Origin of the sequence: Desulfovibrio ferrophilus (genome assembly GCF_003966735.1) — a bacterium.
GTDB lineage: Bacteria > Desulfobacterota > Desulfovibrionia > Desulfovibrionales > Desulfovibrionaceae > Desulfovibrio_Q > Desulfovibrio_Q ferrophilus.
This window is the reverse complement of record NZ_AP017378.1, coordinates 3022776-3080446: the sequence shown is the minus strand read 5'-3', so window position 1 is coordinate 3080446 and position 57671 is coordinate 3022776. Positions and strand designations below refer to the sequence as shown.

Annotated in this window: 44 protein-coding genes, 3 tRNA genes and 1 pseudogene (1 of these 48 only partly in view); 21 read left to right on the top strand and 27 right to left on the bottom strand. The window is 56.3% G+C overall.

From position 1 onward, the window contains the following. From EL361_RS14070 to EL361_RS14020, 11 genes are all read right to left on the bottom strand, one after another. Positions 1-1620, bottom strand: partial view of a methyl-accepting chemotaxis protein gene (locus tag EL361_RS14070; protein WP_126380591.1) — the 5' portion only. It extends 807 nt beyond the left edge of the window; the window shows 1620 of its 2427 coding nt (coding positions 1-1620); it begins with the start codon at positions 1618-1620; its stop codon lies off the left edge, out of view. Between the two features lie 209 nt (positions 1621-1829). Then, positions 1830-2285: a pyridoxamine 5'-phosphate oxidase family protein gene (locus EL361_RS14065; protein WP_126380590.1), complete on the bottom strand. Its 456-nt coding sequence runs from the start codon at positions 2283-2285 to the stop codon at positions 1830-1832. Positions 2286-2471: 186 nt separating this feature from the next. Continuing rightward, positions 2472-2870, bottom strand: coding sequence for a 4Fe-4S dicluster domain-containing protein (locus EL361_RS14060; protein ID WP_126380589.1), 399 nt, complete (start codon positions 2868-2870; stop codon positions 2472-2474). Between the two features lie 12 nt (positions 2871-2882). Further along, positions 2883-3959, bottom strand: a complete 1077-nt coding sequence (locus EL361_RS14055; RefSeq protein WP_126380588.1) for a hydrogenase large subunit — start codon at positions 3957-3959, stop codon at positions 2883-2885. Positions 3960-3968: 9 nt separating this feature from the next. Continuing rightward, positions 3969-4334: an NADH-quinone oxidoreductase subunit C gene (locus EL361_RS14050; RefSeq protein ID WP_126380587.1), complete on the bottom strand. Its 366-nt coding sequence runs from the start codon at positions 4332-4334 to the stop codon at positions 3969-3971. A gap of 11 nt (positions 4335-4345) precedes the next feature. After that, positions 4346-4783 carry an NADH-quinone oxidoreductase subunit B family protein gene (locus EL361_RS14045; protein WP_126380586.1) on the bottom strand — a complete coding sequence of 146 codons (438 nt, stop codon included), beginning with the start codon at positions 4781-4783 and terminating at the stop codon, positions 4346-4348. A gap of 6 nt (positions 4784-4789) precedes the next feature. Then, the gene (locus EL361_RS14040) at positions 4790-5644 is read right to left on the bottom strand and encodes a respiratory chain complex I subunit 1 family protein (RefSeq protein WP_126380585.1); all 855 of its coding nucleotides are present in this window, start codon (positions 5642-5644) and stop codon (positions 4790-4792) included. Then, positions 5644-7551 carry an NADH-quinone oxidoreductase subunit 5 family protein gene (locus EL361_RS14035; RefSeq protein ID WP_126380584.1) on the bottom strand — a complete coding sequence of 636 codons (1908 nt, stop codon included), beginning with the start codon at positions 7549-7551 and terminating at the stop codon, positions 5644-5646. The genes EL361_RS14040 and EL361_RS14035 overlap by 1 nt, the downstream gene beginning before the upstream one ends. A 484-nt stretch (positions 7552-8035) precedes the next feature. Beyond that, entirely contained in the window at positions 8036-8458 is a 423-nt protein-coding gene (locus EL361_RS14030) for a bacteriohemerythrin (protein ID WP_172961767.1), read from the bottom strand. Between the two features lie 488 nt (positions 8459-8946). Continuing rightward, the gene (locus EL361_RS14025) at positions 8947-10092 is read right to left on the bottom strand and encodes a hypothetical protein (RefSeq protein ID WP_126380580.1); all 1146 of its coding nucleotides are present in this window, start codon (positions 10090-10092) and stop codon (positions 8947-8949) included. Positions 10093-10118: 26 nt separating this feature from the next. Continuing rightward, complete coding sequence (locus tag EL361_RS14020; RefSeq protein WP_126380578.1) at positions 10119-11546, bottom strand: MBOAT family O-acyltransferase; 1428 nt, start codon at positions 11544-11546, stop codon at positions 10119-10121. Positions 11547-12543: 997 nt separating this feature from the next. Between EL361_RS14020 and EL361_RS14015 the strand changes: the two genes are divergently transcribed. Beyond that, positions 12544-13209: a response regulator gene (locus EL361_RS14015; protein WP_126380576.1), complete on the top strand. Its 666-nt coding sequence runs from the start codon at positions 12544-12546 to the stop codon at positions 13207-13209. Between the two features lie 104 nt (positions 13210-13313). Here EL361_RS14015 and EL361_RS14010 read toward each other — a convergent pair whose 3' ends face one another. Continuing rightward, entirely contained in the window at positions 13314-14048 is a 735-nt protein-coding gene (locus EL361_RS14010) for a hypothetical protein (RefSeq protein ID WP_126380574.1), read from the bottom strand. Positions 14049-14666: 618 nt separating this feature from the next. On the opposite strand from EL361_RS14010, the pseudogene EL361_RS14005 reads away from it, so the two are divergent. The 4 genes and pseudogenes from EL361_RS14005 to EL361_RS13990 all read left to right on the top strand — a co-directional run bounded on the left by EL361_RS14005 (position 14667) and on the right by EL361_RS13990 (position 18578). Beyond that, a pseudogene (locus EL361_RS14005) lies at positions 14667-15700 on the top strand (extracellular solute-binding protein). 83 nt (positions 15701-15783) lie between these two features. Continuing rightward, entirely contained in the window at positions 15784-16866 is a 1083-nt protein-coding gene (locus EL361_RS14000) for an ABC transporter ATP-binding protein (protein WP_126380572.1), read from the top strand. 3 nt (positions 16867-16869) lie between these two features. Further along, positions 16870-17724, top strand: coding sequence for an ABC transporter permease (locus EL361_RS13995; RefSeq protein WP_126380570.1), 855 nt, complete (start codon positions 16870-16872; stop codon positions 17722-17724). Beyond that, a complete protein-coding gene (locus tag EL361_RS13990; RefSeq protein ID WP_126380568.1) occupies positions 17721-18578 on the top strand; it encodes an ABC transporter permease in 858 nt (285 codons plus the stop codon). Before EL361_RS13995 ends, EL361_RS13990 begins: the two co-directional genes overlap by 4 nt. A 157-nt stretch (positions 18579-18735) precedes the next feature. Here EL361_RS13990 and EL361_RS13985 read toward each other — a convergent pair whose 3' ends face one another. The 3 genes from EL361_RS13985 to EL361_RS13975 are packed head-to-tail and all read right to left on the bottom strand — an operon-like array spanning position 18736 to position 21527. Continuing rightward, positions 18736-19623: an HNH endonuclease gene (locus EL361_RS13985; protein ID WP_126380566.1), complete on the bottom strand. Its 888-nt coding sequence runs from the start codon at positions 19621-19623 to the stop codon at positions 18736-18738. Then, positions 19610-20323: an OmpA family protein gene (locus EL361_RS13980; RefSeq protein WP_126380565.1), complete on the bottom strand. Its 714-nt coding sequence runs from the start codon at positions 20321-20323 to the stop codon at positions 19610-19612. Before EL361_RS13980 ends, EL361_RS13985 begins: the two co-directional genes overlap by 14 nt. Beyond that, entirely contained in the window at positions 20307-21527 is a 1221-nt protein-coding gene (locus EL361_RS13975; protein WP_126380563.1) for a MotA/TolQ/ExbB proton channel family protein, read from the bottom strand. The genes EL361_RS13980 and EL361_RS13975 overlap by 17 nt, the downstream gene beginning before the upstream one ends. A 529-nt stretch (positions 21528-22056) precedes the next feature. Between EL361_RS13975 and EL361_RS13970 the strand changes: the two genes are divergently transcribed. From EL361_RS13970 to EL361_RS13955, 4 genes are all read left to right on the top strand, one after another. Next, on the top strand, positions 22057-22662 hold the full coding sequence (locus EL361_RS13970) for a C39 family peptidase (protein WP_126380561.1): 606 nt from the start codon (positions 22057-22059) through the stop codon (positions 22660-22662). A gap of 298 nt (positions 22663-22960) precedes the next feature. After that, on the top strand, positions 22961-24289 hold the full coding sequence (locus EL361_RS13965) for a sigma-54 interaction domain-containing protein (RefSeq protein WP_126380558.1): 1329 nt from the start codon (positions 22961-22963) through the stop codon (positions 24287-24289). A gap of 208 nt (positions 24290-24497) precedes the next feature. Beyond that, complete coding sequence (locus tag EL361_RS13960) at positions 24498-25796, top strand: (Fe-S)-binding protein (RefSeq protein ID WP_126380556.1); 1299 nt, start codon at positions 24498-24500, stop codon at positions 25794-25796. Beyond that, positions 25783-26217: a hypothetical protein gene (locus EL361_RS13955; RefSeq protein WP_126380555.1), complete on the top strand. Its 435-nt coding sequence runs from the start codon at positions 25783-25785 to the stop codon at positions 26215-26217. The genes EL361_RS13960 and EL361_RS13955 overlap by 14 nt, the downstream gene beginning before the upstream one ends. Before the next feature lie 510 nt (positions 26218-26727). Here the strand turns inward: EL361_RS13955 and EL361_RS13950 are convergent. Next, positions 26728-26803, bottom strand: a tRNA-Phe gene (locus EL361_RS13950). Positions 26804-27035: 232 nt separating this feature from the next. On the opposite strand from EL361_RS13950, the gene msrA reads away from it, so the two are divergent. Beyond that, on the top strand, positions 27036-27641 hold the full coding sequence (gene msrA, locus EL361_RS13945) for a peptide-methionine (S)-S-oxide reductase MsrA (protein WP_126380553.1): 606 nt from the start codon (positions 27036-27038) through the stop codon (positions 27639-27641). A gap of 307 nt (positions 27642-27948) precedes the next feature. Here msrA and EL361_RS13940 read toward each other — a convergent pair whose 3' ends face one another. The 10 genes from EL361_RS13940 to EL361_RS13900 form a co-directional block, all read right to left on the bottom strand. Then, positions 27949-29331 carry a HAMP domain-containing sensor histidine kinase gene (locus EL361_RS13940; protein WP_126380551.1) on the bottom strand — a complete coding sequence of 461 codons (1383 nt, stop codon included), beginning with the start codon at positions 29329-29331 and terminating at the stop codon, positions 27949-27951. Then, positions 29328-30026, bottom strand: coding sequence for a response regulator (locus EL361_RS13935; RefSeq protein ID WP_126380549.1), 699 nt, complete (start codon positions 30024-30026; stop codon positions 29328-29330). The genes EL361_RS13940 and EL361_RS13935 overlap by 4 nt, the downstream gene beginning before the upstream one ends. A 314-nt stretch (positions 30027-30340) precedes the next feature. Beyond that, complete coding sequence (locus EL361_RS13930) at positions 30341-31054, bottom strand: DUF554 domain-containing protein (protein WP_126380547.1); 714 nt, start codon at positions 31052-31054, stop codon at positions 30341-30343. 144 nt (positions 31055-31198) lie between these two features. Further along, positions 31199-31519 carry a DUF190 domain-containing protein gene (locus EL361_RS13925; RefSeq protein WP_232034791.1) on the bottom strand — a complete coding sequence of 107 codons (321 nt, stop codon included), beginning with the start codon at positions 31517-31519 and terminating at the stop codon, positions 31199-31201. Positions 31520-31747: 228 nt separating this feature from the next. Further along, positions 31748-32440 carry a Crp/Fnr family transcriptional regulator gene (locus EL361_RS13920; protein WP_126380545.1) on the bottom strand — a complete coding sequence of 231 codons (693 nt, stop codon included), beginning with the start codon at positions 32438-32440 and terminating at the stop codon, positions 31748-31750. Between the two features lie 7 nt (positions 32441-32447). Then, a complete protein-coding gene (locus EL361_RS17120; protein WP_172961766.1) occupies positions 32448-32588 on the bottom strand; it encodes a CBS domain-containing protein in 141 nt (46 codons plus the stop codon). 34 nt (positions 32589-32622) lie between these two features. After that, a complete protein-coding gene (locus tag EL361_RS13915) occupies positions 32623-33441 on the bottom strand; it encodes a patatin-like phospholipase family protein (RefSeq protein ID WP_126380543.1) in 819 nt (272 codons plus the stop codon). Positions 33442-33489: 48 nt separating this feature from the next. Continuing rightward, positions 33490-34929, bottom strand: coding sequence for a cardiolipin synthase (gene cls / locus EL361_RS13910; RefSeq protein ID WP_126380541.1), 1440 nt, complete (start codon positions 34927-34929; stop codon positions 33490-33492). 131 nt (positions 34930-35060) lie between these two features. Then, complete coding sequence (locus EL361_RS13905; RefSeq protein WP_126380539.1) at positions 35061-36875, bottom strand: chloride channel protein; 1815 nt, start codon at positions 36873-36875, stop codon at positions 35061-35063. Positions 36876-36884: 9 nt separating this feature from the next. After that, positions 36885-37826, bottom strand: coding sequence for a bifunctional riboflavin kinase/FAD synthetase (locus EL361_RS13900; RefSeq protein WP_126380537.1), 942 nt, complete (start codon positions 37824-37826; stop codon positions 36885-36887). Between the two features lie 188 nt (positions 37827-38014). Between EL361_RS13900 and EL361_RS13895 the strand changes: the two genes are divergently transcribed. From EL361_RS13895 to EL361_RS13845, 11 genes are all read left to right on the top strand, one after another. Beyond that, positions 38015-38101: transfer RNA gene (locus tag EL361_RS13895), tRNA-Leu, on the top strand. A gap of 188 nt (positions 38102-38289) precedes the next feature. Then, positions 38290-38376 (top strand) — tRNA-Leu (locus EL361_RS13890). A 415-nt stretch (positions 38377-38791) separates the two neighbouring features. Continuing rightward, complete coding sequence (locus tag EL361_RS13885; RefSeq protein WP_126380535.1) at positions 38792-40534, top strand: porin family protein; 1743 nt, start codon at positions 38792-38794, stop codon at positions 40532-40534. Continuing rightward, the gene (locus EL361_RS13880; protein WP_126380533.1) at positions 40534-40974 is read left to right on the top strand and encodes a hypothetical protein; all 441 of its coding nucleotides are present in this window, start codon (positions 40534-40536) and stop codon (positions 40972-40974) included. Before EL361_RS13885 ends, EL361_RS13880 begins: the two co-directional genes overlap by 1 nt. A gap of 20 nt (positions 40975-40994) precedes the next feature. Continuing rightward, on the top strand, positions 40995-45155 hold the full coding sequence (locus tag EL361_RS13875) for a hypothetical protein (RefSeq protein WP_126380531.1): 4161 nt from the start codon (positions 40995-40997) through the stop codon (positions 45153-45155). A gap of 651 nt (positions 45156-45806) precedes the next feature. Next, a complete protein-coding gene (locus EL361_RS13870) occupies positions 45807-46769 on the top strand; it encodes a radical SAM protein (protein ID WP_126380529.1) in 963 nt (320 codons plus the stop codon). Between the two features lie 271 nt (positions 46770-47040). Next, positions 47041-48387 (top strand): glutamine synthetase family protein, encoded by a 1347-nt coding sequence (locus EL361_RS13865; protein ID WP_126380527.1) that lies wholly within the window; start codon positions 47041-47043, stop codon positions 48385-48387. A 322-nt stretch (positions 48388-48709) separates the two neighbouring features. Continuing rightward, on the top strand, positions 48710-52072 hold the full coding sequence (gene treS / locus EL361_RS13860; RefSeq protein WP_126380525.1) for a maltose alpha-D-glucosyltransferase: 3363 nt from the start codon (positions 48710-48712) through the stop codon (positions 52070-52072). 254 nt (positions 52073-52326) lie between these two features. Next, complete coding sequence (gene malQ, locus EL361_RS13855; RefSeq protein WP_126380523.1) at positions 52327-53823, top strand: 4-alpha-glucanotransferase; 1497 nt, start codon at positions 52327-52329, stop codon at positions 53821-53823. A 55-nt stretch (positions 53824-53878) separates the two neighbouring features. Beyond that, positions 53879-54637: a substrate-binding periplasmic protein gene (locus tag EL361_RS13850; RefSeq protein ID WP_126380521.1), complete on the top strand. Its 759-nt coding sequence runs from the start codon at positions 53879-53881 to the stop codon at positions 54635-54637. 207 nt (positions 54638-54844) lie between these two features. Beyond that, a complete protein-coding gene (locus tag EL361_RS13845; protein ID WP_126380518.1) occupies positions 54845-56659 on the top strand; it encodes a PAS domain-containing sensor histidine kinase in 1815 nt (604 codons plus the stop codon). Between the two features lie 71 nt (positions 56660-56730). Here EL361_RS13845 and EL361_RS13840 read toward each other — a convergent pair whose 3' ends face one another. Beyond that, the gene (locus EL361_RS13840) at positions 56731-57195 is read right to left on the bottom strand and encodes an efflux RND transporter permease subunit (RefSeq protein ID WP_197723439.1); all 465 of its coding nucleotides are present in this window, start codon (positions 57193-57195) and stop codon (positions 56731-56733) included. Positions 57196-57671: the final 476 nt, after the last annotated feature.

The window sequence follows — 57671 nt, the reverse complement described above, 5'->3', positions numbered from 1 at the left end:
CACATCCACGGCAATGCCACCAGCCTCTTCAGCCACCCGGGACATGCGCCCGGCCTGCTCGGTGATGCGCTGCTCCTGCTCACGGATCTGCGTCAGGTCGAAATACAGCGTAAACACCCCGAGCAACTCGCCGTCCAGGTCATAGACCGGGGAGGCTTCCACGGACACGATTCGGGTCTGCCCCGTATCGGTCTTCATCCTGACTTCCTTGGTCAGGCGCTTCTGCTGCTCAAGGGCCTTGGATGAAGCCGTGGCCTTGCCCGGCTGACCAAAGAAGAATTCACCCGGAGTCATACCCCTATACTCATCAGGATTGCCGGTCTTGCCCATCAACTCGATCAGATATCTGTTGATATAACTGATGCCACCGGAATGATGCAGGACCATGCAGGGCTGAGTGGCCCCGTCCAGCACGCCCTGCGCAAAACCCAACTTCTTCTTGACCTCGTCGAACATGACACTGATGCCATCGACCAGGGCTTTGAGTTCCGCCTTGAAGCCTGCAGGCATTGTGGCCTTGAAATCTCCCTCGCTGACAGCGGTCAGAAAACCCTGCACCCGGTCCAGAGGCCGCACGATCTCATAGCGCACGAAACCGAACATCGCCACGGCTGCAAACAGCACCAGCACCAGCACCGCCCCGGAGGCAGCCAGCTTCAGGGTATGCACCGGGGCAAAGGCCTCGGCGGCTTCGACCTCCGCCAGGAGCACCCAATCGAGCCCCCCTGCAGCCAGAGGCGCAAAGGCAGACAAGGTTTGCTCTCCCCGGTAATCGACGATGATCCGTGTGTCTTCAATGCCGCTTCGGGCTTCGCGGACGGCCACGGTCTCAACCCGGCCTTGGCCGGGATCGGCAAAGGACGCTGCAACGCTATGCGTTTCCGGGGACAGGTATGAATCCGATCGCATCAGACCGTCATTGCCCACAAGGTAGGTCTCGCCGGACTGGCCCATGCCCGATCGCACGGCCATGATGGCATTGATCCGCTCAAGGGGGAGCCGCAACGCCGCCACCCCATAAATCTCGCCAATATGCGAATACACGGGCGTGGCCACGAATGCACTGGGGGTACCGCCCATGGGGGCATAGGGTTCCACATCCACGAACACAGTCTTGCCCGTCATGGCCAGTTGCCAGGCACGTTGCAGGTTCGTGCCCGCAAGAGCCGTCCCTTCCTTCAAGTCCTCGCCCAAGTCGTTGCCGCGCTGGTACGAATAATACACCCGGCCATCATCTCCGATGAGATAGGCATCCTTGAAACCGAGCTTCTCCACAAAAGGCTTGAACGCGCCGCCCACATATTCCAGCAGACCGATATATTCCTCGTCGGTCACATCCATGCGCTGCCCGGACTTGGCTGTACCCCAGGCAAAATCGCGGATCATGCCCAGAGCATTGTAGACTTCCTTCACGCTGGCGTAGATCTCGGCCTCTCGGCGCCAGGTTCCGAACAACTCCTGCAACTCGTGCCGCTTGGCTTCACGCACCGAAGTCAGCTGCTGCATGGCTCCGCCAGACAGGCTGTCCGAAGCCAGGCGCACGCTGAACAGTCCCACCGCCACTGCGGGCAGCAGCCCCAGAAGCAGGCAGAAGACAATCAATTTGACACGCAGACTCATATTCAAATCTCCCAGTAGAGTATTTCCCTCATGCTGAGAATCCTGACTACTGGAACAAATCAGTCACTTGTCTATGAGACGGTGTCTTTTGCGTTACATTTCAGCGACAAGGGGGAATATCCCTGCTGGTCACAGGGACGAGAGGAGATTCGGGTGACAGCCGGGTTTCAATCCGGTGACACCTTGTGACCAAGGAGAAAACCGAGGAGTCAGGAAGGATAACTGTGGTGGAAGGCATCGGCGAGGCCCGACAGCAGCAGAACACTGCGAACCCGGATGCGCAGCAGTCGCCCTTCGGGGCGACTCAAAAAGAGTTCAAGCTGTGGGTGACGCCCAAGGAGCAGTGCCCGGACCCGTTCGGCTTCGGGACCATCCGAAAGGGGATCATGCTCTCCGGATATGGTCAGGGCATGAATCGACTCGCGATCATTGGGAAGCTTTTGCACCCGGTCATCAATCATCAGGCTGACCCGGGGGTCGGACTGGATGTTGGTCCACTTGCGGCTGTCCTCAGCCGTGACCAGGTAGACCTCGCGACCGTCCTGTGACGCCGCATAGGCCATCAGCGAGGTGTGCGGCCCCTGTGGGCCAGTGGTGGCCAGCACCAAGAGGTCATTGTCCGCGAGCAATTGCACACAGCGGCTCAGCTTGAGATCATTTTTCATCCATGCATCATGGGAAGCTGTTCCCACGAAGTCAATGCCCGGGATGATCCATGACCACGGACCAAGACAGAGAAACTGCGACCTACAACACACGACCCCTTGTAACCAGCACACAAAAAAGCCCCCCCGGCCTGAGCCAGGAGGGCTTGATGTTCAATCAGAAATCAAGCAGTTCGCAGGTGCGGGCTACTTGTCTTCCTTTTTAGCGGGCTTGTCGTCAGCCTTGGCCGCAGCCTTTTTCTTGGGCTTGGGCGGCTCACCCTGCAGCGAGTACATGACCTTGGTGGCCGCAGGCTTGCGGTGCACGTTGTTCATGGACAGGCACTTGGTGGGACAGGCTTCCACGCAGATGGAGCAGTAGATGCAGGCATAGGGATCACATTCCCAGGTTCCGGCCTTGCGATCGATGGTGATGCACTGCGAGGGGCACTTCTTGGAACACATGCCACAGAAGATGCACTCGTCGATGTTATTGACCAACTCGCCACGGTAGCCTGCAAAGGGCTCGCGCACTTCAAAGGGATACAGGCGGGTGGACTTCTTGGACAGGAAGTTCTTAACGACATTCGGTGTCATGAACAGCATGGCAGCTCCTCCTTAGCGTTCCGTGCAGGAAATGCACGGGTCGATGGACAAGACCGCCACGGGGACGTTCGCCAACTCGATGCCGCCCACCATGGCAAGCAAGGGGGGCACGTTGGCGAATGTGGGGGTGCGAATACGCACACGGTCCAGATACTTCTTGCCACTGGCCTTGATGTAGTACATCAGCTCGCCGCGAGGCTGCTCGATACGAGAGATGATCTCGCCTTCGGGGTTGCCCTTGACCGGGACGCGAGTCTCGCCTTCGGGCAACTTGGAGATGGCCTGGCGAACCAGATCGATGGACTGCAGGGTCTCGCGGAAACGCACGTTGGAGCGCGAGTAGCAGTCACCACCGGTCTCGACGACTGGCTCGAAATCCAACTCGGCGAAAGCGCCGTACTTGAGCATGCGCATGTCCTGGGCAACGCCGGAACCACGCAGGGTGGGGCCAGCAGCGCCAAGCTCGATGGCCTGCTCCTTGGTGAGTACGCCAACACCGACGGTACGGTGCTTGACGGTATAGTCTTCCATCATGGTCTTCTGCAAGGCGATCATGCCGGTCTCGACTTCATCCAACTCCTGCAGGATCCAACGGCACTGCTCGGGACTGATGTCGTAGCGGGTACCACCCATGACGTTGACGGAGATGATGACACGGTTGCCGGCAGTGGCTTCCAGGATATCCATGATCTTCTCACGGACCTTCCAGAACTGCTGGAACACGCTCTCGAAACCGAAGGCGTCGGCAAACAGACCCAGCCACAGCATGTGGCTGTGAATGCGATGCAGCTCGCCCCAGATCACGCGCAGGTACTTGGCGCGGGGGGGAATCTCCACCTTCATCAGCTCCTCGATGCCCTGGCAGAAGCAAGCGGCGTGGAGACAGGAGCAGATGCCGCAGACGCGTTCCACGACCTGGATCATCTGATGATAATCGCGGATCTCGGTCAGCTTCTCCAGACCTCTGTGAACATATCCAAGAGCCGGAATGGCCTCTTTGACGATTTCGTCCTCGACCACCAATTTCAGGTGGACCGGCTCCGGCAGAACCGGATGCTGAGGACCAAAGGGAATTATAGTTTTGGCCATGATGTATCCTTACTGTTTGACGATCTTGACGTTGGAGACCATCGGCACCTCGGTGATTTCCTCATCGAGATACAGGGTCCTGTTGAAATCGAGGATCAGACCCTCGAACTCCAGGCCGAACTGGTCGCGCATCTCGTTTTCCACGAGCAGGGCAGCGAAGAGAATGCCGGAGATGCTGGGCACCTTGGCGTCCTTGGGCTGCTTCATGCGCAGGTTGGCCAGTTTCAGGTCCTTGTCGAAGTGATACAGGATGTCCACGTAGTCAGCGTCCAACTCAGTGCAGGACATGGTCACGAGTCTGTAGCCGTCATTTTTCAGCTTCAGGACTTCGCTTGCGACCGTATCCTGGGTGACTTCTTTAAGATTCTCAATCACGGTTGCTCCCTTTATCCTTCAACTTTCTCGGCGAATTTCTGGAGTCCCAGAACAACACCGTCAATGATGGCTTCGGGCTTGGCAGGGCAGCCGGGAACGTACACGTCCACCGGAATGACCTTATCCACGCCACCGACCACGTTATAGGCCTCACGGAACACGCCGCCAGAGGTACCGCATGCGCCAATGGCAATCACAGCCTTGGGCTCGGGCATCTGGTCGTAGAGGTTCTTCAGGACCTTCTTGTTGCGATGGTTCACGGTCCCCGTCACCAACAGGATGTCGGCGTGCTTGGGGTTACCCACGTTGACGATACCGAAGCGCTCGATGTCATAGACCGGGGTCAGACAGGCCAGCGTCTCGATGTCGCAACCGTTACAGCTCCCACAATCAAAATGCATGATCCAGGGAGACTTGACCCTTGATTTTTTAATGAATGATTTCAGCATAGCTCCCTAGACCTTTGCATACAGCCAGATGAGGTTCACGAAACTAAGGGCCAGGCCGACGCTCCACACGTACTTGAGCATCCAACGCCAGGTCATACGAGCCATGGTGTTGTCGATGATGATCTCGGCCAGATAGGTCACCACCAACAGGGCGATCATGGCCAGGATGTTCGTGCTCCAGAACAGAGCGCACAGGCCGAGCACCAGGATGGTCTCGTACCAGTGAGCGACCTCCACCAGACCCAGGAAGGGGCCGGAGTATTCGGTCAGCACGCCTTTGACCAGCTCCTGGTGTCCGTGGTGGGACGTGGAGAAGTCGAAGGGGGACTTTCTGAGCTTGATGGTCAGAGCGTAACCCAGAACGATGAACATCAGCGGCAGCTTGAACAGCAAGGGCTGCTCGACCTGCATGATCTGATCGATCTGGAAACTGCCAGTGGCCAGATAGATGGAAACGAACACCAGAATCAGCAGGGGCTCGTAGGTCAGAATCTGGATCAGTTCGCGCTGCGCGCCCACCTGGCTGTAAGGAGACGGCACACTCATGGCACCAATGACCATGAACACGGCACCGATGGCCTGTACAAAGAAGATGAGCAAGAGATCGGACTGTAGGAAGAACAGCACCACGGACAGAGCAGCTGCCACCAGGTAGACCCAGGCGCAGAAGATGATCCAGGGGTTGGCGGCCATCTTCTCTTTTCCGAAGAGCTTGGCAACATCAAAAAAGCCCTGGGTGATCGGGGGTCCCTGACGGGACTGGAACCACGCGGTGAGCTTGCGGTCAATACCGGAGATCAGGCCGCCCAGCAGGGGGGCGACAATCACAGCGATCAGAATCAGGATGATTTCAGTGGTCATTACAGGGCCCCTCCAATCATGAGCACGATCAGAGCGATCGCAGCGATATTGGCGAAGGTGGTCAAACGCTCCTCACCAAAGAAAGCGGGCAGGTAGTAGTTACCGGCCTCGATCTTAACCGGGGCGTTCATGGGACCGACGAAGGAGCCATCGTTGGAGCCCTTGACGTTGGCGCCACCAGAGTACGGGGCAGCGAAGGTCATGCCGCGGGATTTCTTGACGACGCGCAAGGCGTACAGCAGACCAAGACCCAGCACCAGGAACAGCGGATACACGGCGAAAGCGCCCATGGGACCGGACAACACGCCACCCGTGACCATAAAGGGCGCAGAGGCGAACATGGGCCGGATCAGATACTCGTACATGGCCGGGGAAGCCAGGGCCAAGCCCACGGAACCCAGACACAGAGTCAGCAGCGGCAGACGCATCAGCAGGGCCTGCTCTTCGGGTACGGGCTTCTCGCCACCGGGCATGTCCAGGAGCGATCCCGCCCAACGAGCCCAGTAGACGACGGTCAGCGCGGAACCCATGGCCAGCATGACCACGACGAACAGCTGATCGGAAGCGGCCTCGATGGCCATCCATTTGCCCAGCAGCACACCAAAGGGAGGCAGCAGCATGGTCAGGATGCCGGTGATGGTGATCCAGGCCGTGCGGGGCATGCGGGCGTAGAGGCCGCGCATGTCTTCAATGTCCCGGCTGCCGATGCGCTGTTCGATGGTGCCAACGCACAGGAACAGCAGAGCCTTGGACACGGCGTGGAAGATGATCAGGAAGATGGCTGCGGTGTGAGCCGCGGGGGTGTTGATGCCCGCGCAGGCAATGATCAGACCCAGGTTCGAGATGGTCGAATAGGCCAGGATCTTTTTACCGTTGGACTGGCTGATGGCCAGAGCGGCACAAGCCAGGAAGGTAAATCCACCGCACAGGGCCACGCCGGTGGCCACGAACGTACCGGCAAAGGCCGGGGCGAAGCGCAGGACCACATAGACGCCGGCCTTGACCATGGTGCTCGAATGGAGCAGCGCGGAGACCGGAGTCGGTGCAACCATGGCGCCGAGCAGCCAGCCCTGGAAGGGCAACTGGGCGGCCTTGGTGAAGCCAGCAAAAGAGATGAACGCCAGACCGACAAGCAGGCCCACGGCAGTGGCGCTTCCGGAAGCCAGCAGTGCCTGGATGTCCAGGGTGGCTGCGGTGGCGTAAATGAACATCATACCCGCCACAAAGGCCACGCCGCCAGCGCTGTTCATCCACAAGGCGCGGACGGAGTTCTTGATGGCGATCTCGGTACCGTCATGCCCGATGAGCATGAAGGAACAGAACGTGGTGATCTCGAAGAAGAAGTACAGCCACAGGATGTTGTTGGACAACACCAGGCCGTTCATGGCGCCCAGGAAGAGCACCAGGAACAGGAAGAACCGGGGCTGCTTCGAGGTTTCGAGATGCAGATGCTCTTCGTGTTCCTTCATGTAAGGAATGGCGTAGATGCAAATGAGCGAGCCGACGATGCTGATGATCAAGACCATGATCAACGAAAGCTGGTCCGCGTAGAACGTCGGCACATGGGCAGTATGGTCCACCCAGAACAGCTCAAGGATCACCAGCCCCACCATCTGTGCGACTGAGAAAAGTTTGATCAGCAGGTTGTTGTGCTTAAAACCGTAAAACAGGATCACGATGAGCAGCGCGAAATCCGCGATGGTGATCAGCGAATCCCAGCTCATGCCAAGCACAGGTCCAGGCGAATACGTGAACGGACCGGTCATCATGAGCGCGATGGAAGCCACCGCCAGGATGCCGCCCGTGCCCAAGACAACCAGTGACCGAACGAAGCTAGCGCGCAGCAGATAGCACGCCAATCCGGCCACGAAGGGCAAGAGAACGAGAACTACAAGCAGATTCGACATGGTTACCCCTTGAAAAAAGAATTGCCTCTGAAACAACACACACCACCGCCCTCGGTTGCCACGCCGAGGGCGATACCCGACCGAACCACTGGTCCTTAAAGAGGCCGGGCAAACTTTGTAGGGTACAAAAAACCTCAGGTCAACCACCCCCCGCTACATTGCTTTCATGCACCACCACAGAGGTAGAGATTCACGAGACAGGGGCTTCAGGAGGGGCCTGACGAAGCAGTTGGCATATGCTGGAACAGTCACGAATGCCTCGCCACAACTGGTTTACAGTCCTATTGCATACCTAATCGGCACACAATTGACTGTTCAAGCAACCAAGACAGGCACTCAATCCAGTTTCCGCATCATGCGCATTGATTGGTTAACCAAACAACTACAGAAAGGAGAAATTAACCACTGAGACAGGCAAAAAAACACAAAAAGACATGCTTTGAGGCACAAGACAAGGCATTGAAATCTGCCGAGGGGGGTGGAATCAGTCGCCCTGATCAGCCAGAGCATTCACACTTTGAACATAGCGTCCGAAATCCAGATCTTCATTCAGAATGTGCTCCAGCAGCCAGCCCTTGAGGAAGGCCTTGACCTGTGCGCCGGAGACCACTTCCTTGATGTAAATCCTGTACTGGAAGTCCTTGACCGAGCGCACCAGTTCCGCATGAAGCGCGGCGTGGTCCGCACGTTTGGGATAGCGCACGGCTTTCATCTGTTCTTCTTCATCGTGGAAATGGTGCACGGTATACTCGCGCAGGGATTGGATGACGCTACGCACGGCATCCTGCCCTTGTTCCTGCTCCACGGCCTCAATCACCTTGTTGGCGATGTCGATGAGTTCCTGATGCTGTCTGTCCAGGCTTTTCACTCCCAGAGACAGACTCGGGCTCCAGTTGAGTTTCGGCATGCGGACCTCCTTTGCACCGAGCATAACACAAAGGGACAGACCAGCCACCCTGCCTGAATTCAGACACCAAAAAACCCGGTGACCTGAGTCACCGGGTTTCACCTTCCTGAACGGAGTCGTCTTCGGCAAATAATCATTTGCACCGGGTACCAAACTGGGAGTACCGAAACAACTCCGCTCTGGAAGATCAGCAGGGTGCCTGCTTATACCGGTCCGGCCACACAGGGCCGGTTCCCCCCTTCAACACCCGTTATGATCAATGTAAGCTTGGCACTCAAAAAATTGAATGGGGGAATCCCCGCATATTCACGAAGAGTTTCGGCATGCAGCACGGGCACGCACACTCCATCCTCAAGAATAACAATCAATTATCCTAGGCGCTTGCTACGCATATTTACGCTCTAACATGCAAAAAGAAGACAAACAGAGAGGTCTTGGAAAAGAAGGAGAGTTTCCAGAAAGCCCAAAACATGAGCCCAGGCACCTGCCTACTTCTGCCCCTTGTGATCCAGGGCATCGGCCAGCACCTGGCGCTCATGCTCCGTGCGCATGGGGATCATTGCGGCAAAATCAAAGACCTTACCGCTGTCTTCCAGCACGGCAAGGCAAGACTCGATGTAAGCGTCCACATTGCTGGCCGTGAGCGGCTCGCGCCCGCTGGCGATGGTATTGATAATGAATTCGTTGACCCCGGAATGGAAATGCACATTATCCCGGAAGTTTGCCAGATTGTTCACGATCTGTGGTTCATTCTCGAATCCATAGACCGTGGCGTTGGGCAGGGCATCCAACGCTCGCACCAGATGCCGCTGGGCCGCATAATAGCGCGGCAGATCGATCTCACTTTTGCGGCCAACGCCATGCACCGGGCTGAGCACGAACACGAACTTGATGCCAGGATTGGCCCGCACATGAGGTAAAACGTTGGCATCCACACCGGGACACGAAACATCCTCCTCCACTGCGGAACGTTGTTTATCTCCGCTTTCCTCTATCCGTTTCAGATGCCTGTTCAGGGCCTCTTCATAGGTGGCGTAATTGGCCACGCGCTCGTCGGTCATCCAGTAATTGAGCAGGTCCATATCCTTGAACCAACGCCCCGGTTTCGGGGACAGACCAACCAGCGTCCGCAGGGAATATTTGAAGAAATCGATATTCAATAAATACGGATAATCATCCAGCACCGGCGCGGTATAGAGATACCGGGGGAATTCATACTTTTCATTCCCCGCATCGGCACTATCGTTCAGAATCTCCAGCCCGATGCCCCAAAACACGTGCTCCACCTTCGCCATATCCAGATGATCCAGCATCCCCCCCACTTCGCACAGGGTTCCGCCATCGATGGTCAGCTTGATCGTCGGTTCCCAGTCAAAAATTTGCTCCAATCGCGAAGGCAGATAATTATCCGAGGTCGAATTGCCGAGAATCACGTTCCGGTATTCACCTGCATTGATGTAATGCCGAATCTTGGCCACATTCTGATAGCGCTGATTCTGCCACATCCAGGGCATCCCGTTGGCCCGGCTATATACCTGCAGCGGATCCACGGCATAATTCAGCACCCCCACCGCCGGAACGGCGAGACCGAGCACGATGAGCAGGAATATGGCGTGAAGTCTGGTCTTTTGCATCAAACATCCAAGGGCTCTGGCCCTATCTAGAACTGAAAATAAATAAACTCACTGACCCGGTTGGCCTGCAGGAACAACAACAATGAACTCAATCCCAAGGCCGTCACCCAGGCCGTCATTGCCAGATGAGGCATCCTCTTGCTCGTCAGCTCCGTGCTGTTGGGCCCCCACAGGCAGATGCCCAGCAGGAACACGATCCCCGGGATTACTAGCCGCCCATGACTGGGCGTCGACAATGCAACGGTGCGAGTAAAGGCCTCGCCCAACACCCAGCCGTTTTGCCCCAGCATTCCGCCATAGACCTTGAGGGCGTCCGAAAAGCTGGTGGCCCGAAACACGACCCACGCAAAATTAACGAACATCAGAGTAACGAACACGCCCGCCACCCTTGGCATCTTGCGGCCCCACCAGCGGGACCAGACACGATGCAGACACAGGGCCGTGCCGTGCAGGAATCCCCAGGCCACGAAGGTCCACCCGGCACCATGCCACAGGCCGCCCAGCAGAAACGTGATGAACAGGTTACGCAGGGTCCCCCGCTCGCCTTTCCTGTTTCCACCCAGGGGGATGTACAGATAATCCCTCAGCCAACGGGACAAGGTAATGTGCCAACTGCGCCAGAATTCCTGTATATTTGAGGCTTTGTAGGGCGATAGAAAGTTCTGGGGCAGATGGATATTGAATAGCAGCGCACAGCCGATGGCCATGTCGCTATAGCCCGAAAAATCGAAATAGAGCTGCAGCGTATAGGCCAGACTGCCCAGCCACGCCTCCGCAAAACTCAAAGAAGCGGAAGTGTCGAAACAGTAGCCCACCACCGGGGACAGGGAATCAGCCACCATGACCTTCTTGCCCAGTCCGAGGAAAAACATCACCAGACCGGCGTAGATATTGTCCCAGTTGAAGCGACGGTTTTCCAGACTGCTGAACTGGGGCATCATCTCGCGGTGATGCACAATGGGTCCGGCCACCAGTTGCGGGAAGAAGCAGACAAACAGACTGTAGCTCGACAGCCCTTCGCGCCCGCTCATCTTGCCTTGGTAGACGTCCACCAGAAAGGCAATCTGCTGGAAGGTGAAAAAGCTGATGCCGATGGGCAGCACGATGTGCTGCAAGGTGAACCATGCGCCAAACAACTCATTGGCCGTGCCCAGGAAAAAGTCCGTATATTTGTAATAGCACAAGGCCCCGAGGTTCAGCGCAATGCCCATGATCAACACAGGCTTGCGATACCGCTCCACATTGAAAAGCAGCATCGACCAAAGGTAGTTCACCACGATGGAGGCCAGGATCAGCCAGGTATTGGCAGGGTTCCAGTATCCGTAATAGAACACGGACGCCGAAAAAAGGAAGAGCGGCGCGGCCCTGTAAAACCCGAACCGGCACAGCAGATGATAACCAATCACCACCAGCGGCAGGAACAGATAGATGAACTCAAGGGAGCTGAAAACCATGAGGACGACTCTCGATCGACTTTAGGACAAAATCAGGGCAGGCGGCTTGTCCGCCAACGCATTGATGAAATGTGCTTAAAGTCTAAAGAAGAATCAAGCAATCATAAGTTTTCTAAAGCAGAGCCCAAGATGACACAGGGGAAGGGTGCCATGACGCAGAGGCACCCCCAGGGAACAAGCTCAAAATATTGAAGTCCTCAAACAGTCCACCTGGATGGGCAGCCTTCACCTCACCCATATCTACCCAAAGCGAAACCACTGAACCAATTCGGCGTGTTGAATACTCACGAGACTCAAAGAGGCGAGGGTCCTTTCCATACGGAAAAGACCCTCATAAGATACTCAGACCAGGCCCCCCTCTCTGAGCACCTCCCCCCTACATTTTCAAGGTGATGCTTCAAACCATCTGTTTTCAGATCACCCCGGAGAATTCCCCCCCCGTGACGACGGGCCGGATTCTCGCGAAATTTTCACACTCTGCCCCGCCTCTTCCACCCCAATCATTTGAGGCTCTTGTGTGGCGGAGTGGTCAACCGCAGCCGACCAAATCCAAGCGTGACAACTTCTTTACCCGACCCAACACCCGAGGTCTGTACGTGAAACCACGTACATTGAGCATTTTTTTTATAAAAATGCGCTGAGGGCAGCCGCCACAGCTCCCTGCCTGAACGCTGAAGCCGGGTATTCCGGGTAAAAAGAACGCTCGCACGCTCCGAATCACTGAAGATGCGGGGATCCTTGCCTTCAAAGTCCAACAATGCTAAAAAAATGCACACCAAAAAACCATAAAGTTCAGATATTTACAGAAATAAATACAACTATCCCAACAGCATAAGTCAATGACTAATATATCTTCATCGACACCTAAGCTCTCACTCAATCGCACAATCATGAAGCGCACCCTCTACGCCCTGTATTGCCTGCTCTGGCTTGGCTGCTACACCTGTTCCGTCTCCTGCGGCGTCACACCATCTTCATCACAGACAAGGAATACGTCATGACTTCTGCCCCCATCACCCAGGGCGCTCGCATCTTTCTGGCCGACGATCACCCCGCAGTACTCGACGGCCTGACCCTGCTCCTGGCCCAGGACAATCATGTCATTTGCGGTGTAGCCACCTGCCTGGAAGAAGCCATGGCAGCCATTGACGAGAGCCGCGCGGACATCGCCATGGTCGACCTCAGCCTGTGCGGCGAAAGCGGCCTGGACCTGATCCCCGTGATGGTGGAACGCAACATCCCCGTGCTCGTCTATTCCATGCACGAAGACGCAGCCACGCAGCAACGCGCCGCGGATCAAGGGGCCAGCGGTTACGTGACCAAACGCGAGCCGTCGGGGGTCCTTCTGGAGGCCGTGCACCGGATTCTGGCAGGAGAGCGCTACGTCAGCCCCCGCGCTGCCGCCAATCTCGAGGCCGGTGCTCCCGCGCAGGGTGTGCCGTTGTCCGGCAACTCCGTGAACACCAAGACCTTCAGCGAGCGGGAACGACAGATCTGGACGCTCTTGGCGCAAGGGGAGAGCAATGTGGACATCGCCGCCGCCCTTAAGATCAGCGTACGCACCGTGGAGAGCTACTACACCCGGATGATGGCAAAGCTGGAGCTGGATGGGATCAAGGCCCTGCGCAAGCTGGCCATCAGCGAGAGCCGCCTGATCTTTTGAGTGGAGTGGAATGGGGAATTGGGGGACGAAGACGGAGAGACGGAGTAAAGGAAATACAGGGAATAGACATGGTATCCCCCTATTTCTAACTCTCAATGGGGCGGTTACACTCTGTTTCCGTTATAGTGACGAATAAACATCCGAGTGTTTGACATGCGCATAACCAACTTTTCGCGTTCACTATAGTTGTCAGCAACAGATATCATAGCCTTACTCTCGCAATCCGCAAGACCCCGTTCGGCATTGAAATATGTATCAGAAAAAAAGTCGCTATCGGCCCAATTTAGACAGTAAGGGATATCGGACGTGTTCTTCAACGGTACTAGGGCCTTTACGATAAAATTTGGATACTTCAGACGCAAGGCTTCGAACCCCGGTCGCGACTCGACCGAACGGGCAATGCTGCAACTCAACCAATCTTGACTCCCCTCTAATAAATACGCGTCGACAAGCGCTTGGCCAACGTAAGCATTGGCAGTTGGATCCGCAAGAAAATCTCCATGCGCAATTGCACCACGAATCATGCGAGATGGCCCCGTTATAACCGAGTTCATAAACTCACCCGATACTGTAAGCATGGTTTCTAGACATTGTTCAGAATCGTCGCGAGTGTAAAAAACAATTGAATCGGAAAAATTTATACATGAAATATTTTCGTCTTTGACTGTAACGGACATATCTGGATGCACAATACTACCCGGAAGACTCGCCCTAATCATCAAATTTAAAAATCCACGAACATAAGTAAATACTTCGCTCGACCCTTCGGATTCAAGCCATGACCTAAATCCAAGCATATCAAAAAAAGCAACATACCGTTGTCCATTATCGACGATCACACCGCCTCCAACTTAAATATTTAACAGTTTTATTCTGGATATTTAGTTAAATCAGTACGTATCAATACAGCAAATTGTCAATACTAAGCACCTGTATTTCAGACTATTTTCATAAGTAGCAGATTGAAATTAAAGTCAGAAGTACCCTTGATTTCTAGGGTCACTTCTCTCAGTATTGTACTGCCATAGACTTTCGTTTTGCGCACATTCGGTGCAAGTTTTTTAAGACAGCAATTACATAAACCATTTCCATTTCCGATCTCTGCCCCATACAAAATTGGGCCATGTCTTTTATTTTAGCATTTCAAAACCAACCGTGCCGCTCAGCCTTCCCACCATCTTTTCCATTCCATCCGCAACCATAACCCCATCCGCTCACAACAAAAAAACCCCCTAATTCTTTCTCTTACCAAAGGCCTTCCTTGTGGTGTTGAGGGACCGATGCGCACATCCGCCGTTACAACAGCCCCACAAACGACCGAACCGACAAATATGTCGCTTTGGTGTCATTGCCAAAACTCCCTTGCACAAAACTAAAGACGTCTGTAATTATAAGTATCTTTTATTACACCGTCATTTTTGAGGAGTTCAGCCATGAGAAAATTGATCATTATCGCGATGATGGCGATCTTTGCCTTTGCGGGGACTGCCCAGGCAGAGACATTGAAGCTGTTGACCTGGAAAGGCTATGCCCCCAGCAGCTGATTGACACCTTCGAGAAGGAGACCGGCATCAAGGTCGAAGTCACCTTCTCCAACAACGAGGAAATGATCGCCAAGCTGCGCGCCACCCGCGGTGCAGGCTTCGACCTCGCCCAGCCCTCTCAGGACCGCATCTCCTCCGTTCAGGAGAAATACAACCTCTACCAGCCCCTGGACTACTCCAAGATCGACTCCGCCCTGTTCATCCCCTCCATGCTGGAAGCAGTGAAGAAGAACACCAAGGTCGGCAGTGACTCCTATGGTGTCCCCTTCTGCTGGGGCACCTCCGGCCTGATCGTGAACAGCGCCAAGGCCGCCGATGCCGACGCCTTCAAGGCGCTGATCGATTCCAAGTACAAGGGCCGCGTGAGCTACCGCCTGAAGCGCCCCACGCTCATCGCCATGGCCTTTGCCCTGGGTTACGATCCCTTTGCCCTGTACAACGACACCGAAGCCTACAAGGCCATGCTGGACAAGGTCGCCGAGGCCCTGATCGATGCCAAGCCCATCGTCAAGAACTACTGGGCCAACGGCGACTCCCTGCTTGAGTCCATGCGCTCCGAGGAAGTCTTCGTGGCCATGGCCTGGGACGCCGGCGGGTGGAAGCTCCATGCCGACAACGCCGCCATCGACTTCAAGGCCCCCAAGGAAGGCGCTCTGGGTTGGATCGACACCTTCACCATTCCTTCCAAGGCCGAGAATGTTGACGCCGCCTACAAGTGGATCAACTTCATCATGAAGCCCGAAAACGCCGGTTACTTCTCCTCGCAGGAAAAGTACGCCACCGCCTCCAAGGACGCCCTGAAGTTCACCGACGCTGCCGTTGCCGCCAACTTCGCCCGCTCCTTCCCGCAGGCCACCATCGACAACATCAAGTGGTATCCGCCGGTCCCCGCGAAGCTGGAAAGCCTCGAGGGCAAGATCCTGGACAAGATCAAGGCTGCCAACTAGTCAGCCTGGACCATTCTATGTATTCTGGGCGGGGAGTCGACGAGACTTCCCGCCTTCTTCAATCCTCACAAAGACGCAGAGCCATGACCAACGATCTTTCCATACGCAACGTAGTGAAACGCTTCGGCGACTTCACTGCTGTCGATGACGTGACCTTTGATGTGCCCACCGGGTCCTTCTTTTCCATCCTCGGGCCTTCGGGCTGCGGCAAGACCACCCTGCTCAGGATGGTTGCCGGATTCGAGGAACCCACCTCCGGGGCCATCGAGATCCGAGGCAAGGACATGCTCGGCGTGCCGCCCAACCGCCGCCCCGTAAACCTGGTGTTCCAGCATCTGGCCCTGTTCCCCATGATGAACGTCGAGGAAAACATCGCCTTTGGCCTGAAACGGCGCGGCGTGGCCTCGGCTGAAATCCGCAAGCTCACGGAGGCCATCCTCGAACGGGTGGACCTGCCCGGCTACGGCGCAAAACAGATCAACCAGTTGTCCGGCGGGCAGAAGCAGCGCGTAGCCATCGCACGCGCCCTTGTGCTCAACCCGTCTGTACTGCTGCTGGACGAGCCCCTGGGCGCGCTGGACCTGAAGCTGCGCGAGCAGATGAAGGTGGAGCTGAAGAAACTGCAGGCCAAGGTGGGCACCACGTTCATCTACATCACCCACGACCAGTCCGAGGCCCTTGTGATGTCGGACCGCGTGGCGGTGATGAACAACGGCCGCTTCGAGCAGATGGGCACTCCCCAAGAGCTGTACGGCAAGCCCGAGACGCCCTTTGTGGCCCAGTTCGTGGGTGACACCAACAAGTGGACCGGCACGGTCACCCAGAGCAGTGCCAACGACGTGTCACTGACCACGGACGAAGGCTACGCCTTCCGTTCCAAGGCCTACACGACCTTCGCCCAGGGCAGCCGAGTGGACCTGTTCCTGCGGCCCGAGGCCATGCGCATCGAACCGCGCGACAAGGACGGGCTGAACCTGTTCGAGGTCACGGTCAAGGCCATCCTCTTTGACGGCGCCAACAGCCGCCTGCTCACCGTGACCAAGGAAGAACACGAACTCATCGTGACCCTGCCCCAGAACCACAAATTCGATTACATCAAACCGGGCGACAGAATCACCGTGGGCTGGCACCCGGATTCGGGCACCTGTTTCGAGGCGCAGGAGTAGACCATGAAACGTTCGCGCCTGGCCTTCTGGATCTTCATGGCCCCTGTTCTGATGTGGCTGCTGCTGCTCATCGTTTTGCCCCACCTCGACCTCTTAACCATGAGCTTCCGGGGTGAAAACGACTACGGAGACGCGGTCTGGACCCTGCAGAACTACAAGAATTTCTTTACCGAGCCCATCTACTGGCTGACCTTTGTGCGCACCGCGCTCTACGCCATCATCACCACCATGATCACCTTCGTGCTGGCCATGCCGGTGTCCTTTTACATCGCCAAGCTGGCCCGTGCCCGCTCGCAGGGCGCGCTGATGATCCTCCTGCTGCTGCCGTTCTGGGTCAGCGAGCTGGTGCGCATCTACGGCTGGATGATCCTGCTGCGCGAGTCGGGCGTTCTGAACTTCTTCATGTTGCAGCTCGGGCTCATCGATAAGCCCATCGAGATGCTCTACAACGACGCCACCATGATCATGGGCCTGGTCTACACCTCCATGCTGTTCATGGTCGTGCCGCTGGTCTCGGTCATGGAAAGCCTGGACGACAGCCTGATCGAGGCGGCCCACGACCTGGGCGCCGGGCAGTTGACCATCTGGCGGACCATCATCCTGCCGCACTGCAAGCCGGGCATCACCTCCGGAGCCATCGTGGTCTTCATGCTGGCGCTGGGCAACTACCTGACCCCGAACCTGATGGGCGGCAAGAACTCGCTCTGGTTCACGGAGCAGATCTACAACCAGTTCATCGCCAGCTTCAACTGGAACCAGGGCTCGGCCTTCGGATTCCTGCTGCTGGTGCTGAGTTCGGCCATCATCTGGGCAGGCTTGAAGCTCACGGGCCAGAAACTCGGGGAGGTGGCGTCATGATCCGTTCGCTCCCCCGCAGCAAGGGCTACGACTGGTCCTTTACCGCCTTCATCGTGCTCTACTTCACCTTCCTGTTCGCGCCGCTGCTTGTGACGTGCGTGTTGGCCTTCAACGACTCCAACTTCCCGTCCCTGCCCTGGCAGGGCTTCAGTCTGGACTGGTTTGTTGCCAACGGCCCGGAGCGCATCGGCCTGTTCCACGATGACCAGAACCTGCGCTCCATCGTGACCAGCTTCGAGACCGCCTTTTGCGTCTCCATCCTCTCGGTGGTGGTGGGCACGTGTGCCAGCTTCCTGTTCGAGAAGGAAGACTTCCGCTTCAAGGGCGCGCTCTACTTTTTGATGCTGGCGCCGCTGGTCATCCCCGGGGTCATCCTGGGCATCTCGCTGCTTCTGGCCGCAAACACGGCGGGCACGTTCTTTGACGAGACCTTCGGGCTGGACATCGATGTCTTCCGCCCCAGCTTCTGGCTGGTGGTGCTGGGCCAGTTCTCGTTCATCACCACCTTCGTGACGCTGGTGGTCTCGGCACGCCTCAGAAAGTTCGATCACTCTCTGGAGGAGGCCGCGCTGAACCTGGGGGCCACGCCACTGCAAGTCATATGGCACATCACGCTGAAGTTCCTGCGCCCGGCCATCATCGGTGCCGGGGCCGTGGCGTTCCTGATGAGCTTCGAGAACTTCAACACCACGTTGTTTCTGGTGGGCTCGAAACCGACCCTGCCCATCAACCTCTACCTGCAAGTGCGCGACGGCAGCACCCCGGTGATCAACGCGGTCTCCCTGATGCTGATCCTTGGCACCTCGCTGCTGGCCCTGCTGAACCTCTACTTCACGAAGAAGGAAGAGGACTGAGTTCTCATAAAGGCAAGACGACTCACAAAATATATGAGCAAGAAAGAATCCCCTGCCCGCTTGAATGCGGGCAGGGGATTTGTTTTTGATGGTAGATCAAAATGCTAAAATAAGAGACTTGGCCCTCTTTTTCCTGATCTCCCTAATTCCGCGATGGCTAATCAAGACTCAGAATTCCTTGTTCTTTTCTAAGCTTTTTAATTTGGTTAATCATCTGAATAAAATTAGGATTCCCTAACATATGTGTATGCCTTGACTGGCGTGCATGACAGTCGGCGCAAAAAACTCTCAAGTTAGAACGGTTATTGTTTTGACCATCGCCATCAATATGATGGAGATGGAGACAGTGCTGAGCATCTTGGCAGTTTACACTACACATTTGACAACGATAGTTTTCCCTCTCCTTGTATCTCCTTGCAACTTCTGGGTGGTCGGGCGCATACTTCTCCTTGGTAATAACCTGCTCTGTCCGACGTATCGTTTTGGGTATGTCAGGTTGGTAGGCATTGAAAAACTTTTCCAAAGAATAATGATTTGGCAGCATCCCACGAGCAGCAAGCATTTCTCGGCAATTCTTACACAACTCTAACTCCAAGATATGTTCCTTCGCTCGCGGAGGTGATTGTACGATTACCGGAAATAATCCATCGCTCCTTGTGGTTGAAACGTATCTGCTCAACCGACCGTCAGCTATCATTGATTGAATTGTTGCACAGTTGCAGAGGTGATATCTATAGGTACTGGTTTTACGGTAGAGATTCACCCCATATGACTGTTTTTTGATGTAGGCACATGCCTTGAGACCATTGATTTCGATTGTATCATCTTTGGCTATAGTTATCCTTACATCTTCACTGTCGAGCGAGATTGCTCCAGCCTCAAGCCGCTTGCCAAATTGTATTACAGGGTTCTCAACTTCTACTTCCCTAAAATTTTTGGATTGATACGTAAGGCTAACAGGCTTAATCTCAGGGATCGTCTGGATTCCCATACTCACCAAAAGTTCTTTAATTTCTAAACAGCTTAAATAATCAGGGAATTTCATTGTTTAGCTGCTCCACAATTTCCACAATTTTTTGCTCAGCGTTCGTACGTGTCCTAAATTCAACACGCCTGGAAAAGCGCTTCAATTCACAACCTTGTTCGTCCTTGACCAATCGGCTTGAGGAGAGCCCATTCGCAGTTACATACTTCTCCATCTTCCCTTTTTGCTCTTCATTGGCAGCCAGCCCGAAGCAGTAGCGCAAGACAGACCTAGTCCTGTCCTGAGATAGACGCATGTTGTGAAAATATGCTTTTTCATGTGCGACATCACCATTTCCCCATTCTGACGATGTATGACCTTCGATTCTTATTTCTTCAATGCAGTCTTGGTACTCATGAGAAAAAAGAACCTGTAGATATCGTGGAAAAAAATCATCAAGGATAGTCTTAAATTGGTTTGTAACTTCGGCGCTTCCAGTTTGAAAAAGAACATCAGGTTCCATAAATTGAACAGAGAGTGTATCTTTGTCTATTCTAGCCTTCCACCTAGGCAAATCGCCTTTAAATTCGTCCATCAATGAATTATATAGGCTCACCTGTGTTTCTTGGTATGCGACAGCTACTTTTTTTATTCTTTTCTGCCCCTCTTCTACGTTCCTCATGTAGGCAATCGCAATAAAGAGAAAGACCAGCATAAGACCGGACATAAGATCAGAAATTGAAGGCCAGTAGCTTTCTTCTTTTTTAGCCCATGCGTCCATTACCACCCTCCGCAATCGACAGAACGTCTCTTAATTTCTCGGTAAGAGGAAGGTAATCTGAAGCAAATTTCCCAGAGAGCGCCGACAGAGAACCCGCAAGTGAATTAAGAGATTTTGTAAGCTCTTCCTCAAGACTTTTTTCGATAGCCTTAGTATGATTTTGAACCTCGGTAGAGAGCTGTTTGAAGCCATCAGAAAGCTCTTCAGTAGTTCTCCCCACAAAATCGTTAGTTTCTGTTTGAAGTACCTGAATTTCATTCACAATTTTATTCATTTTAGCTGAAATCTCCGGCACAACCTTTGACGCTTCTTGTCCCATGTCGCGAACGGACTTGATGGCAGACTCAAGCAACATGTTTTGGCTTGCTATCGCTTTTGTATGCTCGTCTAACTCTGCTCCTGACACAGAAATTGCTGTAAGACTTTGATCTATGCTTTCGAATGTACCATCCAACTGTACGAGGCGATCTACTACGTTTTCAAACGTGTCGTGAAGCTGTTTCATCTTGGAATAGGAATCTTTCAGATTTTCTTGGTTTTCTTCGATTGATATTCTGTATTGTTGCTGCCAATCATTAAGACTGATCATCGCAGAAGAAAGCTCTTTGAATGATTCACTAACGAGTTCATTCAGCATTGCATTGAAATCATTTACAACTTTTTGAAGTTCATCAACGAGAGAAGCAGATGCAATTTTTGAAAACTCATCAGCAAACTCTTTAAACGCTTGCTTCGTTTCTCTTCTGCTATCTATCAACTCTTGGCGAATGAGCTTTACTTGAGACACTAAAGAATATTCTTCATCAGATTTAAAGCATGACACAATTGCATCTTCTATTCTACGCAAGCTTGTAACCGGATCATTTGATGCTTTTACAGATTTATCGTCAGACCACGAGTAATAAAATTTTAGAATTATTGAAGTGGACATGCCAGCAAGAGAGGTTGCAAAAGCAGTTTTCATACCCCGTAAAAGCTCAGGAATGCTTTCCGATATATGTGCTTCGTCAAACCCCATAAGGCCAACAAATATGCCATAAAAAGTCCCCAAGATACCTAAAGATATTGCAACTCCAGGCAAAGAAGACACAAGCTGCCCTCTACCAATTTCACCTCTCATGATTCCAAACACAAGACACAAAGCTATTACAATAAAAAAGATATTGTTAGTGGCAGTGAAAACACTACTGAAATCCATATTCATAGACGAAACCTACCTTCTGAGTGTGGCTTAATACAGCAGCTAACGTTGCCTAAGGTTGGACGCATTTTCATGGCAACGCTAGCTATATACGGCGGGTATCGCATTTGCAATATGGAGTTTGCAATTACGTAGAAATGTGGAGGAAGAAGAATGGGGTCAGGTCTTTCATCTTAGCGTTCCAACCGGACAAAGCTTCTACCTCGCACATGCTTCCTTCAAAAACTAATCGAAAGCCATAGCATCTCGCCTATTTCAGTTTTCATCGTGCAAATCGCTTGTGCCCCAGTCACCAAAGCAAACGAATTCGTCAATATGATGAAAAATGGCGGGGCACTCTATCGTGATGGATCAGCAGATCAAAAGCACTCGGATAATTTTCTGATGTTAATTCATCTCTTGATATAGAGAGGAAGCTTTTGCTTCCTTTGATTGCGCAGTCGTGCTAGTGAAACAGCCGACATTGCAGGGCAAAGTTGTTTCAACATCGCTTCACATCTAATGCGACCCGCCATTTACTCAGGAGTTATTAATGACCAACAGAAACGCACTGTTCTCTTTCTGCGCTATCTTTGTACTCTTGGCAGGATGTACAGCTGGAAAACAGATTCACGTTCCAGCTGAGTATCAACCGTCTGGAACCAAAGTTTTGAATGTACCCCACATACAACAAAACAATGGCTATGCTTGTGCGGCTATATCTTTGGCGCAGATAATGTCATTTTACGACAACACAAATTACTCTGGGGATGAAGTCTGGGATCGTTCAGGGGCGAGCGCAACTGATGTCGAAAAACGTGGAAATAACATTCCATCTTTGTCCAAGGCTGCTCAGTCATACGGCTTTAACGATATGCAATTCATGACTACGAACCTTGGGACAATTGAATACCTTATTGACAATGGAATTCCTGTTTTGGTCAACGTTCGCCAAAAAAGAGGCAGCCATGCGGTTGTAATCGATGGTTACAATAGCACACAAATTCACATTGTTGATCCTATCAGGGGCTACTTCTGGGAGGATAAAGACTCTTTCAAAAAGCGTTGGTGGGCAAACCTGTCCCATCCCAAAGGGAAAAAGTGGAATTCTGCTTTTGTCTTGATGCCCAAAGGGACCAATCTGTTTACAAAGAGCTAGGCTGGCTCGCCACAACTCAATCAGGGATGGAAGGTGTTCGCCTTCCATCCTTTTCCTTATTGTGGATTCGTTGACGACTCCGTTCCTCAAAACCACATCCATCCAGCGCATCCGAAACAATTCGCTTCGGCACATTCCCGTGCCGGGCGAGGGAAGCAGGGGGACAGAGTGGAGCTACCCACACGAAGAAAGGCTGGCGGATCGACTTCATATCCCCTTTTACTACTGGGGGTTTTGCTCACGGCTATCGAAAGTGGTATCTTTCACGGAACTCTTTCTTTGAACCGTGAGGTGCGTCATGGATGGGGACTATACCTCCATCGGAGTCCGGCAAGTCCTGGATAGCGTCGCCGTAGGCGTTTTCGCTGTCGATCACGACTGGCGAATCTCCTTTTTCAATCGCGAGGCGGAGCGCATCACCGGCTACACGGCGGATGAAGCCCTGGGAATGCAGTGCCGGGACGTGTTTGGTTCTCAGCGCTGCGCCAAGCGCTGCTATCTGCGCAAGGCCATAAAATTCGGTAAAAACGTTATCAAGGTGCGCCTTGAAATACTCAATCGCCACAAGCGACGCATCCCTCTGGAGATCACGGCAGCAGTGCTGCGCGATGAGAACGGAAAAGTAGTTGGAGGGGTGGAATCCCTCCTTGATCTGACCGCCCGACAAGTCCTGGAAAAACACGTGCGCCAATCGTACCGGTTCGCCGACATGGTGGGCAGAGCTCCGGCCATGCGGCGACTATTCGATACAGTCAAGGTCGTAGCCTCAACCAACGCAACGTTACTCCTCCAGGGCGAAACAGGCACGGGCAAGGATATTCTGGCCCGGGTCATCCACAACCTCGGAGAACGGGCTTCCGGGCCTTTCGTCAAGGTCAACTGCGCGGCCATTCCAGCCAATCTCTTCGAATCCGAACTATTCGGCTACCGCAAAGGAGCCTTCACCGACGCCAAGGCGGACAGGTCAGGCCTGTTCGCCAGAGCCGAGGGAGGGACGATATTTCTGGACGAGGTGGGTGACATCCCTCTGGAGAGTCAGGCCAAGCTTTTGCAGGTTTTGGACGAAGGCATATACCTCCCTTTGGGGGCCACGGAACCTGAAAACGTGGACGTCCGTCTCCTGGCCGCCACCAATCGGAATCTGGCCGCAAAAGTGTCGTGTGGGGAGTTCCGCTCCGATCTCTATTACCGTTTGCGGGTGGTGGAGTTGCATCTGCCTCCCCTGCGTGAGCGCCATGGCGACATCCCCCTGCTTCTGGACCATTTCCTGGCTGAATTCGCGGCCACGACGGGCAAAAACTTCGACGGATTCGAGCCAGAGGCCTTTCAAGTCCTCTTGGCGCATGACTATCCGGGCAATGTGCGGGAATTGCGCCACGTGGTCGAACACGGGGTGATTTTGGCCTCGGAGGAAATCGTCCGCGCCAGAGATCTGCCACCGTATCTCACCCGTGACCGGGGCGCGACCACAGCCCAGCCTGCACCGCTTCCGGACAGTCACTCCGCAGAACGTGCCGAATTGCGCCGAATTCTGGATGCCCATGGCTGGCGCGCGGCCGAGACCGCTCGAACGCTTGGTGTCCATCGCTCCACCCTATGGCGCAGGCGCAGAAAGCTCGGACTCTGATCCCACCCTCTTTCGATCGGTGCATGTTGCGCAACATCGGTTGCATTCGTGCGACATCGGTTGCGCACCTTGTCTGCTTCGTTGTCGCAGTGCTTCTGCAACAGTCTGAAAATGTATTCTTTTTTTCTTGGCGTGTTTTGGCTCCGGTTTTGCTTTTCCCTGGCAGTCACACACATCCGGTGTGGGGCCATCTGTCAGGGAGGTCACCATGGGCGAAGCAGCCGTTCTTACCGCAAATCCTCAAAAGTCCCTGTTTATGAACAAGGTCAAGGCTCTTCTGCCCGAGGGGGGGAACCTGAACATGTGCCTGACCTGCGGAGCATGCTCCGCCGGATGTCCTGCCACGGGCCTCGAGGACATGAATCCCCGAAAATTCCTGCGCATGGCCGCTCTGGGCCTGGACGAGGAGGTGACCTCCACTCCTTGGGTTTGGATGTGCACCATGTGCCGCCGCTGCGTCTACGCATGTCCCATGGCGGTGGATATCCCCCAGCTGGTGTATTATGCCCGCCAATCATGGCCCAGGGATCAACGTCCCAAGGGCATCATCGGCTCCTGTGACCAGGCTCTGAAAAATTCCAGTAACAGCGCCATGGGAGCATCCAGTGATGATTTTGTCTTCGTGGTCGAGGATGTTCTCGAAGAAGTCCGCGAGAGCCAAACAGGCTTTGAGGATCTTCAGGCTTCCATTGACCGGGAAGGCGCATATTATTTCCTGAATCAAAATTCCCGTGAACCCGTCACCGAACCCGATGAGATGGTCCCGTTGTGGAAGATCCTGCACCAAGTAGGGGCGGATTGGACCTATGGCACCCAGGGGTGGGCTGCCGAGAACTACTGCATGTTCCTGGCAGATGATCAGGCCTGGGAACAGGTCGTGCGCAACAAGGCCGCTGCAGTGGACGCGCTGGGGTGCAAGGTCTGGCTCAACACCGAATGAGGCCACGAATTCTACGCAGTCCGGGCCGGACTGCAGAAGTTCAATGTGGAGCACGAGTTCGAAATGGAGAGCATCATCCGCCTGTATGCCCGCTGGATACGGGAGGGAAAACTCCCAGTGAACTCCGATTGGAACAAGGACCTTGGGATAACCTTCACGGTTCAGGACCCCTGTCAGCTCGTCCGAAAATCCCTTGGTGATCCCGTTGCCGAGGACCTGCGTTTTGTTGTGCGATCCGTGGTGGGCGGGGAGAACTTCATCGACATGTGGCCGAACAAGTCCAACAACTACTGCTGCGGCGGTGGGGGTGGATTCCTGCAGTCCGGGTATTCGGATGCGCGCCGGGCATACGGTCGTATCAAGCTCGATCAGATCCTGCAGACCGGAGCGGACTACTGTATCGCCCCCTGCCACAATTGCCATTCCCAGATTCATGATCTGTCGGAACACTTCGAGGCGGGGTTCCCCGTGGTGCACCTCTGGACCCTAATCTGCTTGTCTCTCGGGATATTGGGCGAAAATGAGCGTGAATATCTGGGGTCGGACCTCAGAGATGTGGGACTCTAACGAAGGCCGCATGGAGATCGAAGGCCTTTCCTCTTTTGACATCGATGTCCGGCGATGCCTGCATGTGCTCGGGTTTTATCTGGCGGCAATAACCTGCCAGGGATCTCACCAACCCGTAAAGGAACACAGAGTTGGTGTGCTGGAAACCGGCATGGAAGGAACAAGATACTGCCTTCGGTTCCTATGCGGGACTGAGCGATCAAGGCGGATTACAGTGGTCATGGACAAGCCCTATCCCCAGCAGTTCGTGGTCGGGCGGTTGCTGGCTAACGGCTCGTCAAGGCTCTGCCAGACTGGCGCATGCCTCTTCGTTGGCTATCTGATGAATGAAGGCCTGCTGGAGGATTTTATGCGCGATCTGGAGGAGTCCCTGTTGCTGTGTGCCCTGCCCGAGCACAGGAGACCACGGCAAATGAACTGATCATGGAAAACCTTCCCTTTCCCTTAGCCAAGCGAAAGAGAAATCATGAATTGTTATGGCTGAACAGAGTGCTGAACTGATGGTGCAAGAAGTGGTGCCAGGGCCTCGGGCGGAAGGTTGAAGCCGAGCAGGATGTAACCGCCTTTTTTGAGAAACTTCACGGTACAGCGCCCATGAAGAGGGAGAACTGAAACATGAACTCCAGAGCCAGTCCCAGAACGTGACAGAGCAGGCAGCAGATGATCCCCGCGTGAGCCTCGGTAATGGCCCTTTGCGATTTCGTTCAGCGCGGCAATGGCTCCTGGTCTGAACCTGTCTAAAGGTTTCCCCACCCGGAACTCTGAAATGGGGCACCTTTTGTATTGTAGCGCTTTAAAACCAACAGCCACCAAATCCATGCACCTCAGCAGAATCGCAATCTTTTCCCATCTGCCCAAGACAAAAACAGGCTCCTCGCCCACAACGAAAAAGGCCCTTGAGACGTTAATCTCGAAGGCCTTGATTTCTTAGTGGTGCCGAGGGACAGAATTGAACTGCCGACACGGGGATTTTCAGTCCCCTGCTCTACCAACTGAGCTACCTCGGCCCGTCGGAGAGCGATTAATTAGCTAACCACGGCAGGATTGGCAAGCCCTTTTTGCATCCAAACACATTTTTCTTGGGCAAAACCGCCATAGCATCGCCTCACCTTCCGTTCTTTGAACGGGGGTACCATGACGAAATGGTTACCAGCCATGGCCCCGCGGCAGGCACCATCATCTGAAGGCATTCACTTTTCCCATCCGGGCCTTATCTTATGCAGTGCAAGGAGAAACACCATGAAGATACTACTCTTTCTCATCGGAGGTTTGCTGGCCATGACCACAACCGCATACACCCAGACCAACACCCCGGACGCCACTCCGGCCCGCGCCATCTTCGCAGGCGGATGCTTCTGGTGCATGGAGCATCCCTTCGACGAACTCGACGGCGTGGCCTCCACCACCCCCGGCTACATTGGCGGCGAAACCACCAACCCCACCTACCAGGAAGTCTCCTCGGGCGGCACAGGCCACACAGAAGCCATGCTGGTGGAGTATGACCCCGCCAAGGTGAGCTACGAGACGCTGCTTACGGTGTTCTGGAAGAATATCGACCCCACGGATGCGGGCGGACAGTTCTGCGACCGTGGTAGCCAATATCGCTCTGGTATCTTCCCGCTGGATGACGAACAGATGCGACTGGCTCAGGCCTCCAAGGTCGCGCTGGGGGAAACTGGCAAGCTGCCCGGCAAGGTGGTCACGGAAGTCACCCTCGCTGGCCCCTTCTGGCCCGCCGAGGAATACCACCACGACTACTACAAGCGAAATCCCATCCGCTACAAGTACTACCGCTTCGGCTGTGGCCGCGACAAGCGCCTGAAGGAGCTGTGGGGAGCAGAATAGACCCCTTCCCCAACAAAATAGAAACGCCCTCATCGCAGGGCGTTTTTTTTGGCCAACCGCCAGCGTCCATCCCGACATGAAGAACACACCGCACGAATGCTGGGGACACAGCTTATATGTCTTGGCTTTGCAGGACGCTTAAGAGTGATCAAATGCCAGGCGCAAGAACAGTTCAAGACCGACATGTACCCAAACGTACACAAGGGGTTGAACGGCTCGCAGTACACCACGGGCGCAAGATCTTGCAGGCCCGAGAACCCGCTAACAATTCACTTCACAACCCAGACAGCTGTTTTTCAACAGCTTGCTAGGCCAGAGGGAGTTCAAAACGAACCCGCAACCCCTCACGGGTATTACGCGCCCGCACGCTGCCATGGTGCCGCTCCACAATCCTGCGCACCAGAGCCAGCCCCATGCCGAACCCGTCCTCGCGCGGCACACCGGCTCGGTGGAAGGGCCTGAAGATTGCGTCCAGCTCCTCGGGGGGCAACGGATCATGAGTATTCACGACGGACACCACCACGCGCCCCTCATCGACCTGCACGGTCAATCCGATGGCGCCACCCTCGGCGCAGAACTTCACGGCATTGTCCAAGAGGTTGGAGACTGCGGAATCAAGATCCGAGCGTCGGCCAAGCACCACGGCTCCGTCAGCGCAATCCACCTGCAAATCAAACCCGGCTCGCTCAATAGCCACATCGAACCGCTCACTCACGCGCAAGGCCAGCTGGGACATATCCACGGGTTTGGGCCGCCGCTCGGGCTCCCGTAAATCCAGACGCGAGAGTTCCAGAATGCTGCCGATCAAACGGTCCAGGTGCTCCACCTCTTCCCGGATGCTGTTCAGATGCCGCTCACAGCCCGTGGCTCCGATCTTCTCGGCATGTTCACGCACCAGCTCCTCGGAGATGCGCAACCGCGCCAGAGGACTCCGCAGCTCGTGCGAAACATTGGCCACAAGCTCACGCGCCCCGCGAATCATGTTTTCCAGACTATCGGCCATGATATTGAAGGCCTGCCCCAGTTCGCCGATCTCATCACGACGGGTGCAACAGGTGCTGAACCTGCGGGACAGGTCGCCCCGTGCGTATTCCAGAATGGTGGCCTGCAACCGCCGGACTGGTGCCGTGACCAACCGCGAAATAGGCAGGATCATCAGGGCCACCACCAGACCGATGACCAGCAGCCCCTTCAGGAACTTCATGCCGATCTCGCGTGGTTCATCACGATCCTGGAAGATGGCATGGAACGTGGCCGGACCCCAGCGCCCCAACACCATGGGCACGTCCACCCGGTGCAATTCGCTGTTCTCGTCCTTGCTGATGGTCACGCCCTCGAACTCGAAATGGCGCTCGGGGTTAATGATTGCCGCCGGACCGTCAAAGGTCGAGACAAGGATCTCCCCCTGCTCGTTCTCCAGCCAGACATCGGCCTCGTACAACTCGGACATGGATTTGAGCACCTGCATCAGGCGCGGATTCTCGGCGGGTACGACATCGGGCTGGGCATTCAGGGTCTCGTTGATGAGCATCTTGCCCAATTCGGCCTGGGCCCGAATATCAAAGGCGTCGTCCTCTTCCACCACACCCCAAAACATCCAGGTAAACCATCCGGCCACCAGCAGAATCGCCAGCACCAGCACAACAACGAAAGAAATCAGAAGCTTGGTGTAAACCGAATGCAGCCTCATCCATCGCTCCGAAAGCGATAGCCCGTGCCCCAGACGGTCATGATGCGATCGGCATGTTCAGCATAAGGCTTCAGTTCGGCTCGCAGCTTGGAGACATGTACATCAATGCTGCGATCATAGGCCTCAAAGGCCTTGCCCCAGACCTTGTCCATGAGCTGATCACGCGACAGGGCACGGTCCGGGTGACGCATGAACACTTCCAGCAGGCGGCATTCCGTGGAGGCCAGAATGACCTCATCATCGCCCACCACAAGAACGGAACGGGACAAATCGAGCTTCAGGCCGCCAGCCTCGATCATGCCCACACACGCCTCGACCTGCTCCGGAGTCTCCTCCACCCGGCGCAGGACAGCCTTCATGCGGGCCAGCAGCTCGCGCGGGTTGAAAGGTTTGGGCACGTAGTCGTCCGCCCCCAGCTCCAGCCCCACGATACGGTCCGAATCCTCGCCCTTGGCTGTGAGCATGATCACCGGCACCCGCGACTCCCGGCGAATGTCCCGCAGCACGTCGATGCCGTCCTTGCCAGGCATCATCACGTCCAGAATCACGATGTCCGGAGCAACCTCGCTGATCTTCTCACAGGCATTGTTGCCATCCGGCAAGGAGGTCACCACCATGCCGTAACCCTGGAGAAATTCACTCAAAAGAGCCTGAAGCTTTGCGTCATCGTCAATGACAAGTACTGTACGTTCCATGCCCCATGTATAGCCACCGTACTGCATATCGGGCAACCGCGCCGGAGAGCGATTTACACCTTTTTACATCTTTTAGCGCCATCGTCGCACTTTCTGACGCCCGGTGAAGTAATCCACACTCCTGTCACAGGCGCTGCTCCCCTCCCCCCATACGGGGGCAACGCACCATGTGCACACTTCCAGTCCTTCCCCGGACATCCCGAACAAAGGCCGGGAAGAGCCCCTTCCCGGCCTTTCATTATCCCCCCAATCCGCCATCATTCAACGGCGCCTGGCCCATTGCCCTTCCTGATCACACAACCTCCTCAGCATATTCAGACCACAAATGCGGTCCACACCCACGACAACGGCATGGCAAGAAGCAGAGCCGGAATCATACTGGCAACGGGCAGTTGCTTAATCCCACAAATGCGAATGCCAGTGGCCAGCATAACCAGCCCGCCACAAGCGGAAAAATCCGCCAGCATATCTGGGGTGGCCAAAGGCATAATCAGTGTGGCTCCGAGATAGAGCAAAGCCTGGATTGCGAATTGTGGCACTACCAGCAGAGCGACAGAGAAGCCCATCGTTGAAGCGAAGATGGGAGCGGTAAAGAAATCCAGAATCGACTTGACGATGAGTAAGGTGGGGTCCCCGGTCATCCCTTCGCTCATTGAGCCATAGATCCCTGTACCACTCATACTGAAAAGGACGAGCAGAGCGACATATTTATCCAGAAATTCCTCCTGGCTGATCGTTCCCTTGGCAGGCACTATTTTTTCAACCCACGTCCGTGCCCTGCCAGCAGCTTTCTGGATCAGCCCCTCCAGTTGAATGATTTCTCCGAAAAGGGTCCCAAGCACCAGTGCAAGAACGACCGGTGCAAGAAATTTGACTTTGACGATCATGACCACGCCAAGACCCATGGAAGCACAACCGAAGGCCATGGGCATCTGCTGCCGGATATTGACGCTCAGCCTCGGACCGATAAGGACACCGGCAACACTCCCGATGACGAGAGCCGCTCCATTCACATACGGACCTATCATACTCATTCCTTTGAATGTGCGTGCTTAAGCGCACAACATTGTTGGAAGCATTGTTAAGAGGGAAATGACAAACGATGAGACAGACGGCTTGACGGGATCGCCAGCCGCTCCCAAAAGAACTGAAAGCTCAAGAAGCAAAAATCGTCAGCGGTCCGTGGTAAAACCAAACTCAATTTCTGACTTTGTATAGAAGACTCGGATTCGATGCTCTGCAAGAAGAGCCTTCAACGCTTCATATTCTTCGGCAGTAAGAGCCATTGCCACCTGAAGGGGCAGGTCTTCGAGATCAAAATAATTATCGGAATGAAAACGGCCGTCATGGCCAAATCCTTTCTCCCCGGAAAAAAGCGTCGCGCCACCGACGCCCAGTTTTTTTGCTTCTTCGATAATCCACCTTGCCAAGGGGATGCCTTCATGAGTGCGGCTTTGCTGCGTAAAAAAGGTGACGAAATATCCTTGCATCATCTACTCCCTGTGGCATCGTTTGCTTTTCTGGCAATGCCCTGATCGTTCGGAAATCGCTGCATGCCGAACCACCTGTTTCGGCATGTCTGCACAGCATGACCAAAACCAACGGTTGCAGGCATACGTAAACAGAGACAAGAGGCAACAGGACGATTCCCTCAAGGCATCTGTTTATCCAAAACAAGGAGGAGGAACAATGAGCCCGGTCACTGAAACGAATATTCCAGTTCAGACAATGAAAAACGGGCTGGTCGATAAGTCGTCAAGCCGGGGCTTATCGGTAATTCTGATGGCACCACGCGATTTGGAGATAAGGCCACCGTCCTGAAGGCGGGAAATGACCCGTGCCGCAGTTTCGCGGGAGGTGCCCACAAGTTCCGCGACATCGTTGTTTGTCAGAGGCAAGTCAGGTCCAATTCGTGAAGACAGCATGCTCAGTGCGTTCAGAATGCGATTTTCGACACTTTCATCGATCATATCAAGAATTCGTGTGTAGGCCCCATCGAGCAGATCTCCTATTGTACTGAGAATGCCCGCGGCAACATCCGGATTATTGAGAACCCAAGGCTTGAAGACCAAACAGGGAATGACAATGACACTGGCCTTTTCAACGACACGGGCAGAAAACAGGTGGGCTCGGGTTCGAAAACAGGTAACAGCGTTCAGCGGAGTGCCCCTTACGGCAATGCGGTAGGTGAAGACCTTGCCAGTGGCTGATTCCCTGGACATGACAACTCGTCCACTTTCCACAAAATAATACTGATCCGCATCATCACCGATGGTAAAGATGTGTTCCCCCTTGTCAAAATGAAGTCGGCTTGCATTTTGAGCCAATTCGGCAAGAGCAGAGGACGTCGCACGGTTCAGATTGCTATCTTCCCGCAACGTTTCGATTATTTTTCGGAATGCTACGTCTTTCATGGAGAACCTATCCTAGCGTGTCTCTCCCCAAAATTATCGACAAGTGAATGGAGCCGAGGATAACATTGGAATCATCGGTGTGCACCACGGTAATCTGCCCATTGTCGGTGTCCACGAACTCCATCAGCGCGGCACAAAGGTCGTCCATGGCCACCCGCCTACGGTTTTGATGGCTGCAAGGCCTAGAGCAGGCGCTCCAATTCGGTCCGCAGACGTTCTACCTCAGGCTTGGCGGCAGCCAATATCTCCTCGGCTTTGTAGAACTCCAGAACCTTGACGCCGGGCACCTGCATATTCAGAAGAATATGCGGCTGTGCCAGACGCAATTTCTCGCGCACGATGGAATGCTGCATAATCTGGAAAGTGTTGAACACGGCCTCCAAAAAATCCGGTTCGGGATCCTTGCCCGGACTGCGACGCCCCATCACATCCACAGCGATAACGATATCGCAGTCATCCATGAGCAGGTCGAAGGGAACGGGATTCACGGCCCCCCCATCGATGAGCACTCGCTCCCCCATGGTCACGGGGGTAAAGATCCCTGGTAAAGCCATGCTGGCACGCACCGCGGGCAGCACATCCCCGGAATCCAGAACCACCTGCTCCCGCTTCCAGAAATCCGTCGCCACCACCTCCAGGGGGATCTCCAGTTCTTCAAACTGCGTCACCTGCATCAGCCGGGCAAGCTGCTCCAGAAAACGGTCCCCCTTGATGAGCCCGCTGATTCCGAAATTGGGATCAATAAGCGACAAGAGCTGCGAATAATCACGCGACAGGAACCCCTCTCCGCTGTGGCCGTTCTCGCCCAACAGCGTCAGCACATCACGCCGGATCTGACGCGGAGGAATGCCCGAGGCATACAAAGCGCCCACCACGGCGCCGACGCTGGCTCCGGACACGCGTTGGGCCCGCAGCCCCATGTCCGCCAGCGCCTCCAGTACAGCCAGATGCGCCAGCCCTCTGGCTCCACCGCTTCCCAGGGCCAATCCTATGGTCTTCATGATTTCTCCGTATGAATGCGCCAACTCTTGAGGGAGGGGCAGCCCGGGCTAGAGCACCGGGGCCAACAGGCGCGATACCTTGGCCGCCACGCGGAACGGCAAGGGTTTGTTCAGGTAATCTCCGGCGCGGACCTCGGTCGAGGCCTCGAAATCGCCTTTGAACATCTCCCGCACCCGGACAACCATCTCCGGGTCCAGGCACAGCAGCGTCAATTCGAAATTCAAACGCATGGAGCGGTTATCCAGATTTGCCGTGCCTACTCCAGCCAGGCGATCGTCCACCAGAAATGCCTTCTGATGCAAAAAGCCCTGCCCATAGCGGTAGAAGGACACGCCCAGCAGGTCCAGTTGTGGCAAGTAGGTGTATCCGGCCAACTGGACCACCACATGGTCGGCCCGCCGAGGCAGAAGGATACGCACATCCACACCGCGTAGGGCCGCGGCCTGCAAGGCCGCCACCACCGCCAGGTCGGGCACGAAATAGGGGCTGGAAATCCAGATTCGCTCCCGGGCCATGTTGATGGCATGCACGAACATCAGAGCGCAGGACTCCAGATCGTCTGCCGGGCCGCTGGGCAGGGCCAGCATGTCTCCGCCTGTTTCAGCATCGTCATCCGCCTCCCAGGGGCTCCAGTCCACATACGGAATCAGCTCGTGCGTGGCCCAGTACCAATCCTGCATGAACACGGCCTGCACGGCCCGCACAAGGGGGCCGCAGACCCGCAGATGCGTATCCCGCCAGGGGCCGCGCCGCGTGCGACCCCGGTATTCGTCGCCGACGTTGTGCCCGCCCACATAGGCGAACCTGCCGTCGATGACGGTAATCTTGCGGTGATTACGAAAATTCAGCTGGAAGCGGTTGGCCCAGCCCCGGCGGGTGGTGCCGAAGCCCTCGACCTCGATCCCTGCGGCGCGCAGGTCCTCCAGCCAGGCCCCGGGCAGGGCGTGACAGCCGATCTCGTCGTAGAGCAGATGTACCCGTATCCCGGCCCGGGCGCGGTCCTTCATGGCATCGGCCAGCTCACGGCCCAGTTCGTCGTCGCGGATGATGTAGTACTGCAACAGCACATAACGCTGGGCCGCGCGGATGTCCGTCAGCATGGCCCGGAAGGTGGCAGTGCCGTCCTGGAGCAACTCGGCCCGGTTATCCGTGGTGAAAGGCAGGCCTGCCAAGCGCTCGAAAGGCAAAAAATCGGGGTCCAGGGACGCGCGCGGAGTGCGTCTGTCCTGACGCAACAACTCGCGAATGGTCTCGGTCTCGACAACGTGCTCTTCCTGCCCCTGGCGCAGGGCCTCCAGATAACCATGGAACCGGGCCCGGCCGAAAATCCAATATATGGGAAGGGAGACCACGGGAAAGGTCACCAGACACACGGCCCAGGCCACCGCTCCCTGAGAGGTACGCGTACGCATCACCGCGTGCAGGGCGGCAAAGATGCCCAGTAGCTCGATGACCACATAGGCCGCAGTAATTAATTCAAATAACATGATGCCCTTGGCATACGGGAATGTATGGACTCAGGGCAACACCCAACGGCACGAAAAAGCAAAAGGCCGCCCGGATCAGGGCAAACCGAAGGCGGAGAAGACAGGTTTGGCGGCTGGGAACCTGGTTGGAATCAATCCTTGAGGAAACAGATGTTCTCGCCCTCGGCGATATCATCGATGGACGAGCGATAGGCCTTGAACACGTCCTCACGATTGATGAGGCCGAGAATCACGTTGGGGTCGTCGGTGTGCACCACGGGGATCTGCCCGTAGTCGGTGTCCACGAACTTCATCAGCGCGGTGTAGAGGTCGTCCATGGGCTTCAGGGTCGCGGGCTTGCCCGCCAGATCGCGCACCACCACCAGGTCGAACAGGCAGGACTCGAACAGCACCTTGCGCACGTCCTTCACACCCAGGATGCCGGTGATGCGATCCTCGGCGTTCCGCACCGGGAAATACAACTCGTTGGAGTTGGCGATGATGTCGGTCATGGCCTTCAGGGTGGTGCCTTCCTCCAGGGTCGTCACAAGGCCCGGGCGGAAGAAATCGCGCACCTTCAGGGACTCCAGAATATTGATGGTCATGTCCTGGATATGGGCCGGGCTCTCGAACTTGTTCTCCACCTGATGCTCATAGAGCGAGGTGTTCTTGCCGAGCACGATGCACAACACGCTGGCCAGCATCAGCGGAGCCAGCAGGCCATAGCCCTCGGTCAGTTCGCAGACCATGATCAATGGCCCGATGGGTGCGTTGGCAACGCCGGCAAAGAAGGCCGCCATGCCCACCAGCACATAGCCTCCCGGTTGGGTCACGATGTCAGGAAAATAACGGTGTGCGATGTTGCCCACCACGCCGCCGCTCATGCCGCCCACAAACAGGGCAGGGGCGAACATGCCGCCGCTCATGCCCGAGCCGATGGTCACGGCCGTGGCCAGAATCTTGCCGAACAAAATGGCGACCATCAGAGACAGGGCAAGCTGGCCGTGGATAGCCATTTCCACCCAGCCGTAACCGCCGGTCAGTACCTCGGGGAACAGCATGCCCATGGTGCCCATCACCGCGCCGCCCAGGCCCATGGCCAGGATGACGTTGGTCTTGGCCGCCATGCGCTCGAAAACACGGAATTTCACGAACTCGAAGGTACGCACATGCACCCAGCCCGTGAACGAGCAGAACACGGCCAACAGCACATAAAACGGCAGTTCGAGCAGATTGGAGAATTCGAACCTGGGGATGCCGAAGATGGGATCAGTGCCGAAAAAGAAAGTGAACAGCGAATAGGCGATGACCGAGGAGATGACCGAAGGCAACACGGCCTCGGCCTCGAAATCCTCCTTGTAGATGACCTCGATGGCGGTCAGCGCGCCGCCCAGGGGTGCTCGGAAGATGGCCCCCAGACCGCCAGCTGCACCAGCCAGCAGCAGAATGCGCCGCTCCTTGGCCGAAAACTTGAACCGGTCGGAAATCCAGGAACCGATGGCCGCACCCACCAGAGAGATGGGGCCCTCACGCCCGGCGCTGCCGCCCGTGACAATGGTCAGGACCGAGGTCACCCCCTTGATCAACGCGGCCAGGGGACGGATCTTGCCTTCCTTGTTGTGGAAGGAACTGATCATGGTGTCGGTGCCGTCAGTGCCGCCGCCAATGGTCTCGGGAATGAAGCGCACCACCAGCCAGCCCGTGAGCAGGCCCACGGAAGTGGTCATCAGCGGGATCAACCAGGGCCGGAAAGACCCGGGCTCACCACCATGAAAGACCCGTTCACCAGCGGGCGCGGGCAGTTCCAGCCCCGCAAATTGAAAGAGGAACAGGTGCTTGAAATATTCTACACCCGTGAAAAACAGCACCGCCGCCAAGCCCGAGGCAATACCCACACCCACGGCAATGGCGAACCAACGCATGGACATGCTTTTGTACAGAGATTGGATATAGCCGGTGATGCTCATGAAACTGACCTAGGGTTGTGCCTGGGACGAGGACAGGATCTTTCGGCCCAGTTCGGTGTCGTGTGCAATCTGAGCCTTGAGCTCATCGATGCCGTTGAATTTCTTTTCGGAGCGCAGGCGCTGGACGAATTGAACCCGCAGCTCGTGGCCATAAATATTCCTGTCAAAGTCCATGATATGCACTTCCACGGACAGGGCTTCGTTGCCGAAGGTCGGGTTGTAGCCAATGTTGGCCACTGCGGGCAGGGTCTGCCCTTCGTAGGTCGCCCAGACCGCATACACCCCCATGGCCGGGAACAGCTCATCCACCAATTTCAGATTGGCGGTGGGAAAGCCCAGCAGCTTGCCGCCGCGATTGGCACCGTGCTGCACCTCGCCCTTGACCGTATAGAACCGGCCCAGCAACGGTCGTGCCTCCCAGACCTGACCAGACTTGACCAGATCGCGGATGCGGGTGGAGCTGACCACAGCGTCCTCCAGCATGAATGGACCCACACGCTCCACGCTGTAGTCGAACTTACGCCCCAACTCCGTAAGCAGCTCGTAGTTGCCTTTGCGGCCCTTGCCAAAGGCATAGTCATAGCCGATGACCATGTGCTTCATGTTCAGGGCGTCGACCAGATAACGGCGCACGAACTCCTCGGGCTCCAGTGCACCCATCTCCCGGGTAAACTCCAGCACCACGCACAATTCCACGCCCTGAGCGCTGATCAGCTCCAGCTTCTGGTCGATCAGGGTAATGAACGGCGGTGCGTGGCCGCTGGCCAAAACGCTCATGGGATGCGGATCAAAGGTCACGGCCACGGACTCGGCCGAGCAGGCCAGGGCCTTCTCCCGGGTCCGGGACAGGAGCTTCTGGTGGCCCTTGTGCACGCCATCGAAGTTGCCGATGGTCACGCAAGCGCCCCGCAGCGCATCCTGCAGTTCATCCAAATTTCTGACGACGATCATTCCTATTCCTTACTACTACGGTCAACTCTGGCAAGGGGCTTTGCTACCCCAAATGCGCCCCCCCTTCAAGCGGGGATGCAGAGGACATTTTCGCCCAACGCCAAGAGCCCGGAATACAAGACTTAAATTTTACAAGAAAAAAACCCTTGCCAAACAAATCCAAGGAGGATAAACACTCCCTTCCTGTTGCCGAAGTGGTGGAATTGGTAGACACGCTAGGTTCAGGGTCTAGTGAGGGCAACCTTGTGGGAGTTCGACTCTCCCCTTCGGCACCATCGAATTCAAAGGCTCCGGTCCACCATCCGGAGCCTTTTTCTTTGGTCCACACCCCGAGTACAGCATTCATTCAACCCGGAATCCTCCGGGTTTTTTCTTGCCCAACGCCATTTGCCCATACTCTATCCGGGGAGCCATCTTCTGCTTGCCAAAGCCAACCGGGAAGGATAAATACTCCCTTCCTGTTGCCGAAGTGGTGGAATTGGTAGACACGCTAGGTTCAGGGTCTAGTGAGGGCAACCTTGTGGGAGTTCGACTCTCCCCTTCGGCACCATCGAATTCAAAAGGCTCCGGTCCACCATCCGGAGCCTTTTTCTATTCTATCTCGAAACAACACCCTATCTGTTTTCATATATCCACGCCCCGAAGAGCCTTCGGAGCGTTATTGCTTATTCTCTCCTCCCCTCCTCGCACCCTCCTTCCATCGCCCTCTCGGGGCGAACCATCTTCACGACATCGTCATGCATTGGCACTTGATCCATTACAATCACGACATAACGGGCACTACAACAGCCCATTGAAAGCACAAAAAGCACTGGCACTAGCCGAAATTCAAAACATATCAAACTTTCTTTCGTCAGATATAGACCGCGCAAGCCAAGCAATGTTAAGAACCGTTAACGTTCAATACCCTTAGAGAGTGTTCAAACTCCGCATCAACCTACATCACTATTCGAGAACAGGCTGCCATGAGAACAGTATACGCCGTCCCGAAACTGCTTTGTCTCTTCCTGATCATCACCTTTTTGAATGCACCACTCCCACTCATGGCCGCTGAGGTCATCTTTCTGGGAAATGGAACCAGTGACGATGGAGCCCCCAAGGTCTATCCATCCTTTTCCATGGATAAACGCCTGGACGATCTGATGGATTTCGGGTCCTACGGCCAATACGGCGAGGATCGATCAGGCATGATTACGGGACGCATCGCAGTACAGGGTGAATATACCAGCGTACGCGGCAATCAGAGCAAATCCTTCTATCGCGACGACAACAAGGACCATCTGCTGGAACTTGACCTCAAGGTCTACGAGAAGCTCTTTTCAGACTACCAGTTCCAGGGCGAAGCCAACCTGCGCAAGACCGATAACCAGCGCATGGAATCCCGCAACGCCGTGGTCCTGAAGCAGTTGAATCTTTCTGTTTCCAACGATTACAACCTGTTCGAATTCGGTGACTTCTATTCGGACTTCAGCCGCTTCGTCATGGGTGCCAGCCTGGAAGGGGCCAATGTGGAACTGACCCCGGCCCCCTGGATCAGCACCAAGACCGTCGCGGCCCGGACCTACGAATCTGGAGACGGACTCTACCAGCGCAATGTCTACGGAGCCAAAGCCGACCTGATGCCCCTTGCCGACAGTCCCAGCGTCTCCCTGTGCCGCGTGGGCGTGCAGGTCGTCTCCGTGGACGATGACACCGGATCGCTCAAGAGTGATCCCAGCGCCACGGATCAGGACAACAATGTTGCGGGCCTCGACGGTGAACTCAGACTGCGCAATGGCGCTTCTCTCGTGTTCGAAGCCGCCCGCAGCGGATACATCGCCGATGAGGACGTCTCGGACCGCCGCCTCCACGGCACCGCCTGGCGCATCATGCCCGGCTACCGCTATAAGGACGTCCTGAATCTCAGATACCTTGCCTACCGGGTGGACCCCGAATTCAGAACCCTGGTGGGTTCGGCCTCCAGCGACAAACAGCAGCATCAACTATCGGCGGACTGGCGCATCAGCCCGGCCCATACCCTGACCCTGACCCAGAACTGGTACTGGGATGATCTGCCTAACAGCGACAAGGCCTACCGCACCCGCTACAACGAACAATATCTATCCCTCATGAGCCGCCCACTGGAAGACCGTAAGAATTTCTCCCTGCGCACCTACCTGAACCACCAGCGCAAGGACTCCAACGACGAGGCCAACACCGCCGATGCCAAGACCGTGACCCTTGGGGCCTCGATCAACGACCGTATCTGGGAGGCCAATGTCAGTGCCTTTGGCGAATACCGGCACTTCACGGCTCGGCCCCAGAGCGTGGACAATGAGGACGCCTGGCGTTACGGGCTGAACTTCAGTCGCGATTTCGACGTCTTTGCCCGCCGCCTGTACCTGTCCGCCGGATACACCGGCAATGTGCGTGACAACCACGCCACCGAGGGCCAGGACATGCAGCACGGGCTGACCTTCAATGGTCGCTACGAGGTCGCCGAACCGCTGACCATGAGCTTCGGCTACAACCTGCAGGACGCAGCCAACACCGGCGCGACCCAAGACTATCAGATCAACACCCGGTTCATGGAATTCGCCTACCGCCTGGCCGAGCAACGCAATACCGTGCTCAGCCTGCGCGGCGAACACAACGACTACGAATACGACACCGCGGGCGACGACTATTCCGAGGCCCGTTACTCCCTCAAATTCGTGAGTAATTTCTAATGAGACACCTTCGCCAATCATACATTGCATTGCTGCTGATCCTGATCCTCGGAGCCACGGGCTGCGCAGGACACAAAGCCGTTCACGCCGACCATGCCGATGGTCAGGCCCGGGCCGCAGTCCAGGACCTGCTGGACGCCTATGCCAATGGCCCGATGATGGCCTTTGCCGACCAGATCTCACAGGATTTCCTGCCCCTTCGCGCAGACTTTCTGAACCAGGTGGACACGGCCAAGAGCATTGATCAAGCCGTGCAGTTTGAGTTCTTCGTGAATCAGGTGCTGATGAAAAACCAGACCATGGCCGTCACTGTCAGCTGGAACAAGAAGGCGCAGACCTCCGCTGGTCAGACCATGGATCAAGGCCGCACGGAATTCGTCTTTCACGCCGAGAACGGCCTCTGGAAACTCTCACAAACCCGGGGCGACAACCCCTTCTAATACCCTGAGGATATGATTCCATGACACATACCCGCCGTCTTCCCCTGCCCGCGACTCAGGTTCTTGTCCTGTTCCTGTGCCTGTCCTTTATCCTTGCTCCCTCACCGTCACTGGCTGGTCCCAAAGCCGACAAGGTTGCCGGGCTGGGTCTTTCCCTGGCGCAGGCCACGGCTGAGAGCAAGGACGTGGCAAAGGCCGCCGAGGACGTTGCCAAGGACGAAATCTCGAACTGGGTGATGGGCCAGCTGGGTGGTTGGTCCGCCATCAAGGCCGTGAACAATTACAATGACCTGAACGACAAGGTCACCGAAATCACGGACATGATCGCCACGGTGCAGAACGTGGCCTCGCAGTTGGGCTCCGGTAACTACGATCAGGCCCTTATCGCCAGCACCGACACCATCGTGGGCAAGCTGAACAATCCGGCGGTCTCCGCCATCTGGGCCGCGTCCAAGGCCGCCTATGAATCGCATCTGCTGGTGCAATCCACGGGCGCAGCGCGCGACATCGAAGCCCTGTACGGCATCGTGGAGCACGACCGCATGATCATCGGCGAACAAAACCCCGACACCCCGGCCCAGATCAACGTCAATTCCGCCACTGTGGATTATTTCTTCCGCGACTATGTGGTCACAGATGCCGGAACCCGAGCCCTGGTCAAGAGTTACGTGACTACCGCCTTGGGCCAGGACTGGCCGGAACAGACCTGGGGCCAGTATCTCTCGGGCGCCATGGCTGTGGGGTCGGGTGTGGACACCAAACAGGCCGACGAGTTGGCAGCCCTGACCGGGGAGCTGGAAAACGTGGCCCGGGGCTGGATCCGCTCTCTGCTGACCGACGTCAACAAGCAGGCCATGGTCCGCTACCGCCAGATGCGTATGGATCAGGAACTGGCCAAGTTCCAGGACTTCGCCCAACGCATGGGCCGCTTCGTGAACAATGACCTGCCCCGCCTGCAGGGCCTGTATATGATGAAGGAGCGGGCCAAGAAAAGGCTGCCCGAGTTCAAAAAACAACTTGCTGAGAGCAGGGCCAAATTCCCTCCCTACGAAGCACGCATTGAAAAGGCCATGGAGGCTAAAAAAGAAGGAGAGAAGACCTCCATGTTCACCATCCTTTCCACTAGCACCCAGGAGCTGTGGGGCATCGTGACCGAGCTGAAGCGGGCCTCGGAAAGCGCCATGCACATCGATGCCGGTTTATCCACGGAGCTGGAGGCCGAAAGCAACCGCTGGTACCGGCTGCTGGAAAAGGTCCGCGACAGATTGGATGCAGCCGAGAAAATCCTCGACGAGGTCAAGGATAAATGGGCTTTGGAGCACGATAAAGCGACCAGAGAGAACAACGAATTCGACCGCCAGATCGTGGAGCGGTTGCGTAAGGCGGGCAAGCTTCCCGACCCACTGCCCGACTATCTGCAGCAACAGCCCATCGACGCCGTCCAGAATCGCGATCTCGTCATGGCCAAGGCCCAACGCTACAATATCGACACCGAGATAGGCCTCATGAGCGAGGTCGAAGCGGAAATACTGAAACACTACAATACCGGCCGCTTTGAACTGGCCAGCGAGGCCATCGCCCTGGCCCATGGTGACATCCAAAAAAGAATTACCGACCATTATGAAGGCCTGAGGAATGAGTTGAGTGACTTGGGCGCAAAGAACAAGGGCAAGGCGATGTATCTCGGAGAAGCCACCTCACTCCTGGAACAGTTCCAGAGCGAGGACGAGGCCTGGCTGGGGGCCGAGGTTTCCAGGCTGAATGCCATGAGCAAACCCTTCTATGAAATTGCCACATACGCCAGCGGCAAGTGGGATCAATACAACCGTTTCTTGCAGCAGATGGAAGATGCCCTGACCCCCAAGTTCTGGGAGCAGGGGCTGCCAACCTACGAACTGGACACCTATACCGCCATCAGCACATTCCCGAATGTGAAGGACCTGGCGGGAATGCCACACGCCATCAGGGCGCGGGTCTCGACCATGCAAGGCATGATTAAAGACGAAACCATGAACACGGAGCGCCAACGCCTGAAGGCCAGCCGACAGGTACTGGAGACCATGAAAGCCAAATGGAGGCTGTGGAAGAAGCCCAGCGCAAAGGAACTGCGCTACTTCGATGCCTTCGGCTTAGGGGGAGATGCCCCCGAACAGGCCATCGACAAACGGGTAACGGCCATCAACAACGCCCTGAACGGCTGGACCGGCTATCTGCCCAACTGGGAGTCAAAAATCACCCAGCACGAACGCTCTATCCGCACCAATAACAACAACATATTGCAGGACATCAGCTATCTGGCTCCCAAGGAAATGGAGATGACCATGTTCATCTTCAACCTGAGTCAACACGAACGGATGCTGATGTCAGACGATCGCGGCCAACTGAGCCCTTATGTCTATCTCAATGACGCGGGCGAGGGTGCGCTCATGGAGCCCTATCCGCACTTCATGACCACCACGGAACTGGCCAAATTCGGCCAGCAGTGGCTGACCAAACTCAAGAGCTACAAGGAATGGCCCTTCATCGCCAGGACCTTCCCGGGCGTGGTCAAATGGGCTGGCGAGGCCGCCGGAATGCCCCATGTCACCCCGGCCAGCGACGACAACATGATGTATCACTCCGCGCCCATGTACAAGAAGGACGTGGATCAGGCCATCAACAAGGCCAAGCGTCTGGACCATGAACAGGAAAAGACTTGGACCGAGGCCTTGGACGAGATCGCCAAGCTGGTCCCGCAGTCCCTGAAAAAAACCAAGAACGGCTGGTACACCGAGGACCAAACCCTGAATCTGGAAGACGACGCCCTGCGCGAGTCCAAAACCGGGGAGGCCTATGCCAAGCTGCTCGAACTACTGGACGAGTCCATAACCATGCGCGCCAACTATCTGAAGGCCCAGCGCAACGCCGCCGGTGCGGCAGAGCGAGAAGCCGCCATGAAGGCCGCCCAGGAGGCCGAGCTGGCCGAGTCCTATGACCTGGCTGCCCAGAGCATGTTCTACGTCACGGACGTGCGCCTGAACTCCAAAACCATCTACGACAATGCCGGCCAGATCACCGTCACCCGTGACAATCTGGACAATGGCCGCATCCGCATCACCGCCCGCCTCTCGGAGATCGAAGGGGTGGAGACCATGCTGCTGTCCATCGACGGTGGCCGCACCTGGGACCAAGCCCGTGTGGCCCGCGACATCGGGTTTGAATTTCTGCCCGCAGCGGGTCAGCGCTATGAGTTCGTGCTGCGTCTAAAGCGCGGCCCCGGCAAGGATGACGTGCAATTCAAGCTCATCCCCGGCAGTTGGGTCAGCTTTGAGAATGTGGACTATACCCAACTGGTCCTGAACACGGTCAAGGAACTGGCCGAGGCCTATGAACGCCAGAGCGTGGCAGGATTCTCGCGCCTGATCTCGCGCGACTATCTGGGCAACCGCGCCTTCCTGGAAGAAGGCGTCCGCTTTGACTTCGACATGTTCAGCGCCATTCAGCTCAAGATCTTCGTCAACCGCATCACCATGAGCAATGGGCAGGCCACCGTGGCCACCAAATGGGACAAGAAACAGATTCCGCGTTCCACGGGTCAGCAGCAGACCACCAGCGGCAAGACCACCATGACCTTCGTCATGGAGGACGGCGCCATGAAGATCCGCAACATGCGCGGAAACCTGCTGTATGCCACCCTGTCACCGGAGATTGCCGAGGCCAGCGGCCTGTCGCAGACCGTGGTGGATGATATCCGCACGGCGCGTGACGAGCGCAATGCGGTCCAGCCCGGTGCGGGCGAGACCGAAGATGGCGGCGGCGTTTCTGCTGGCTTGGCTAGCACCAATGCCACCATTACCAGCGCAGGCTTCCCCGGCACCCGCTACGACTTCGAAACAGCCAGCATCACCGCTGGTGGCAGTCAGGATCTGACCTTCGAGGGCAACATCATCATCGAGCAGGGCAGCGCGGTCTTCCAGACCTCGGCAAGCTCGTATGACAGTTTGAGCACGGCGCCGACTGCGGGTTACGGCTTCTTCCCCGGAGCCTCACCATATCCTGGCGTCTATGTCTTCAAGACCCATGAGGGCAACTACGGCAAGATGGAAATCCTGACGGAAACCACCGTGGCCGGTCCCATCACGAGATACACGATCCGCTTCGCGGTACAGGCGGATGGGAGTACGAATATCAGTACGAACTAAATTGCTGCGCAATGCAAAAAGACGAAAGGCAAGCATCTGAAAAGCAAAGGCCCCGGCGAAAGTCGGGGCCTTTTACGTTCAACAAGGCAGATTTAAAGACAGAATCCTGCGGCGCGCCCAAAGGGATTGAGGGGGCTTGCCCCCTGAAATCCCCTTGGAACCCCATCACCCCTCTGAGGTTACTTATTCGGCATACAAAGGGAATGATCTCTGGGTTTATCTCTTTGCTCTTCTCTCATAATGCAAAACGTGGGGCGGCCCTTGCCGCTCCTGTGCAGGGCAACTACGTTTGCCCTGCGGACCGGCTATGGGCCAATCCACCCAAAATAGCACACAATGAGTGTAGATTTCATACACTTGCCCAATCGCCACTCCTCTTCACAGGCCGTTCAAAAATCACGCTGGCGCGGCGCAAAAGTTGTTCAAGACCGACGACCTGTAAGCCGTTGGCGAATCTTTGATCAATACGGATACAGAGAGCAGAGCTGTATATGCTAATACGCGAGATTCTGAAACGGCTTGCAGCACACCTAAGGCGTCAAGTCTTGTAAGCTCGAAGACTCGCCAACAATTCACTGAACAAAGCTAGATGGAGGATTTCAACGGCCTGCCAACTTGACGTCCCACGCTCCGGGTGTGATTTTCCATCACATGGAACCATCCTATCTCGCCCTGCACAGCTCGGGAGAATTGACCCGGCGCGCCAAGGTCGCGCGCGATCGGCTCTCGGCCTGCGACCTGTGTCCACGCGAATGCGGCCTAGACAGGACGCAGGGCGAGCTTGGCTATTGCGACACCGGGAGGCTTGCGCGGGTGGCAAGTTTCGACCTGCATTGGGGCGAGGAAGACCCGTTGGTGGGCCAGGGTGGGTCAGGCACCATCTTCTTTTCGCACTGCAATCTGGGCTGCGTGTTCTGCCAGAACTGGGACATCAGCCGCGGACCGCAACACGGCGGAGAGCAGGGAATCGAGGTCGCGCCCAACCAATTGGCCTGGATGATGTTGGAATTACAGCGCCGAGGGGCGGAAAATATCAATCTGGTCTCGCCCTCGCACGTGGCAGCACAGATTCTGGAAGCCCTCATCCTGGCCGTGGCGGACGGGCTGACCCTGCCCCTGGTCTGGAACACAGGCGGTTACGACAGCCCCCGAACCCTTGCTCTGCTGGACGGCGTCGTGGACATCTACATGCCGGACACCAAATTTCACGACCCCGACATTGCCAAGCGCTTCTGCAATGCCCCGGACTACCCGGAACGGGCACGAGCGGCCATTGCCACCATGCACGCGCAAGTGGGCGACCTGACCCTGGACGACAACGGCGTGGCCACACGCGGACTTCTGGTTCGCCACCTTGTCATGCCCGACGATCTGGCAGGCACCGCGCACTGGATGCGCTTTCTGGCCGGACTTTCCAAAAACACCTACGTCAACATCATGGGCCAATACCGACCCTGCGGGCAAGCCCATGTATTCCCGGAACTGGCTCGCGCCGTGACCGCCTCCGAAGTCAAAAAAGCCAAAGAGATCGCCCGCGACGCAGGGCTCACCAGACTGGACAGACGCAAGGGCGGTATCGTACGTTTCCTAATGCAAAAATCTCCATCCCGCTAAAGGGCTGGATGACGCAAATTGTCAGCAACCACCCATCGCTGACAATTTTGGCAAGGCCGCAGGGGAAAAACCCTATTCCTCTATCATTTTTGTAAATTCGCCTTTTGGGGCACAGCTTCGCACACAGCACAATCTATTGAAATAATAGTGTAAAACCTGCTTGGCACTGCACTTGATAGCATATGCCACGTGTGCGACACCATTTGTCAGTTTTGTGCAAATTCACAAGATTCCGGAGTCAATCCACGGAACCTTACTCACGGAGGAAGACATGGACACCACACCCGTTTTCAATTGCAAAAATGCCGATGACGTCCTGAAAGCCGTTCGGGACTACAACGTCAGCTTCATTCAGTATTGGTTCATGGATGTTCTGGGTACGCTGAAAAGCTTCCAGATCACCCCCAACGAGCTGGAAGCCTCCTTTGAGGAAGGCATGGGCTTTGACGGCTCCTCCATTCTGGGCTTCACCCGGATCGAAGAGTCCGACATGGTCGCCATCCCCGACCCCACCACCTTCCAGATGGTCTCCTGGCGGCCCACCGAACGCCCGGTGGCGCGCATGTTCTGCGACATCAAGACCCCGGACCTGCAGCCCTACGAAAACGACCCCCGCTACATCTTCAAGAAGGTCCTCGCGAAGGCCAGCGAGAAAGGCTACACCTTCTACGTCGGCCCCGAGCTGGAGTTCTTCCTGTTCGCGGATTCCAAGGGAACCCAGCCTCTGGACGCAGGTGGCTACTTCGACGCCCCGCCCCTGGACATGGGCAACGACATCCGCCGCGACATCATCTTCTCGCTGGAGCGCATGGGCATCCAGGTGGAGTACTCCCACCACGAAGTCGCCCCATCACAGCACGAGATCGACCTGCGCTACAACGAAGGCCTGCTCATGGCCGACATCGCCACCACCTACAAGGTCGTGGTCAAGGAAGCCGCCCGCAAGCACGGTTGCTACGCCACCTTCATGCCCAAGCCCATCTTCGGCCAGAACGGCTCGGGCATGCACGTCCACCAGTCCCTGTTCAAGAACGGCCGCAACGCCTTCTTCGACCCCAAGGACCCCAACTCCCTGTCCAAGGAGTGCAAATCCTACATCGCGGGGCTCTTGAAACACGCCAAGGAGTTCTGCTGCGTCACCAACCAGTGGGTCAACTCCTACAAGCGCCTGGTGCCCGGCTACGAAGCCCCGGTCTACATCGCCTGGGCCCAGCGCAACCGCTCTGCGCTGATCCGTGTGCCCATGTACAAGCCCGGCAAGGAGAACGCCACCCGCATCGAGCTGCGCAGCCCGGACCCGGCGGCCAACCCCTACCTCTGCTTCGCGGTCCAGCTGGCAGCGGGCCTGAAGGGCATAGAAGAAAACTACGAGCTGCAACCGGCCGTGGAAGACAACATCTTCAAGTTCAACGAAAAGGACATGGACACCCACGGCATCGATGCCCTGCCCGGCTCCCTGTACGAGGCCGCCAAGGAACTCGAGGCCTCGGAACTGATGAAGGAAACCCTGGGCGAATCCCTGCATGCCAACCTGGTCAAGAACAAGCTGGCTGAATGGGACGAATACCGCACCCATGTCTCGGAGTTCGAAATCAAGAAGTATCTGCCTACTCTGTAGAGCGATTCACCTCGCTCCACAGGCACCGCACAGTGAAGGCCCCTGGATCTCCCAATTCCTCCAGGGGCCTTCGCGCGTTCTGCGCCCAAGAAGCCTTCACCCCTATTGGTCACCAACCCCCTCCCCCCTCTGCCCTGGCAGACACCCATTTCTACCACCTCGTTTCCGGCACCTCGCTGACAAAGGGCGTGGCGTAACCCCTCGCGCCCCAGTTCGCCCGGTAATCAAGGACCAAATTCCCGTCAAAATTTGCCTCTGTATCCATTTCATGTATGATCGTAGAAGGTTTAACTATTTCCAGAGACCCATACGGAGCCAGCCCATGCCCCAGCTGCGAAAACCCTCCAAGGTCCGCGACACCGACCCCCTCTGGTACAAGGACGCCATCATCTACGAGATGCACGTGCGTGCCTTTTGCGATTCCGACGGCGACGGCATCGGAGATTTCAAAGGACTGACCACCAAGCTCGATTACCTGAAAGAGCTGGGTGTCACCGCCATCTGGCTGCTTCCGTTCTTCCCCTCGCCGCTCAAGGATGATGGCTACGACACCGCCGACTACACCGGCGTCCACGACACCTACGGCACTCTGCCCGACTTCAAGCGTTTCCTGAAGGCCGCCCACAAACGCGGGCTCAAGGTCATCACCGAACTGGTGCTCAACCACACCTCGGACCGCCACCCCTGGTTCCAGCGCGCACGCACCGCCAAGCCCGGCAGCAAATGGCGCAACTTCTATGTCTGGAGCACCACGGCCAAAAAGTACGAGGAAGCACGCATCATCTTCAAGGATTTCGAGACCTCCAACTGGACCTGGGACCCCACGGCCCAGGCCTATTACTGGCACCGTTTCTATTCCCATCAGCCTGACCTGAACTTCGACAACCCGCAGGTCATCAAGGTCATGTTCCGAGTGCTGGATTTCTGGTTCAAGATGGGTGTGGACGGCCTGCGCCTGGACGCCGTGCCCTATCTCTTCGAGCGTGAAGGCACCAACTGCGAAAACCTGCCCGAGACCTATGACCTGCTGCGCGAACTGCGCGCCCATGTGGACGCCAACCACACGGGCAAGATGCTGCTGGCCGAGGCCAACCAGTGGCCCGAGGATTCGGCAGCCTATTTCGGAGACGGCGACCTCTGCCACATGGCCTTTCATTTTCCCATCATGCCCCGGCTCTACATGGCCCTGCACATGGAGGACCGCTACCCCCTGCTGGACATTCTGGAGCAGACCCCGGACATCCCCGAGACCAGCCAGTGGGCGCTCTTCCTGCGCAATCACGACGAGCTGACTCTGGAGATGGTCACCGACGAGGAACGCGACTACATGTACCGGGTCTATGCGGGTGATCCCCGGATGCGCATCAACCTCGGCATCCGCCGCCGTTTCGCGCCGCTCATGGGCAACAACCGGCGCACCATGGAACTCTTGAATGCCCTGCTCCTGTCCCTGCCAGGCACCCCGGTACTCTATTACGGCGACGAAATCGGCATGGGTGACAATATCTACCTGGGCGACCGCAACGCCGTGCGCACCCCCATGCAGTGGAGTGCGGACCGCAACGCGGGCTTCTCGGACGCCAACCCCCAGCAACTGTTCCTGCCCACCATCATTGACCCGGAGTACCACTACCAGACCGTGAACGTGGAGGCTCAGGAGAGCAACCCACACTCGCTGTTGTGGTGGATGCGGCGCATCATCTCGCTACGCAAGCGCTTCAAGGCCTTCGGACGTGGCAAAATCCACTTCCTGACCCCGGAAAACCGCAAAATTCTCGTCTTCGTACGCACCTGGGAAGAGGAAACCATCCTCGTGGTGGCCAACCTCTCGCGCTACGTGCAGTTCGCGGAGATCGACCTCTCGCAGTTCGCGGGCATGGTGCCCGTGGAGCTGTTCGGGCGCACGGACTTTCCGCCCATCGGCCTGATGCCCTATACCCTGACCATGGGCCCGCACTCCTTCTTCTGGTTCTCGCTGAACGCCGTGACCAGCGCCCTGGAAACCTCCGACCCGGCCCATGCCGAACCACCGGTGCTGACCAGCCCGGGTGGCTGGCCCGAGATCATGACCGAGGCCACACGCGCCGAACTGGAATCCGTGCTGCCGCGCTACCTGACACGCTGCCTGTGGTTCAACGGTCGCGGACGGCGCATCAAGTCCGTACACGTTCAGGAAGCCCTCACGGTCTCCGGTGTCACGCCACAGGCCTACATCACCCTGGTGGACGTGCATTATGTGGGTGGAGACCAGGAAACCTACGCCCTGCCTTTGGCCTATGCCGGCCCCGGCGATGCGGACCGGGTGCTGCGCGACAGCCCCAAGGCCGCCGTTGCGCGGTTGCGCCTGACCGAACCGCGAGAACTCGGACTGCTCTATGATGCCCTGGCGGATCAGGGCTTCTGCCGTGCCATTCTGGAAACCGTCCCGCGTCGCAGCCAGATGCAGGGCGCAGAGGGGCGACTCATGACCTCACGCACCCGGGCCTTCACCAAGGTCGCCAAGGTCCACGACTTCACGCAGCACGCTGCGCTGGCGCGGGTGGACCGCAACAACACCCTGGTGGTCTTCGGCGATATCTTTGCCCTCAAGTTTTTCCGCCGTTTGGAGCCGGGCGTAAACCCGGAGCTGGAAATCGGCCGTTTCCTGGATGACCGCAAGTTCGAGCATGTGGCCCAAACCATCGGAGCCATCGAATACCGCCGCGAACGCCACACGCCCATCACTCTGGCCGTGCTGCAAAGCTACATCCCCAGCGAGGATGACGCCTGGACCTATACCCAGGATGTGCTGCAAGGATTTCTGGAGGAACTGCGCCTGCACCCCGAACCGCCGCCAAAAGCCAACGGTCAACACCTGCTGGACACGCTGGGCAAACAGCCTCCCTCCAAGATCAGGGCGCACTTCGGTTCGTATCTGGAACAAATGGGAATCCTGGGCACACGCACCGCTCAAATGCACCGAGCCCTGGCTTCCGTTCCCCCGGGGTCCAAGGACGACGACGCCTTCAGGCCCGAGAGCTTCACCCGGCTCTATCAACGCTCGGTCTATCAGGGCTGCCGCAGCCGGGTGGGACGCGTGCTGCCGCTGCTGGCCAAGGCCATGGACAAGCTACCCCAGAGTACCCAGTTGGAAGCCCAGTGGGTCATGGACCACAAGGCCCAGTGCCAGGACTTCTACAAGGGACTCCTGGATGATCGCCTGAGTTGCAAGCGCATTCGTTGTCATGGTGATTACGCACTGGTTCAGGCTCTGCTCTCACGGCGCGACTTCGCTATCATCGATTTCGAGGGTGACGCCTCACGCCCGCTGTCCGAACGGCGCATCAAGCGCTCCTGTTTGCGCGACATGGCAGGACTCATCCGCTCCCTGCATTATGCGGGCTTTGCGGCCCTATCCTCGGCCTATGAACACGGCTTGTGCCTTGAGGACTCCATGGACGATCTGCGCGCCTGGTGCCGCTCGTGGCGCTTCTGGACGGCATCGGCCATTCTGGATGCCTATTTCAAGGCTCTGGACGGTTTCGATATCGTCCCCACGGGGCATGAGGAACGCAAACTGCTGCTGGATATCTTCCTGCTGGACAAGGCCATGTACGAACTGGACGAAGAACTGCTCAACCGCCCCGAATGGGCGGCGGTGCCGCTGCGGGCCATCCGGCAGCTCTTGGAACAAAACAAAAACTAGTAATTAACCAACTCTCTGCTTTTAAAGCAATTAATTACTAACGGGCTCAAGAAAAATTTCATCCCCAAGGGAGAAAGGTACTAGATATTTTTTCAGCCTTTGCACCACTGCATCAACGGCCGCTCAGGAATGGTTGGATGCAAGGCGCAAGAGATATTCAAGCCCGATGCGTATTACAACATACGCGAGGGTTTGAAATATCTCGCAGCAACACCGCAGACGGCCGTTCATCAGTGGCCGATAAGGAATGAACAATGCTTGAACTCAGATCTGCCGGAATCCTATTGCATTTAACCAGCCTGCCCTCGGCCCACGGCATTGGCGGGCTGGGGCCGGAAGCCTATGAGTTTGCGGACTTCCTGGAACAGACGGGGCAGCGCATCTGGCAGATTCTGCCGCTGACGCCCACTTCACTCTCCACACACAACGACCCTTATCATTCCATCAGCGCCTTTGCGGGCAATCCTCTGCTCATCAGCCTGGAATTCCTGCTGGAGGCCGGTTGGCTCACGCCCGAGGACATTGCCGCGCCCCCGATCTTCCCTGAAGACTCCGTGGATTTTGCGGCAGTCACGGCTTGGAAGGAGCCGCTGCTGAACAAGGCTTTCAATGCCTTTGAGCCGGACGACGAGCCGGATTTTCAACGCTTCTGCACCCGGAATCATCATTGGCTGGACGACTACGCCCTGTTCTCGGCCCTGCGCCAGCGCTACGCCAACATGCCCTGGACCAGTTGGCCCGAGCCGCTTCGTGACCGCAACCCCGAGGCGCTGGTCCGCGCAGGCCTCGACCTGGGCGAAGAAATCCAACGCGCCAAGTTCCTGCAATGGGTCTTTGACAACCAATGGGAATCGCTGCGGGCCTATTGTGCCAAACGTCGCATCTCGCTGTTCGGTGACATGCCCATCTATGTGGATATGGAAAGCGCCGACCTCTGGGCCAATCCCAACCTCTGGAAGCTCGACGAGGACCTGAAACCCACCGTGGTCGCTGGCGTACCTCCGGATTATTTCAGTGCCACGGGCCAGCTCTGGGAAAGCCCCATCTACGATTGGGACGAGCATGAAAAAGAAGAATTCAAGTGGTGGCTCCGCCGCATCCACCGCAACCTGGATCTGTTCGACTTCCTGCGCATCGACCATTTCCGCGGACTGATCGCCTTCTGGGAGGTCCCGGCTGGAGAAAGCACCGCCATGAACGGCGAGTGGGTGGAGGCGCCAGTGTGCAAGTTCCTGGACACGCTGTATGCCTCGCGCCCCAGTCTGCCACTCATTGCCGAGGACCTGGGCGTCATCACCCCGGATGTGCGCGAGACCATGCGCGCCTATAACCTGCCGGGCATGAAGATCCTGCTCTTTGCCTTTGGCGATGATCTGCCCACCAACCCCTATGCCCCGCACAATATCGAGCCATTCTCGCTGGTCTATACCGGTACCCACGACAACAACCCCGTACAGGCCTGGTACGACGAGGAAGCCGATGCCGAGACCCGCGACCGCCTGGTCCAATACATCGGGCACTCCCTGAACTCCGAAGACCTGCATTGGGCACTGATCCGCATGGCCCTTGGCTCACCCGCACGCCTTGCCGTGATCCCCGTGCAGGACCTCCTCGGCCTCGGAGCCGAGGCACGCATGAACCGCCCGGGCAACCTGAAAGGCAACTGGCACTGGCGCATGAAGGACGGCAGCCTGACCCCAGAGATTTGCGAACGACTCAGGGAACTGACCAGGCTCTATGGACGGGAGTAGAGAAGAGAACTGATGGGGAATAATTAAGGGAAATACATTAGCAACAGGACGCACGATGCAGTCACTCAAATGTACCGCACTCACTTTCTTCATTGCGTTGGTCTATACTCTTCTTCCAGTCTCGGCGCAGGCGGAGTCCATCGAAGTGGCCACGGATTACTGGCCACCATTCCGAATGACTACTGCTAGTGGGGACATTATCGGTCTTGATGTCGAGTTGATGGAAGAGATCGGTAACAGGATGGGGCTAAAATTCGAGTTCATCCGCTATCCCTGGGCAAGATGCCTGACCAACCTCAAATCGGGCGAATCGGACTTCATGACCGGTCTGGCCAAAACTCCCGACAGGGAAACTTTCATCGCCTACACGACGCCCCCTTATTATACATGCCACCCTACATTCTACACCCAAAAGGGTATGGGCCAGACCATCCAATCCTACGCGGACCTTCAAGGGCATGAAGTCGGCTATGTCCGGGCATCCAAATACTTTGACCAATTCGACAACGACACGACGTTATCCAAGCAGGACCTGACCGATGAAAAAACAATGCTGCGCATGCTGGTCAGCGGAAGACTGGGGGTGATCATCGGAACGGACTGTCAAATCACCCACGACATCCAGTCCATGGGCCTCGGGGACAAGGTTGAACCCATCGCCTACAAACCCGATGTCCCCATCCATCTGTACATCGGCATTTCACGGAACTCTCCCTACCTGCGGAGAATGAATGATTTCAATGCAATCCTCGCTGAGATGATCTCGGATGGGACCATTGAGATGATCGCTGCCAGATATTTCACTCATGAGTAACTCTGGCCAATACGAAGGCCAGAAACCGACAGATACGCGCATGCCATTCCCCCTTGCGCCCTCCCAGACCCTCATTCCTCTGCCGCCATGCCTGTGCTCAATGATACAAGCATGGAACACCTTTTATTTCATTTTTCTGGAGCCCCCCTTTGTTCTCAGATAGAATAGAATCTCTTCAATCAGCGAAAGCAGGAGCAACGCCTGACAATGAATTACGGTAATCGACAGTGGGTCATCCCCGCCCTCAAATCAGCATCCATCTATGCCCTGGTCGGCGGACTGTGGATTCTGCTGTCCGACAAGGCGCTTGATCTGCTAGTCACGAATCACGACACCTACACCATGCTCCAGACCTGGAAAGGCTGGTTTTATGTTCTGGTCACAGCTCTGTTGGTATTTGCCCTCTTGAGCAAATACCTCAAACAATCCTTTGACCAGAAGGAGAGCATCAGACTCAGCCAGGAGCGTCTGGCCTTTGCCCTGGGTGCCGTACGCGACGGCGTCTGGGACTGGGACCTGACAACAGACGAAGTCTATTTCAGCCCCGGCTACACAGCCATGCTCGGCTATGAAGACAACGCAGGGTTCACCAACATCAACTCCTGGCAAGACAACATGCACCCCGACGACAGGGAGCATTCGCTTGAGGTCAGCAAAGACTGCATTGAAGGCCGCATCGGCCACTTTGCCATGGAGTTCCGGATGCGCACCAAAGACGGCGGATGGTGCTGGATTCTGGGGCGCGGCAAGGTGGTCGCCCACGATCATACCGGTCGAGCCCTGCGCATGGTCGGCACGCATACCAACATCACGCACCAGAAACGTGTCGAGCATGAACTACGCACTCTGCGCAATTCCATGGAAAACATCATCAATTCCATGCCGTCGGTCATCATCGGCACCGACAGGGACATGCAGATCACCCAATGGAATCGTTCCGCGGAAATGCTCACAGGGGCACCAGCCAAACTTGCACTCGGGTATCGTCTGACCGACATCCTGCACCTGCCGGAAGAACTGACGGACAGCATCACCCAGGCAGTCACCCATGGCGAGGCCCTGGAACTGACCCAGCAGAATCTTTTGGGCGATGCCTCACGCATTGCCAACATTTTCGTTTTCCCGCTGAAAAACGAGGGAATCACAGGCGCTGTCATCCGTATCGACGACGTTACGGAACAGGTCCAAATGCAACAGATTATCGTCCAGACCGAAAAAATGATCTCCCTTGGGGGGCTTGCCGCTGGCATGGCCCACGAACTAAACAACCCCTTGAGCGGCATTCTGCAATCCGTGCAGAACATCCAGCGCCGATCAGCGGAGGATCTACCTGCCAACCAGAACGCAGCGCAAAATGTTGGCCTGGACCTCAAGGCCATGCACGACTATTTCCGCGATCGCGACATCAATCGATTTCTGGACGGCATCCAGTCTTCCGGACAGCGCGCTGCAGGTATCATCAACAACCTGCTTGCCTTCAGCCGCAGCAGCGATTCAAGCCTTGCCCCGTGCTCCGTGCCCGACCTTCTGGACAATGCAATCGCCTTGGCAGAAAGCGATTATAATCTGGCAAAACAATATGATTTCAAAGCCGTACATATCCACAGAGAATACGAACCAAACCTCCCCGCCATCACCGTGACGGCTCAGGAAATCGAACAGGTGTTCCTGAATCTGCTCAAGAATTCGGCTATGGCCATGGCCGGAGAACCAACCCCAGACAAGGAACCCACCATCACTCTGCGCACCAGCAGCGATGGGCCGATGGTCCGCATCGAGATCGAAGACAATGGCCCAGGATTCCCGGACGGGGTGAGTAAGCGATTGTTCGAGCCATTCTTCACCACCAAGCCCCCGGGAGAAGGCACGGGACTAGGCCTTTCGGTATCCTACTTCATCATCACCCAGAACCATCAAGGCCAGATCACGGCTGAAACGGCCCCCGGAGGCGGTGCAAGATTCACCATCCTGCTACCGCAGGCGAAGCCTGGACCGCAGGGCGTTGCAGCCCAAAGAGAATAATCCCCAGGGGGCATCTCTCCCATGTTTCGGGAAGACCGACTCAGCATTTGCCCCAAGGCAGGCAGCGAGGCCTACGCCTTCTGGCGAGCCTTGCTCTCTCTGGAATGGAAGATGGCGTAGACCACAGGGATGAGTACCAACGTGATCAGGGTCGAAGCCGTGAGTCCGCCGATGACTGCGCGGGCCAGTGGCGCCTGTGCTTCGGCGCCCTCACCGATACCCAGCGCAAGGGGCAATAGGCCCAGGATCGTTGTCAGAGTGGTCATCATGATTGGCCTCAGCCGTCGCCGGGCAGCCTCGGTCAACGAGTCCTCAAGGCCCATGCCCGAGCTGAACAGGCGACCGGCCTGGTCCACCAGCAGGATGGCATTGTTGACCACGATGCCCTCGAGCATCACGCAGCCGATGTAGGACTGCACGTTCAAGGTCGTACCCGTGAGATACAGCGTCAGGATGACCCCGATGGCTGCAAAGGGCACGGAGAGCATGACCACCAGAGGATCGCGCAGGGATTCATACTGGCAGGCCAGAACCATGTAGACCAACCCAAGGGCCAGCCATCCAAAGTCATCAGGTTCAGGGTGAACCCGCCGAAGAAGATGAGTGCAAAGGTCGTTACGATACAGATGGGAATAGCCAGAGAGATGATGACCGTGCTGCGCAAAAGAAGAACAAGGCAGCACCGCTTTCAGATTCAGTTTTTTACTGCCAGCCCCGTATTCCTACAACACAAAGGCCCGCCCCCTGCATCACTGGGAGACGGGCCTTCAACATGAAATTCATCAATATGCCTCAAAGCATAAAGCGGCTGTGGATGGGAGAAAGCGAGGCGCAAGAGCCGATCAAGGCCGACTCGCATTAAACATACGCGAGGCTTTGAATCGGCTCGCGGCGCACCTAGGGCGTAAGTGAAGACTAAGCTGGCGCGCGTGCCCAGCCGCTTTGCGAAGCATGCACTTGTCCAATGCTCCAGACAAAGACATGTCAGTCTCGTCTGTACAGCCACTCCACC

Excerpts from the sequence above, each read along its gene's own strand:
- EL361_RS14065 (WP_126380590.1), bottom strand. The coding sequence starts at position 2,285 with ATGAAAAATGATCTCAAGCTGAGCCGCTGTGTGCAATTGCTCGCGGAC.
- EL361_RS14035 (WP_126380584.1), bottom strand. The coding sequence starts at position 7,551 with ATGTCGAATCTGCTTGTAGTTCTCGTTCTCTTGCCCTTCGTGGCCGGA.
- EL361_RS14015 (WP_126380576.1), top strand. The coding sequence starts at position 12,544 with ATGACTTCTGCCCCCATCACCCAGGGCGCTCGCATCTTTCTGGCCGAC.
- EL361_RS13880 (WP_126380533.1), top strand. The coding sequence starts at position 40,534 with ATGAGACACCTTCGCCAATCATACATTGCATTGCTGCTGATCCTGATC.
- EL361_RS13905 (WP_126380539.1), bottom strand. The coding sequence starts at position 36,875 with ATGAGCATCACCGGCTATATCCAATCTCTGTACAAAAGCATGTCCATG.
- EL361_RS13980 (WP_126380565.1), bottom strand. The coding sequence starts at position 20,323 with ATGGACGCATGGGCTAAAAAAGAAGAAAGCTACTGGCCTTCAATTTCT.
- EL361_RS13840 (WP_197723439.1), bottom strand. The coding sequence starts at position 57,195 with ATGGTTCTGGCCTGCCAGTATGAATCCCTGCGCGATCCTCTGGTGGTC.
- cls (WP_126380541.1), bottom strand. The coding sequence starts at position 34,929 with ATGTTATTTGAATTAATTACTGCGGCCTATGTGGTCATCGAGCTACTG.
- EL361_RS13975 (WP_126380563.1), bottom strand. The coding sequence starts at position 21,527 with ATGAATATGGATTTCAGTAGTGTTTTCACTGCCACTAACAATATCTTT.
- EL361_RS13865 (WP_126380527.1), top strand. The coding sequence starts at position 47,041 with ATGGACACCACACCCGTTTTCAATTGCAAAAATGCCGATGACGTCCTG.
- EL361_RS14060 (WP_126380589.1), bottom strand. The coding sequence starts at position 2,870 with ATGCTGTTCATGACACCGAATGTCGTTAAGAACTTCCTGTCCAAGAAG.
- EL361_RS13845 (WP_126380518.1), top strand. The coding sequence starts at position 54,845 with ATGAATTACGGTAATCGACAGTGGGTCATCCCCGCCCTCAAATCAGCA.
- EL361_RS14055 (WP_126380588.1), bottom strand. The coding sequence starts at position 3,959 with ATGGCCAAAACTATAATTCCCTTTGGTCCTCAGCATCCGGTTCTGCCG.
- msrA (WP_126380553.1), top strand. The coding sequence starts at position 27,036 with ATGAAGATACTACTCTTTCTCATCGGAGGTTTGCTGGCCATGACCACA.
- malQ (WP_126380523.1), top strand. The coding sequence starts at position 52,327 with ATGCTTGAACTCAGATCTGCCGGAATCCTATTGCATTTAACCAGCCTG.
- EL361_RS14030 (WP_172961767.1), bottom strand. The coding sequence starts at position 8,458 with ATGCCGAAACTCAACTGGAGCCCGAGTCTGTCTCTGGGAGTGAAAAGC.
- EL361_RS13885 (WP_126380535.1), top strand. The coding sequence starts at position 38,792 with ATGAGAACAGTATACGCCGTCCCGAAACTGCTTTGTCTCTTCCTGATC.
- EL361_RS17120 (WP_172961766.1), bottom strand. The coding sequence starts at position 32,588 with ATGGACGACCTTTGTGCCGCGCTGATGGAGTTCGTGGACACCGACAAT.
- EL361_RS14020 (WP_126380578.1), bottom strand. The coding sequence starts at position 11,546 with ATGGTTTTCAGCTCCCTTGAGTTCATCTATCTGTTCCTGCCGCTGGTG.
- EL361_RS13870 (WP_126380529.1), top strand. The coding sequence starts at position 45,807 with ATGGAACCATCCTATCTCGCCCTGCACAGCTCGGGAGAATTGACCCGG.
- EL361_RS13900 (WP_126380537.1), bottom strand. The coding sequence starts at position 37,826 with ATGATCGTCGTCAGAAATTTGGATGAACTGCAGGATGCGCTGCGGGGC.
- EL361_RS13875 (WP_126380531.1), top strand. The coding sequence starts at position 40,995 with ATGACACATACCCGCCGTCTTCCCCTGCCCGCGACTCAGGTTCTTGTC.
- EL361_RS13955 (WP_126380555.1), top strand. The coding sequence starts at position 25,783 with ATGTGGGACTCTAACGAAGGCCGCATGGAGATCGAAGGCCTTTCCTCT.
- EL361_RS13985 (WP_126380566.1), bottom strand. The coding sequence starts at position 19,623 with ATGAAATTCCCTGATTATTTAAGCTGTTTAGAAATTAAAGAACTTTTG.
- EL361_RS13995 (WP_126380570.1), top strand. The coding sequence starts at position 16,870 with ATGAAACGTTCGCGCCTGGCCTTCTGGATCTTCATGGCCCCTGTTCTG.
- EL361_RS14040 (WP_126380585.1), bottom strand. The coding sequence starts at position 5,644 with ATGACCACTGAAATCATCCTGATTCTGATCGCTGTGATTGTCGCCCCC.
- EL361_RS13915 (WP_126380543.1), bottom strand. The coding sequence starts at position 33,441 with ATGAAGACCATAGGATTGGCCCTGGGAAGCGGTGGAGCCAGAGGGCTG.
- EL361_RS13850 (WP_126380521.1), top strand. The coding sequence starts at position 53,879 with ATGCAGTCACTCAAATGTACCGCACTCACTTTCTTCATTGCGTTGGTC.
- treS (WP_126380525.1), top strand. The coding sequence starts at position 48,710 with ATGCCCCAGCTGCGAAAACCCTCCAAGGTCCGCGACACCGACCCCCTC.
- EL361_RS14025 (WP_126380580.1), bottom strand. The coding sequence starts at position 10,092 with ATGCAAAAGACCAGACTTCACGCCATATTCCTGCTCATCGTGCTCGGT.
- EL361_RS13965 (WP_126380558.1), top strand. The coding sequence starts at position 22,961 with ATGGATGGGGACTATACCTCCATCGGAGTCCGGCAAGTCCTGGATAGC.
- EL361_RS13935 (WP_126380549.1), bottom strand. The coding sequence starts at position 30,026 with ATGGAACGTACAGTACTTGTCATTGACGATGACGCAAAGCTTCAGGCT.
- EL361_RS14045 (WP_126380586.1), bottom strand. The coding sequence starts at position 4,783 with ATGCTGAAATCATTCATTAAAAAATCAAGGGTCAAGTCTCCCTGGATC.
- EL361_RS13940 (WP_126380551.1), bottom strand. The coding sequence starts at position 29,331 with ATGAGGCTGCATTCGGTTTACACCAAGCTTCTGATTTCTTTCGTTGTT.
- EL361_RS14000 (WP_126380572.1), top strand. The coding sequence starts at position 15,784 with ATGACCAACGATCTTTCCATACGCAACGTAGTGAAACGCTTCGGCGAC.
- EL361_RS13990 (WP_126380568.1), top strand. The coding sequence starts at position 17,721 with ATGATCCGTTCGCTCCCCCGCAGCAAGGGCTACGACTGGTCCTTTACC.
- EL361_RS13970 (WP_126380561.1), top strand. The coding sequence starts at position 22,057 with ATGACCAACAGAAACGCACTGTTCTCTTTCTGCGCTATCTTTGTACTC.
- EL361_RS13925 (WP_232034791.1), bottom strand. The coding sequence starts at position 31,519 with ATGATGCAAGGATATTTCGTCACCTTTTTTACGCAGCAAAGCCGCACT.
- EL361_RS13920 (WP_126380545.1), bottom strand. The coding sequence starts at position 32,440 with ATGAAAGACGTAGCATTCCGAAAAATAATCGAAACGTTGCGGGAAGAT.
- EL361_RS13930 (WP_126380547.1), bottom strand. The coding sequence starts at position 31,054 with ATGATAGGTCCGTATGTGAATGGAGCGGCTCTCGTCATCGGGAGTGTT.